A 42,186-nucleotide genomic window follows, 5' to 3' on the forward strand; every position below is an offset into this window, starting at 1 on the left:
AATGTGCGACAGCCGAAGATCTCGTGAACGCGATCAAGGACGAAAGGGTCCAGATGATCGATCTGCGGTTCACTGACCTGCCGGGGGTATGGCAGCATTTTTCCGTCCCGCCGAGCGCAGCGAGCGTCGATGCGCTCGAGGAGGGCATCGGGTTCGACGGCTCATCGATCCGCGGCTTCCAGGAGATTCAGGAGAGCGACATGCTGGTCGTCGCCGATCCGACGACGGCCTTCGCCGACCCCTATAGTCCGGCAAAGACGCTGGTCCTCATCTGCAACATCCGCGACCCCGTGACCGGCCAATCCTACAGCCGGGATGCCCGTTACATCGCTCAGAAGGCTGAAGCCTATCTCAAGGACGCTGGGCGCGCCGACACGAGTTACTTCGGCCCGGAGGCGGAGTTCTTCGTCTTCGACGAGGTGCGCTACGGTCAGGGTATCAACTATGCCATGCACGAGGTCGATTCCAGCGAAGGCAGCTGGAACACCGTCGCGGAGGAAGCGCCGAATCTGGGGCACAAGCCGCGCCCGAAGGAGGGATATTTTCCTGTTCCTCCGACCGACAGCATGCAGGCGCTACGCACCGACATGGTACTGACCATGGAACAGCTGGGAATCCAGATCGAAGCTCATCACCACGAGGTCGCAACCGGCGGCCAAAACGAGATCGACATGCGCTTCACAACCCTCACCCGCATGGCCGACAATCTGATGATCTACAAATACGTGGTGAAGAATACCGCGCATCAACATGGCAAGACCGCAACCTTCATGCCGAAACCGCTGTTCGAGGACAACGCTTCGGGCATGCACGTTCACCAGTCGCTCTGGAAGGGCGAGACCAACCTGTTCTACGACAAGGGCGACTACGCCGAATTGAGCCAGCTCGGCCGCTACTACATCGGCGGGCTCCTGACCCACGCCTGGGCGTTGTGCGGGCTTTGCGCCCCCACCACGAACTCCTATCGGCGTCTTGTGCCGGGCTATGAGGCTCCCATCAACCTGGTCTACTCCCAGCGCAATCGCTCGGCCTGCTGCCGGATTCCAATGTACTCGCCGAATCCACGCGCCAAGCGCGTCGAGTTTCGTTCGCCCGATCCCTCCTGCAATCCCTACCTGGCCTTTGCCGCGATGCTGATGGCGGGCCTCGACGGTATCGACAACCGGATCGACCCCGGCAGCCCCATCGACAAGAATCTTTACGACCTCCCGCCCGCTGAAGCAAAGGAGGTGAAGTCGACACCGGGATCGCTGGACCAAGCGCTGGACGCACTCGAGCGCGATCACGCATTCCTGCTGCGCGGCGGCGTCTTCACTGCCGACGTGATCGAAACCTGGGTCGACTACAAGCGAAAGAAGGAAGTCGATGCGATCCGGCTGCGGCCGCATCCCTACGAGTTCCACCTCTACTATGACATCTAGTCGCGGCCTGGGCAGCAACCGACGCGGTTGGGGGGCGCGCCGCGGCCCAACGTGACATCGAGAGCGTATGTCAGCGGCCTACCCCACGATTGCCAGTGCGAGCAGGCCGGAGCCAAGCAGAACGATTCCTGTGACAGTCACGGCCAAAAAAGCAAGAGATGTGAATTCTTCGCGCATGGAGCGTACTCACCACGCTCCGACCATCACAAGAGTCGCGATGCTCAAAGCCGAGAAACACAGGATGACAACTGGCCCGGTGAAACTCTGGTTCCACATTGCGAGCTCTCCCTCCGAGAACTTTCGCACCACCTTAAGTCGGTCATGCTTTGCCGTGACTTCATCGTTTCTGGGAAATGGTTTCATCCCAAGGTCATTTGTGTCTTTCGTGCGCGCAGAGTTCCGCTCCATTGTCGTCGGTCGCGCCCGATCCGGGTATTCCAGCTCGATCTTGCCCCGTGCGGAATCCATCGACGTCCCCTAAGATGAGGGCAGATGCATTGGGACTGTTGCAGCAGAATAGTTTGTCATGCGACCGCTTTTCCATCCGGGCCTGGTCAACGGTCGCTACGGCGATCCGACGGTCTATGTCGAAACGCTGTTCGAAAAGCGAAGTCTACTATTCGATATCGGAGAGATCGCTTCACTGGCGCCGCGGAGGATTCGACGCGTCGACCAGGTCTTTGTCTCGCATGCGCACATCGACCATTTCGTTGGCTTCGACCATCTGCTGCGTTTGCTCGTCGGGCATGAAAAATCGGTGCAGATTTTCGGTCCGTCCGGATTTGCCGAGCACGTCTTTCACAAGCTTCAGGCCTATCGCTGGAACCTGGTCGAAAGCTATCCCTGCGATCTCATCTTCGATGTGAGCGAATTCGGAGTGGGCAATTCGATCTCCACCACGCGGTTCCGGCTGAGGAAGGCATTCGCAGCGGAGCCATCGGGCTCTCGCAAGACCGTTTCCGGCTTACTCTGCGATGAACCGACCCATCGCGTCTCGGCCGCGATCCTTGAACATGGCACGCCCTGCCTCGCCTTCGCGCTGCAGGAGGCGGCCCATGTCAACGTCTGGAAGAACAGGCTGCTCGAGCGCGGACTGCCCGTCGGTCCCTGGCTGCTCTCGCTGAAGAAGGCTGTCGTCGAGCGTCGCGCCGACGATCAATTGATCCGTATCGGTGAAGCAGCAACGTCCGATCGTCTCGTTCCACTCGCCAGCCTGCGCGATCTCGTGACGTTCACCGCCGGTCAGAAAATCGGCTATGTGACCGACGTTGGCGACACGCCGGGCAATCGCGCTGCCATCGTGGCACTGATTCAGAATGCGGATATCCTCTTCATCGAGGCGGCGTTTGCGGGGGCAGACGCTGCTTTGGCGCGGCAGCGGGCTCATCTTACCACCACGGCTGCCGGAGAAATCGCGCGGGAAGCTAATGTCCGCCGCGTCGAGCCTTTTCACTTCTCTCCACGCTATGCGGGAGAACAGGAACGGATGCTCGCCGAGGTGATGGCGGCGTTCGGCGCATCTCGCGCCTGACGCAAAGACCTGAGCGGCAGGACCTGAGTGGAGAGTCATGTCCGAGGAACGACATCTGCCAGCTGGGTATCGGAAACCGGTGCGGCTCTTCCTATGCGGAGATGTCATGTGCGGCCGCGGCATCGACCAGGTGCTGGCGCACCCCTGTAGCCCCGAGATTTACGAAGATTACATGCGATCGGCGGCGGGCTACGTGCTGCTCGCCGAGCAGGTGAATGGGCCTATTCCGCGGAGCAATGGATCGTCCTACGTCTGGGGCGCTGCACTGGACCAATTGGAGTCTATGCAGCCGGACGCGCGGATCATTAATCTCGAAACGGCTGTGACGGGCAGCAACGACCGCGCGAACAAGGGCATCAACTACCGCATGAGCCCCCAGAACGCAGACTGTTTCGCGGCCGCGCGGATCGACTGCTGCCTATTGGCCAACAACCATGTGCTCGATTGGGGCCGCGCCGGCCTGGTAGAGACGCTGACGATTTTGCAGAAGCTCAACATCAGGGCGGCGGGCGCAGGCCGCAATGATCTGGAAGCGCGCGCACCCGCAGTGCTCAACCTTGCCGACGCCCGGCTCCTGATCTTTGCGTTCGGATCGACATCGAGCGGAATCCCGTTCAAGTGGGCTGCGGCGTCAGACACTCCGGGTGTCAACCTGCTGCCTGACCTCAGCGGTGCTAGCGCATTCGAGGTCGCTGACCAGGTCATGGCGGCCAGAAGGCCGGGCGATCTCACGGTGGTGTCGATCCATTGGGGATCCAATTGGGGATATCACGTTCCTGATGAGCAGAGGATTTTTGCCCGCTCCCTGGTCGACCAGGCAGGCGTGTCGATCGTTCACGGGCATTCTTCGCATCATCCGAGAGCGATCGAAATCTATCGAGACCGCCTCATACTCTACGGCTGCGGTGATTTTCTGAACGACTATGAGGGGATCCGTGGTCACGAGTGCTACCGCGACGACCTGACGTTGATGTATTTCGCCGACCTGGATCCAACCCGCGGAAGCCTCCATGCGCTCAAACTGGTTCCCATGCAGATCAAGAACTTTCGTCTCTCCATTCCATCGCGGCGCGACATTGAATGGATCCGGCAAACCCTGGATAGGGAATGCCGGCCGTTCGGAACAAGGGTCATTTTTGAATCCGAACAGCAGCTTGCATGTTTCGCGCAGAGGGCAACGACCTGACTCTCGTAACAAGCACTCCCCGATGAAATTGGCGGGCCAGCGCACCTGGGACTGCTTCCCGCCCGGCAGCTGACCTAATCTTCGACGGTCACGATAGCAGCCAAGGGCCGCCAGAAGTGGGCGCTAAGCGTTACGCCACACAAAGCGGTGTGCTGAAGCCGTTCCCGAGCCCAACGGCAGGCCCGCATCCGACCCAGATATGCTGGAAAGGCGACGAGGAGGAACGGATGATAATTGCCCTGTACACAGTTGCAGCTGTCATCATGGCTGCCGGGAGCCTCTACCTCGCCTGGCGGAACAGGGACTTTCGCAAATTTCTGGCAGGCGCGTTCTTCGTATCATCGGGCATCTTGTTCTATCTCTATCTCGCCGATGTTTCGGTGCCTCTATTGGGGACAAGTTTCGTCGAAACGCCTCAGATCAGCGGTGGCCGATCCATCGTCCATTTCATCCTCTTCTTGCTCTGTTTGTATTTTGGCTTCGTCAAGAAACTAGAGTCTTGAAACCGACGCAATATCCGCTCTGGGTGAGACTCGGAAGCGCCCGCCAACGGGCACCTAGTCCGCATTTCTCCCGCTAGCCGACACAGGCAGTGGCTTTGCCAAACGCCGCCTTCGGATGTCTTATGCTCAATGTCCGCCGCGGAGGTTACGCCCGATGTTGACCCAGGTTTATGAAATCTCCACCATCGAAGAGGCGTCCGCTGTTTCTGCCATTGGTGTCGATCATATCGGCGTGCTCGTCGGAGACGGCCGATTTCCGCGCGAGTTGCCGATCTCAGCAGCTTCCGAAATCGGCGCGGCGATTGCACCGCCATCGAAGTTCTCAGCACTGTTCCTGAGCAGCGATCTCTCCTTGATTGCGTCATGGGCGCGCGAACTCAACCCCGCGATCGTCCACCTGGGAGCGAGCCCCGAGCTGTTGTCCCCGCAAGATGTTGCTTCACTCAAACGCATGTTGCCCGGGATCGTCGTGATGAGAAGCATACCAGTGTTCGGCGAGGAGAGCGTCGCGATTGCCCGGAGCAGGAGCTATGCTGGCATTGCGGACTTTTTGCTTCTCGACAGCTATCGGCCCACGGACAAGCAGATCGGCGCGCTCGGCGTGACGCACGACTGGAATATCAGTCGCCGCATCGTGGACCTCGCCCGTATTCCTGTTGTCCTTGCCGGCGGCCTCGGACCGGACAATGTCGCAGAAGCGATCCGAACTGTCCGTCCAGCCGGCGTCGATTCCAAGACGAGAACGGATCAGGATGGATCGCATGCCAAGGACCTGGATCGAGTCCGCCGGTTCCACGAAGCGGCTCGAGCGGCTGCGCCGTCATAGCGTGGAGCGGCTGACATCATGATTGTTCTGTTCACGGATTTCGGATTGCAGGGCCCCTATACGGGCCAGATGAAGGCCGTGCTGCACCAGATTACGCCTAACGTACCCGCTTTCGACCTCTTCACCGATGCGCCCATGGGCAATCCCAAGGCGTCGGCGTACCTCCTGGCGGCTTATGCGACCTGGTTTCCGCCGGAAACTGTCTTTCTCTGCGTCGTTGATCCCGGCGTCGGCGGGACGCGCCCGGCCATCATGCTCGAGGCCGACGGCCGGTGGTATGTCGGCCCCGGCAACGGCTTGTTTGAGCTGGTCCAGCGCCGCGCCACAAGGACGCGCAGTTGGGACATCGACTGGAGGCCGGAGCGCCTCTCGGCCAGCTTTCACGGGCGCGACCTCTTCGCACCGGTCGCAGCCATGCTGGCGCGCGGCGAGCCGCCGCCCGGCCAGCAGCGAGAGGATGACAGGGATCGCCGCGCAGACTGGCCCGACGACCTCTGCGAGATCGTTTACGTCGACCACTTCGGCAATGCTATGACTGGATTGAGAGCCGCCGTGCTGCCGCCCAACGCCAGGCTTGCCTTGGCGGGTCACATATTGGAGCGCGAGAGAACCTTCAGCGATCGGCCGCCAGGCTCAGCCTTCTGGTACGAGAACTCGAACGGGCTCGCCGAAATCGCCGTCAACCAGGGCCGTGCGGACTGCGATCTTGGCCTCTCGACCGGCAGCCCGGTTGAGATCGTCCCTTAGATCGTTATGTCGCAAAGTGGTCTGCAGCTATGCGCACGCCAAGAAACCGGAGCTCAGGAACGGATTGGCCAAAGCCGCAGACGCGCCACGCCAAGCCGCCGGCGACTGGCAACAAGCGGCTAGCCGATCAGACCCGCAAGCTTCTCGGCAAGCACTACGCGAGCAAATATCGGGTGGGGCCATCGCGGTAAGGGACGAAATCGGCCACCCGTGCTGCTCGCAATCAGTTTCCGGCGGCCTAAACCTGTAGCTCTCCCCCTAGAGCAGCGCGGCCATGGAACTCACCGTGGTACCGATCGTCAAGCCGGACACGGCCAACTTCATTTTCGACCAGTCGCATTTCATCAAGACCGTGGAAGACCTCCACGAGGCGCAGGTCGGCGCGGTTCCGGGCATCCGCTTCGGGCTGGCCTTCTGCGAGGCCTCCGGCAAGCGGCTGGTGCGCTGGTCGGGCAATGACGAAGCAGCCCTCACCCTCGCCCGCAACAATTGGCCATCGGCCACATCGGGCACGACCTGAGCCGCAGCCACCTCGGAGAAGCGGACGCTCTGCGAGCGCCAGCGCGGCAGGCCGTTGAAATAGGCCGCTACTCCGTCCCTGCCCCGATAGAGCTTCGGATTGGAGCCGAAGAAGAACGCGTTCTTCGAAATAGAGCGACGACAGCGCCGCTGCGTCGAGCTTTGCAAAGCCGGCGCACCATTTCGCGATGATGGCGGAAACGATGTCGTCGGCTTCGTTGCTCGTATTCGCCCCTCTCAGCGCTTGTCAGCCCTTGGCGACTTCCTTCGCGAACGTATCGCGCAGGCCGATGGTCCTGGAGAACACCGGCTTGCCCGGCGTCGAGTCCTTGTCGCGCACGAAATAGCCCTGGCGCTCGAACTGCATCGGCTCCATCGAATTGCTCTCCGCGACCGATGCCTCGATCCGCGCCTCGGAGAGGATCTCCAGCGACTGCGGATTGAGATCGGCGGCGAAGTTCGAGGCGTCCGGGCTCGGATTGGCGAAGAGCTGGTTGTAGATGCGGATCTCCGCCGGCTTCGACGTCGCCGCCGGCAGCCAGTGCATGGTCGCCTTGACCTTGCGGCCGTCGGGCGCGTTGCCGCCCTTGGTCGCGGGATCATAGGTGCAGCGCAGCTCCACCACCTCGCCGGCATTGTTCTTGATCACGCCGGTGCACTTGACGAAATAGGCATAGCGCAGCCGCACCTCGTTGCCCGGCGACAGGCGAAAGAACTTCTTCGGCGGGTTCTCCATGAAGTCGTCCTGCTCGATATAGAGCTCGCGGCCGAAGCTGATCTTGCGCGTGCCGGCGGAGGGATCGTCGGGATGGTTGATCGCCTCGAGCTCCTCGACCTGCCCTTCCGGATAGTTCTCGATCACGACCTTCAGCGGCTTCAGCACCGCCATGCGGCGTTGCGCCGTGCGGTTCAGCTCCTCGCGGATGCAGAACTCCAGCATGCCGACGTCGACCACGCTGTTGGCCTTGGCGACACCGATGCGCTTGACGAATTCACGAAGGGCGGCCGGCGGCACGCCGCGGCGGCGCATCCCCGCGATGGTCGGCATCCGCGGATCGTCCCAGCCCGCGACATGGCCATCGCGGACGAGCTGGGTCAGCACGCGCTTCGACAGCAGCGTGTAGGTCAGGTTGAGCCGCGCGAACTCGTACTGGTGCGGCTGCGACGGCACCGGCAGATTCTCGATGAACCAGTCGTAGAGCGGCCGGTGGTCCTCGAACTCCAGCGTGCAGATCGAGTGCGTGATGCCTTCGATCGCGTCCGACTGGCCGTGGGCGTAGTCGTAGCTCGGATAGATGTTCCATTCGGTCCCGGTGCGCGGATGATGCGCATGCAGGATGCGGTACAGCACGGGGTCGCGCAGATTGATGTTGCCCGCGGCCATGTCGATCTTGGCCCGCAGCACGCGCGCGCCGTTCGGGAATTCGCCGGCCTTCATGCGCCGGAACAGGTCGAGATTTTCCTCGACGGTGCGGTCGCGGAACGGCGAGTTCTTGCCGGGCTCGGTCAGCGTGCCGCGCGCGAGGCGGATCTCCTCTTGGGTCTGGTCGTCGACATAGGCGCGCCCGTCTCGGATCAGCTGCTCCGCCCATTCATAGAGGCGCTCGAAATAGTCCGAGGCGAAGAACAGGTTCTTGCCCCAGTCGAAGCCGAGCCAGCGCACGTCGGCCTGGATGGAATCGATATATTCCTGCTCTTCCTTGACCGGATTGGTGTCGTCGAAGCGCAGATGGCAGCGCCCCGGAAACTCCTGGGCGATGCCGAAATTGAGAGCGATCGACTTGGCGTGGCCGATATGCAGGTAACCGTTCGGCTCCGGCGGGAACCGGGTCACGATCTCCTTGTACTTGCCCTGATCAAGGTCGGCCTGGATGATGTCACGAATGAAATCGCGCCCAACCTCAGTCGCCACCGGTTCTGTCGTCATTCCGCAAATCCTGTAAGGAAATCAGCGGCTCTTCTGCCAAATTCGGGAGGCTGAGCCAAGACCTTAAGCAAGGCCTTTCCGTCCGCCGTCGGGCTTTAGTTATGTCCCGTTCCTGCTATACACCACCGCCTCCAATGCATAGGCCCTGCCAAGAATGACCGATTCCGTCGTCACGCGCTTCGCTCCCTCGCCAACCGGCTTCCTCCATATCGGGGGCGCCCGCACGGCGCTGTTCAATTGGCTCTATGCGAAGAAGCACGGCGGCAAAATGCTGCTCCGAATCGAGGACACCGACCGCGAGCGCTCCACCGAGGCCGCGATCGGCGCCATCCTCGACGGCCTGAAATGGCTGGAGCTTGGCTGGGATGGCGACGTCATCTACCAGTTCAGCCGCGCCGCCCGTCACCGCGAGGTCGCCGAGCAGCTGCTCGCCGACGGCAAGGCCTACCGCTGCTACGCCACGGCCGAGGAGCTCGCCGCGATGCGCGAGAAGGCGCGCGCGGAAGGGCGCACCCGCCTCTATGACGGCATGTGGCGCGACCGCGATCCCGCCACCGCCCCCTCCGACGTCAAGCCGACCATTCGGCTGCGCGCGCCGCAGACCGGCGAGACCGTGATCGAGGACCAGGTCCAGGGCCGCGTGGTCTGGCAGAACGAGAACCTCGACGACCTCGTGCTCCTGCGCGGCGATGGCAATCCGACCTACATGCTCGCAGTGGTGGTCGACGACCACGACATGGGCGTCACGCATGTCATCCGTGGCGACGACCATTTGATCAATGCCGCGCGCCAGAAGCAGATCTACGATGCGATGGGCTGGGCGCTGCCGAGCATGTCCCACATCCCGCTGATCCACGGCCCGGACGGCTCGAAACTGTCGAAGCGCCATGGCGCGCTCGGCGTCGACGCCTACCGCGCCATGGGATATCTCCCCGCTGCGCTCCGCAATTACCTCGTCCGCCTCGGCTGGAGCCACGGCGACCAGGAGGTCTTCTCGACCGAGGAGATGATCGCGGCGTTCGACCTCTCGGGCGTCGGCCGCGCCGCCGCCCGCTTCGATTTCGCCAAGCTGGAAAACCTCAACGGTCACTACATCCGTCACGCCGACGATCAATCACTCGTGAAGATGTTCGAGGACGTGCTCGACCACGTGCCCGGCCGCGACCAGCTTAAGGCCAAGTTAAACGACACCACGCGGGCGCAGCTTCTCAAGGCCATGCCAGCCCTCAAGGAGCGCGCCAAGACGCTGATCGAGCTCATCGACGGCGCCTATTTCATCTTCGCCGACCGCCCGCTGGAGCTGGATCCCAAGGCGCAAGCGCTGCTGACCGGCGAAAACCGCAAGCTGATCGGCCAGCTGCATTCCGCGCTGGAGAAAGTCGAGACCTGGAGTGCGGCTAATACGGAGGCCGCGCTGCGTGCCTTCGCCGAGGAAAACAGTCTCAAGCTCGGCGCGGTCGCCCAGCCGTTGCGGGCGGCGCTGACCGGGCGAACGACATCGCCTGGTATCTTTGAGGTTTTGGACGTCCTGGGACGCCAGGAAAGCCTGGACCGGCTTAAGGATCAGTCTACGACGTAAGTAGGTCATGCGCGCGGTGATCTTGCAGCGCACATAGCAATAATATACCCATCTCCCAGTACATTCTGGAACATCCGGCCTGCCCCATGATCTCCCTAGGGGCCTCCGGCTCCGGCCCGCTTCACCACACATCGGGGACCTACGATGGACGCAAAACAAAGCAATAAGACCGCCACGCTGACGGTCGGAAACAAGAACTACGATCTCCCGATCTACAGCGGCAGCGTCGGGCCTGAAGTCGTCGATATCGGCAAGCTCTACGGCCAGTCCGGCCTGTTCACCTACGATCCCGGCTTCACCTCGACCGCGAGCTGCCAGTCCAAGATCACCTATATCGACGGCGACGCGGGCGTGCTGGAATACCGCGGTTACCCTATCGAGCAGCTCGCCGAGAACGGCGACTTCCTCGAGACCTGCTACCTGCTGCTTTACGGGAACCTGCCGACTGCCGCGCAGAAGAAGGATTTCGACGACCGCGTGATCCATCACACGATGGTGCACGAGCAGATGGCCCGCTTCTTCCAGGCTTCCGCCGCGACGCTCATCCGATGGCGATCATGGTGGCCGCTGTCGGCGCGCTCGCCGCGTTCTATCACGACTCCACCGACATCAACGATCCGAAGCAGCGCATGATCGCTTCCATGCGCATGATCGCGAAGATCCCGACGCTGGCGGCGATGGCCTACAAGTACACGGTGGGCCAGCCCTTCGTGTATCCGAAGAACTCGCTGAAGTTCGCCGAGAACTTCCTGAACATGTGCTTCGCCGTTCCGTGCGAGGACTACAAGATCAACCCGGTGCTTGCTGATGCGCTGGACAAGATCTTCATCCTGCACGCCGACCACGAGCAGAACGCCTCGACCTCGACGGTGCGTATCGCCGGATCCTCCGGCGCCAACCCGTTCGCCTGCATTGCCGCCGGCATCGCCTGCCTCTGGGGCCCGGCGCATGGCGGCGCCAACGAAGCCGCGCTCGCGATGCTCGCCGAGATCGGCACGGTGGACAAGATCCCCGAATTCATCGCCAAGGTGAAAGACAAGAACAGCGAAGTCCGCCTGATGGGCTTCGGCCATCGCGTCTACAAGAATTACGATCCGCGCGCCAAGATCATGCAGAAGATGTGTCACGCCGTGCTCAAGGAGACCGGCCATGGCAACGATCCGATGCTGAAGGTGGCGCTCGAGCTCGAGAAGATCGCGCTGAGCGACCAGTACTTCATCGACCGCAAGCTCTACCCGAACGTCGACTTCTATTCGGGTATCACGCTGAAGGCGATGGGCTTCCCGGTCTCGATGTTCACCGTGCTGTTCGCGGTCGCCCGCACCGTCGGCTGGATCAGCCAGTGGAGCGAGATGATCGAGGATCCGCAGCAGAAGATCGGCCGTCCGCGCCAGCTCTACACCGGCGTCACCCGCCGCGATTACGTGGCGATGAAGGATCGCAAGTAAGATCGGACTTTACGGTCCTAAGGAACGGCGCCATCACGCGATGGCGCCGTTTTCGTTTGAGGCGACTAAGGATTCAGTCTCGCCACCGGCACCGATCGAGATCACTCGGGAATGCCCGCGAGCCGCATCGCCTCGATGTAAAGAGCCAGATCCTCGTGCCGTCGCAACGGTATGAGATCGCCTACGCCCGAGAGCCTAAAGGTTGGATCAAGGCTGAGGATTCGGCGAGCGACAGGTTCGGCCTGAGCGCGCTTGCCTTGCATGGCCAGGGAAGCAGCAAACATCCGCAGCGCAGGCAAATGGCCATTTGTAAGCTGCACTGCCTCGCTCGCGATCCGCTCCGCTATCTCGAACCGGCCCAGGAAGAAATTTGCGGCGCTCATCATCGAGATCATGATCCGCCGACTGGGATCGCGCGGACTGAGCCGCATGGCCCGACTCTGATGCTCGATCGCGAGCTCGTGGGCCCCCATGTAGAGTCTCAGCCAACCGCTGACGCTCCACGCGAATGCGGAATTCGGATTGAGCTCGACCGCTTGGTCGATCAGTGACGCCGCCGCATCTAGCTCACCGGCCAGGTAGCCGAACACCAACGCAGCCGCTGCAAGCGCGACCTCGTCATCACTTCCGAAGGTGACGGCAAGCCGGGCCAACCTCATCGCCTCGGCCGTTTCCTGCTGAGGATCGACCATCCAGTGGGGATGCTTCTTTGCATTGATGCAGAGAGCGGCGCGCGCATAGGCGCCACCATAACGAGGATCGAGCTCGATCGCCTTGTAGGCGAGCCGCAGCGCTTCCTCGTTTGCCTCGCGATCGCCATGCCGCCACACGGCGTTGGCCCGCAGGACGTAATCATAGGCGTCGAGCTTGTCCGTCGGCTTTCGTTGCGCGAGAACGCCTTGCTCGGATTGGAGCCGCATATCCACGGTCACGGCGATGCGTTCGGTGACCCGATCCTGAAGATCAAATACATCATCAAGCTCGCCGTCGAACTGGTCCGCCCACAAATGGACGTTGGTCGCCGCTTCGATCAACTGCCCCGTAATGCGCACGCGGCGGCCAGCCTTGCGCACGCTGCCTTCGACCACATAACGTACACCCAGTTCGCGGCCCACCTGCTTGATGTCGACCACCCTGCCCTTATAGGTGAAGCTCGAATTGCGGGCTATTACGAACAACGACCTGAACCGCGACAATGCCGTGATGATGTTCTCCGACATCCCGTCCGCGAAATAATCCTGTTCCCGGTCACCTGACATGTTTTGGAACGGCAGCACCGCAATCGAGGGTTTATCGGGAGGTGTCAGGACGTATTCGGGCGGTTGGCCGGGACCACTGCCAGCGGCTTCATCGGCGGCATCCCGGACTTCCTGCACGTGTCCGACGAAGCGGAATCCCTTCCGCGGGAACGTCTTGATCAGGCGCTGCGCCTCCCCGGAATCTCCGATTGCAGTCCGGGCGACGTTCAGGCGCGTCGTGAGCGCTGCATCCGACACGCTCCGCCCCTTCCAGATCGTGTTGATGAGGTCGTCCTTGCTGACCACGCGCTCCCTGTTCCGGATCAAATGATCGAGAAGGTCGAACACCTGCGGCGCGACGGAGACAATCTCTGCCCCGCGACGCAGTTCGCGCCGTTCGATGTCGAACACATAGTCCTGGAAGAGATAGCGCAAGGCACCAATCCCTTGGACAATCACCGGACTCAATCATTCGCGCGCAGAATTCCGCGCAAGCATACTCTACCCACAGATCAATCAGCGGGAAGCGTCGAACGAGGCCACGCACTCATTATTTGCTGCCGCGCACAACAACAAGTCCCCCTCCGCGGCCGGCGAACGCTTGACAGTCGAAACGCTCCGCGCGCAAATTCTTACATTAAGTAAGAATGACGACAGGGATGGAAATGCCGGAGCAGCCGAGAAGTCGGCGGCAGACGCGCGCTGCCATTTTGACTCATCTGCTTCAGTCGGGCGGTTCGTTTCGGCCGCCCCTGGCCAAGTCCGTGCGCCTGTCCGAGGCGAGCCTGTCGCGCATCCTGTTCGACCTGAAGGCCGAAGGCCTGATCGAGGAAGTGCGGCAGCCAGCGCCTTATGTTGGTGGTCCGACGGGACTCGTGTCGCTCGATGGCTCAGTGGCGCTCGCGGGCCTGGAGCTGACGGGTCAATGGCTCAGCGTCGGCGTCGGCGGCCTGACCGGCGAGCTGCATTACACCGAGCGTGTGCCGCTGCCGGCAAAACCGACCGTCGAGTCCGTCGGCCGGGTGTTTCGCGAAGCGCTGACATTGCTGCGCGACTGGACGCGGCGGCGCCGCGTCAGGCTTGCGCAAATCGGCGTTTCCGTTCCGGGCCTCGGCCGCTTGAGCGAGTTTGGCAATCCGATCATTCCCTGTGACATCAGCCGCGTTCGAGCTCTGCTCGGCGACATGTTTGCCGACGTAACGGTCGAGTTCACCAATTCGGTGGTGGCGCATGCCACGTTCCATCGTTGCCGTACGGAAAACTATCCGTTCAGCGGCGCGCACCTGTTCGTCTTCGTCGGCCAGGGCGTTGCCGGGGCCTGGATGGACGATCCCATCGAGGACGACGCCTTCCAGCCGGTGGAGCTCGGCCACATGGTGTTCGGAGCCGACGGACCGCGCTGCCGCTGCGGTCATCACGGTTGCGTCGAAGCCTTTACGTCGTTGCCGGCGCTGGCCGAGCTGCTCGGCGTGCTGGAGCCGGAGCTGCTCCAGCGTGGAAGCGATTGGGGGGGCTGCGATCCCGATATCCTCGCGCGTGCGGCAGGAACTGCGGCATCGCCTGTATCGCCTTGGCCTCGCGATCGGCAACACGCTGAACGTAAAGCCCTGTCACGGCGTCGCCATCTCCGGCTGGCCGTCGCTCCTTGCGGAGAATGATCGGAAGGCGCTGGTCGACGGTGTCGATGCCAGCCTGCTCGGCGGCCGTAAGCATGCGCAAGTGTCGCTCGCTTTCGTACCGCCGTCGAATGGCAATGATCCGCGGGCCGCGCTGGCATTCGCGGCTTTCTGCCTCGCTTGCCGCGGCGGCATGCCGGCCGCATCGACGGAGGCTGCCTGAGATAGCTTGATGCTGCGCGGCTCTCGCGCAAGAGAGTTCACACCGGGAGGAACTTGCCATGCCGACCACGACAACAAGGCGCCGTCTGCTCGCTGGATCTGCGGCCGCCCTCGCGCTGCCGGCATTTGCCCGCGCGCAAGGCGCAGTCAAGCCGCGCCTGACCGTCATCTCGCAATGGTCCGCAGGCAGCGATGGCGCGGCCATCACGGCGCTCGGCAAGAAATTCGAGGAGAAAGGCGGGGTTTGGCAGCACTCCCCCGTCCCCGGGTTCACGACCGAAATGATGAACAAGCTACGTGCTCAGATCATCGCCGGAGATCCGCCCGCCTGTTCGCAACTCAAGGGCCCGGAGATTGCGGCCTGGTCGAAGATTGCCCCGACCGTCAATCTCGATGCCGTTGTCGCGGCCGCTGCTTACGAAAAGGTTGTCGCGCCAGACCTTGCACGATTGCATAAGCCGGGGGGCAAGTGGATTGCACTGCCATTGCAGATCTACAGCACCAACATGCTGTTTCTCTCCAAGCGCGCAATGGACAAAGCCAAGGCCGACAAGATCCCCGTTACCTGGGCCGACTTCAACGAGCTTGCCGAGAAGATGAAAGCGGGCGGAATCATCTACCCCATCGCCAATGGCGGCACCCGCCCCGACGACGGGCAAAAGTTCGAGGCCTCTCTCGCCGGCATCAGTCCGACTTCATACCGCGCAGCCATCATGAATCTCGACAAGAAGGCCCTGGAGGGCCCCGAGATAAAGGCTGCCTTCGCACAGGTGCGCAAGATCGCCGACTGGATGGACCCCAACATCGGCGCCCAACCCTATGCCACCAACCTGAAGCGCTTCGTCGACGGCGACATGGGCATGATGATCATGGGCGGCTGGGCGCAGGGCGTATTGCGCAACGCCGGCTTCAAGTTCGACGATTTCATCATCGCCCCGGGCCCCAGCGACAATACCAAGCCGGTGTTCCTGTTGAATGCCGATGCCTTCATATTCTGGCAGCGCAAGGAGCCCGACCTGCAGGCCGGTCAGACGCTGATGGCCCAGCTCGTCATGGATCCGGCGATCCAGACAATGTATTCGCAGATCACGGGATCGATACCCGTGCGCACCGATGTCGATCTTTCCGGTGAAGGCTGGTCGGATGGTCAACGGCGGACTGCTGCAGCTCTGAAAGACGCCATCGCCAACAATCAGGCCGTCCTGAGCCTCGCGCACAACATGGCGCAGGAGAACGGCCTGACCGCAGCGATGATCGACGTGATCACAGAGTACGTGAAGAACAAGACGATCACGCCGGAGCAGGCGGTCACCCGCCTCGCCGAGGCCGTCGAGGGCGCGCGTTGACCGACGTCGTCTCCACAGCAACGCGGCCGGGGCGGCCGACGATTTCCGGCGTGGCGCGCCGGCTGCCCGAATATCTGTTGATCTGGGTGCCGCTGCTATTGTCCGCCGCGCATCTGATTTCATTTTCGCTGTGGACGATCTGGATTTCGTTCACGCCATCCACTCTGGTTCCGGTCTCGGGTTGGGTGGGTTTGCGCAACTACACCGCGGTCCTGGCGACGCGGAACTGGCAGATTGCCTTCAACAATTTGCTGCTGTTTGGCAGCGCTTTCGTGCTGCTCAGTTTGATCACCGGCCTCATTCTTGCGATCCTGCTCGATCAGCGCATTCGCGGCGAGAACGTGCTGCGATCCATCTTCCTGTACCCACTGGCGGTGTCGTTCGTCGTCACCGGCACGGTCTGGAGCTGGTTGCTCAATCCTGGCATCGGGATCGAGAAGCTCGTCCATGACCTCGGCTGGACCTCCTTCCACTTCGACTGGCTGGTCAACCGCGACATGGCAATCTGGACGATTGTCATCGCGGTGATCTGGCAATCCTCGGGCTTCGCCATGGCGCTCTTCCTCGCCGGCCTTCGGTCGGTCGACGCCGACCTTATCAAGGCCGCGCAGATCGACGGCGCCGGACCGATCCGAATGTACCGGCGCGTCATTCTGCCGACACTTTGGCCGATCACCATAGCCGTCGTCGTGATCCAGCTGCAGTTCGCCATTTCGACCTTCGACCTCGTCCGCGCACTGACCAACGGCGGGCCCGGAATCGCGACCCAGCTGCCGGCCCTTGTCGTCTACGACCTTATGTTCCAGCGCGGCCTGCTCGGCCGCGGTGCAGCGGCGGCGGTGCTCATGCTGCTCATCCTTCTCGCGGTGCTGCTGCCATATGCGGCGTGGCGATATTTCCAGCGACGGCGGGCCCCTCATGCGTGACCGCACCTTCGCGCCGAGCCGAATTCTGATCTATCTCATCGTGTCATTATTCGCGGCAGCCTGGCTCGCGCCACTGGCTGTCGTCGTGCTGAACTCGCTCCGTACCAACGAGGAGATCGCGCAGGCCTCGATGATCGGCTGGCCGAAACACTGGGCCTGGAGCAACTACGCCGCTGCCTGGAGCGGTTTCTGCGTCGCCGAGACCTGCTCCGGCATCCGGCCGTACATGCTCAACTCCGCGCTCGTGACGATTCCCGCGACGATTATCTCCACCATGCTCGGCGCGATTGCCGGTTACGCCGTGTCGCTCTGGCGTTTTCGCGGCGATAGCTGGATCTACGGAATCGTGACCCTTGGCCTCTTCCTTCCCCAGCAGATGCGCCTGCTTCCCTGGACCATCGTGCTGCGGGACATCGGTCTCATCAACACGCTGACGGGTCTGGTGCTAATTCACACGATCCAGGGGCTCTCCTTCACCACGCTGTTTTGTCGAAACTACTATGTCGCCATCCCACATGAATTGATCAGGGCCGCGCGCATCGATGGCGCCGGGTTCTTTCGTATCTTCTGGCGCATCATTCTGCCGCTCTCGTCTCCAATCCTGATCGTCACCGTGATCTGGCAGTTCACGCATATCTGGAACGAGTTCCTCTATGGCGTGACATTCACGACCGGCCAACAGCAGCCCGTCACTGCCGCTCTCATCGCGCTATCTGCAGCAATCGCAGATATCCCGCAGCACGGCGTGCAGAGCGCTGCGGTGATCATCGCGGCGCTGCCGACTTTGTTGATCTATCTCTTCGGCGGCAGGTACTTCGTGCGCGGCCTTACCGCCGGCGCGGTGAAATGATGGGATTGTCATGGCAGCATTAAGCATTCGCGCCCTGTCGAAGCGCTACGCCAATCTGGAGGTGCTGAAAGGCATCGACCTCGACATCGAGAGCGGCGAATTCACCGTGCTGGTCGGACCGTCCGGCTGCGGCAAGTCCACGCTGCTCAACATCGTCGCCGGACTCGATCGCGCGAGCGACGGCACAATCGAGATCGGTGGACGCGTCGTCAATGACGTGCCGCCCAAGGACCGCGACATCGCCATGGTGTTCCAGTCCTATGCGCTCTATCCGTCGATGACGGTGCGCCAGAATATCACCTTCGGCATGGAATGCCGCCACGTGCCGAAGGCGGAGCAGGAAAAGGCGCTGGCGAATGTGGCCAAGCTGCTCCAGATCGAGCCCCTGCTCGGCCGCAAACCGTCGCAGCTCTCGGGCGGCCAGCGCCAGCGCGTGGCGATGGGCCGTGCCCTGGTGCGCGATCCCCTGCTCTTCCTGTTCGACGAGCCGCTCTCCAATTTGGATGCCAAGCTGCGCGTCGAGATGCGGATGGAGATCAAGCGCCTGCACCAGCGCATCGGCGCCACCATCGTCTACGTTACCCACGACCAGATCGAGGCGATGACGATGGCCACCCGCATCGCCGTGATGCATCGCGGCGTGGTGCAGCAGTTTGCCGATCCGGACACGGTGTACCGCTATCCGGCCAATCTGTTCGTCGCCCGCTTCATGGGTTCGCCGCCGATGAATACGATGCCGGCGCGGCTCGAGGCCGATAGCGGCGGCCCGCTGGTCGTGATCGGCGCGGGGCGGCCGGACGAGGTTCGCCTGCGCCTGACCGGATATGACGCGGCAGCATCCTTTATCGGCCGCGAGATCGTGTTCGGGATCAGGCCGGAATGTATCGCAGAGGGAAGCCGCGTCTTTTCCGGTGATGCGCCCATTGTCGTCAACGCGCCGGTGGAGATGGTCGAGCCCACCGGTGCCGAGACCATTGTCCTGCTGCGGCTCGGCGGCGAGCCTGCGCTGGCGCGCATCACGCCGGACATCCGCCCCACACCTGGCACCCCAGCCCTCTTCGCGCTCGACACGCGCCGCATTTGCCTGTTCGACCCCGAGACGGAGCGACTGATCGCATGACCCAGACGAGCTATGCCGGTCTCGCCGACCGCGTGGTGCTGATCACCGGTGGCGCCAGCGGCATCGGCGCCGCCTTCGTACGGGCTTTCGCTGCCCAGGGCGCCCGCGTCGCCTTCCTCGACATCGACGAAGCGGCCGGCGAGGCCCTGGTCGCGGAGGTGGCAGCCACGTCCCGCACAGCGCCAATGTTCGTGCCGTGCGACCTCCTGGACATCGGCGCCTTGCACGCCGCAATGGCAATGGTTCGCAAATCGCTCGGCCACGCCGCGGTCCTCGTCAACAACGCCGCCAACGATCAGCGCCAGGTGCTCGCCGAGGTGACGTCGGCCGAGTTCGACTGGATGATCGGTGTCAACCTCAAGCACGTCTTCTTTGCGGCCCAAGCGGTGGTGCCGCAGATGCGGGCGCGCGGAGGCGGGTCGATCATCAACATGTCGTCGGTGGCATGGATGCGCGGCGCGCCGGCGCTGCCGGTCTACGCCGCGGCGAAAGCGGCAATCGTCGGCTTCACCAACTCGCTGGCCCGGCTGGGCGGACCCGACCGCATCCGTGTCAACGCGATTGCGCCCGGGATGGTGATCACCGAGCGACAGCGCCGGCTGTGGTATCCGAACGAACAGACCATCGCCGAGCTGCGCACACGCCAGGTCATTCCCGATGCCGTCACACCCGACGACATCGCGAATATGGCGTTGTTTCTGGCGTCCGACGAAAGCCAACGGATCACGCGCCAGTGCTTTCAGGTCGACGGGGGCCTCGGCTAGCTAACTCGCCGTCGTGATCGTGTCGGGCGGGGTGACGGCACCCCCGTTCGCATCGACGCTCATTTTTTGATGTCGGCGGCGACGAGCACCCGGTGGTTGGTCAGCAGCTCCTGCAAGGCATGTAGCGCCGCCACGCCGCAATGCGTGTCCTGCTCACCATTGCCGCCGCTGAGCCCCACGCCGCCGACCACCTCATCGTCGACCACGATCGGGAAGCCGCCGACGAACACCGCGAACCTGCCCTCAAAACTCCACTGAATTCCGAACGCCTCGTTGCCGGGAAGCGCCGGTCCGTTCGGCATCTGGTTGAACAGATGCGTTGAGCGCTTGTGGCCGGCGGCCGTGAAGGCCTTATTCCAGGCGATCTGCGGTCCGGTGACGCGCGCGCCGTCCATCCGTTCGAGGACGAGCGGATAGCCGCCGTCGTCCACGATGCAGACCGTCTCGGGCACGCCTATTTCGGCGGCCTTTTTCAGCGCTGCGGCCGCCATGTGCCTGGCTTCCGATAGTTCGAGCTTGATCGATTTCTTCATCTCTTACCTTTTCCGTCGGCCGTGACGCCGCGCGCGCGGCATCGCGTGGAATTGTTCTTCAGCATCCGCGGTACACGGTCTTGATCTGCGTGTAGAATTCCAGTGCGGCGCGACCGGACTCGCGGAACGTTGACGTGCTCGACCGCTTCACGCCTCCGAACGGCGCATTGATCAGATTGCCGGTCGTGGTGCGGTTGATCTTGACGGTTCCCGACTGAATGTCATTGGCGAAATCGTGCATGATGCGCGGGTTGCGCGTCACGATCGCGGCCGACAATCCGTATTCGGTGTCGTTGGCCCTGGCGATGGCGTCCGCGTAGGACTCGACCTCGATGATCGCGATGACGGGGCCGAAGATTTCCTCGCGGGCGATCGTCATCTGCTGTGTGACGTCGGTGAAGATCGCCGGTGCAACGTAGTAGCCGCCGTCATAGCCGGCGCCGGAGAGCCGCTCACCGCCGTAGAGGTGCGTCGCCTCCTGCTTTCCGATCTCGATATAGCGCAACACCGTCTCGAGCTGCTTGGCAGTGGCGAGCGGCCCGAGATCCATTCCGGCGACGAGGCCGTTACCGATCTTCAAGGCCCTGACCCGGACAACCAGCCGCTCCGTGAACTCGGCGCGCACCTGCTTCATCACCAGGACTCGGCTGGTGCCGGTGCAAGCCTGGCCTGCAAGCGACAGGCCGCCCTTCACAGTCAGATCGACCGCCCTATCGAGATCGGCATCGTCCATCACGATCAGCGGATTCTTGCCACCCAACTCCATCTGCGTGCGCGTCGTGAAGCTGACCGCCCGGCAAATCTGTTCGCCGGCCGCTGTCGATCCGGTAAACGAAATGGCGCGGATCTCGGGCGCTTCGGTGATGGCGGGACCGACCTCGCCGGCCCTTCCGGTGATGAAGTTCAGGACGCCCTTGGGCAGGCCCGCCGCCACCAACGCCTCGGCGAGACGGTAGCCGCTCAGCGGCGCATCCGACGACGGCTTGAAGACCACCGTATTGCCGGCAACGAGGGCGGGCGCGATCTTGCGTGCCGGGATCGAGACTGGAAAATTCCAGGGCGTGATGACCGACACGACGCCGAGCGGCTCGCGCAGCGTGTAGACCGTCATGTCGGGATCGTCGTTGGGAAAGACTTCGCCCACCAGCGACTGGCCTTCGACGGCATAGAATCGCAACGTCTGTGCCGAGCGCAGGACCTCGTCCTTGGCGAGGTTGAGCGCCTTGCCCATTTCGCGGGTCATCTCCCGCGCCATCTGGTCTGCATGGGCCTCGAGACGATCCGCGGCGCGATTGAGAATGGCTGCGCGAGCCGAGATTGGCGTTTTCTTCCAGCGCTGAAACGCGGCCTCGGCCGCGTTGACCGCGAGCTTCGCCTCGGCCGCCGTCGAGGCCTGGAAGCGACCGACAATGTCGGACGTGTCGGCCGGATTGGTGTTGTCGAACGGCTTCGCAACGCCGCGCAACTGCTCGCCATTGACGAGATTCGGGAATTCCTCGACTTGCACGCCGTATTCCTCGGAACCGCGGGCACTCATCGTCGCAGCGTCGCTCATGATGACCGAACCTTCTTCAATGCCAGATAAGGACCGCGCAGATCGTCGAGGTCACCAGCCCCGCCAGCACCGGCACCATCACCGTCTGCACGATCTGGAATACCGGCACGCGCGCGAACCCGGCCACCGCGATCAGGGACGACCACGCCACCAGGGTGCCGCCCCCTGTCCACACCGCGCCCATCTGGCCGATGGCCGCGAGCGTCGCGGGATCGAGCCCGACGGTCGGTGCCAGCGCGCCCGACAGCGACCCGGTAAGCGGCAGGCCGGCAAAACCCGACCCGTCGATCCCGGTGATCATACCGGCGATCAGAACGCCGAACGCGACGAAGACCTGGTTACTCGGAATCCAGTGCTGCGCAGCCTGGACCAGTTCGAACAGGAGATTGGGCGCCTGAGCCGCGGGGACGCCGAGGATCGGGGCGGACAATCCCTGCTCGGCGCCGAGGAAAAAGAAACCGGCGATCGGCAGCACCGATCCCATGGCCCTGAACGCGAAGACGAAGCCCTCGGTGACATGGTCGGCGCTGGCATCGAGGAATTTGCGCAAGTCGTCGGTGACGAACGAGGCGCAGATCATCAGCACGGCGGCGACGCCGCCAACCAGCGCCGCAGCGTCGCCGCCCTTGAGGTCATGGCCGATGCCGAGCTTCGAGAGCACCATCACGACAATGACGCCGAGGAAGGCGAGCGGCGTCACCACCGCGAAGATCTTCGACCATTTTTCGCGAGGGCCGGGAATCGCGGCAAGCGCCTTGTCGATCTGCGCTTGGCTCGCGAGCGGCTTCTGGTCGCCGGCGGTGCCACGGGCGATCTCGGCCTTGTCGAAGGTGCCCTCCTCCGCAACGCGCGCGAGTTCGCCGTTGCTCGACTGCGCCTGCCAGCGCTCGAGCAGCTTGTCATCCGGCTTGGTGATGAGCTTGCGGACGGCGAAGTAGCCCAGCACGAGCGCGACGCTGCCGGTGATCAGCGACAGCACCAGCGCCCGGTCCGCGACCGTGGCGGCGCTGACCGCAACACCCGCGGCCTTGGCGCTGATGCCCGGAGCGACGCCGATGACGTAGTCCGACGACAGCGCCATGCCCTGGCCTGCGATCGCGATCGCCAGCGCTCCACCGAGCGGCGGCAGTCCCGCCGCGATCGCCGCCGGCAGCAGCACCGCCGAGACCAGCGGCACCGCCGGTGTCGGCCAGAAGAAGAGTGAGATGACGTAGGTGATGCCGGCCAGAACGAAATAGGCCGTATGCCCGTCCTTCATCACAGCGCGGAACGGCTCCACCATGCGGATGTCGGAGCGCAACACCTTCAGCGCGTTGAGCAGCGCGGTCATCAGCGCGATCACCAGGAAGATGTTGAACAGCTCCTTTGCCGCCGTGAAACTTGCATTGAAGATGCTTGCGAGCGCGGCAATCGGACTGTGCGTCCACGCCAGCGCGACCAGGAACGTCGCAAGGACCGACGGCACGACCACGTTGGCGCGCCAGATCATTGTCAGGACGATGAGAGCCACACCAAACAGGTAGACCCAGTGCGCGGCGACGATCGGAACATGCGGCATTGTCATGCGATGCGCTCCCCAAAGCGACGCCATTTTGTATACTGTATTCTAAAAACGCAACAGCTAACTGCGACTGCCTTGCAGAGGCGTTTGAAGATCGGAGCCGCAGACGAATTATCATATTGATATTACTATGTAAAATACAGGATGACGCACCAGAAAGCGGCTTTCCCACAATCCCACAAGTTGACGGTCGGCTAAAATTGTATACTGTATACTGATATTGAAGGCCCGACGGCCGCGACGAACCCGGCCCACCCTTTCGGCGACAGAGGAGCGCGACGATGCAAAAGCTGATGAACCATGTGGAATTCCGCACGGCCCTCGAGAATGCAATCAAGGGCAAGAGCGCCAACAAGGCTCCCTTCAGCATCGCCTGGGCGAGCGGCAAGTTGAGCCGCGCGCATCTCGCGAGCTGGGCAGAGAACCACTACCATTATGTCGGCCCGTTCGCCGATTATCTCGGCTACATCTATGCGCGGATGCCGGAGCAGTATCAGGAAGCCAAGGACTTCCTGCTTGCCAACATGTACGAGGAGGAGATCGGTGGCGACCGCCATACCGACCTGCTGATCCGCTTCGCCGAGGCCTGCGGGACGACTGCGGAACGCGTCAAGGATCCCGACAACATGACCGCGACGACGCGCGGGCTGCAAAGCTGGTGCTATGCGGTCGCGATGCGCGAGGACCCGATCGTGGCAGTGGCGGGTCTCGTGGTCGGCCTGGAATCGCAGGTGCCGTCAATCTACCGCAAGCAGACACCGACCTTGCGCGAGAAGTACAAGTTCACCGACGAGGAAGTCGAGTTCTTCGACCTTCACATCGTGTCGGACGAGATCCACGGCGAGCGCGGCTACCAGATCGTGCTCGAACACGCCAACACGGTCGAGCTGCAGCAGCGCTGCCTGAAGATCTGCGAAATCGGCGCGCAGATGCGGCTGCTCTATACGACCGCCCTGTACCACGACTATGTCGCCAAGGACATTCCGCTGTCCGAACTCGACATGACCGAGAACAAGGTCCCCGCCGACGAGCGCACCTTGCTGCAAGCCTGAGCCACGCCGCATGCCCAACGTCGTCTTTCACAGGAACGGCCAGACCTTTCACGGCGAGATCAAGGAAAACACCAATCTCGTCGTGAGGGCGGGCATCCGACAGTTTCCATATCCGAACTTCCTCTACGGTTGCGGCATGGGCAAATGCGGGAAGTGCGCGGCCCTGATCATCAAGGGAGCTGAGCACCTGCCCGAGCCGAACTGGAAGGAAAAGAAGCGGCTCGGTGCGAGAATCGAGGCCGGGTATCGGCTGGCCTGTCAGCTCTGGCTCACCCACGACGTGGAGCTGTCGCAGGAGGCAACGCCACTCGCTGACGTGGTCGCACCCGACAAGGGTCGGCTGACCCCTTGAGTGCACAGGTCCGCACCGGCCTTGCAGCAATTCTCGCCAAACACGGGAGACGTGAGCCATGTATGTGATCCTGACCAGCAAGGACGGACTGTTCCGGACCGAGATTGTCGACGGGCTGCGGCCTCTCGCCTCCTACGACTATCTGTTCTACGGCACCAAGAAGGCAACTTTCGTGATCGCGGAATTGCTCAAGGAAACCAAGATCAAGGTGATCGACGAAGCCTGGTCGCCGCCTATCGTGAATCAGGTGCCCTCCAAATTCCTCGAAAAATTCGCAACGCCCGAGCTGGCCTATCGCGAGCTCGAGCACCTCACCACGTTCGGCCACATGGACACAAAGCTGCGCAAGTCGTGACGTCCGAAAGCACAAATCCGCCCGTCGCGAAGACCGACATGCTCGAAGTCACATTCGTGACCAATAACGGGAAGTCCGTCACGGCGCCCGTCGGCAGCAATCTGTTGCGGATCTCCTTGCGTGAACAGGGCGGCATCCCCTTCAAATGCGGCGGAGGAATTTGCGGGACGTGCAAATGCCTCATCGAGAAGGGACTGGAGAACACCGACGCGATCAAGCCGAAGGAACGCAAGCACCTCACCGAGGAGCAATTCGCCGCCGGCTACCGGATGGCGTGCCAGACGTTTCTCACCGGCGACGTCAGCGTGTCTTGGACGCCGAGACCGGCCGCCGCAGGGGCCCGCCCGGTCTCGACGAGCTCTGCGTCCGATTCGCTCGATTGACAGGGTGGGCGATACCGGCACACCCGGCGACAACGGCTTGCCGCTGCGCAGTGGGCAGTCTAAGTACGTTGGTGCCGTCCCTGCCGGGAATTCCGTTCGGTCGGTGGCGGATCGGATCTCGCCGCGCGGTTTGGAAATCAAACCGGGGCGGCTGAGCAGGTCATCTCATGGCTAACAGGCTGGGAAACTCGAAACGACGTCTGGGCGACGACTACCTCTCCCTCCACGACAGGGTCATCGAGGAGCTGCGTCAGGCCATCTTGAGCCGACGGCTCAAGCCCGGAGAGCGACTGGTCGAAGGGCGCCTCGCCGAGGAGCTCGGCGTCTCCCGCAATCCGGTGCGAGAAGCGATCCGCGTGCTCACGACCGAGGGCCTGGTCGAGGTGACGGCACGGCGCGGCGCATCGGTCCTTGCCATGACCGACGAGGAGGCGCGCGAGACGATCGAGGTTCGCGCGCTATTGGAGGGACAGAACGCACGGCTGGCCGCGCGCCGTCGCGATCAGGATATTCTGGGGCGGATCGCAGCAGTCCTGAACAAGGGCACCGACGCCGTCACCGCGAGGCGCTTCGACCTGCTGTCCGGCCTCAACCAGCAGTTCCACCACGAGCTCGCTGCGGCCGGTCGCAATCGCGTCCTCGCCGATCTGCTCAAACGGCTGCGCGAGAGAACCGCGATGTTGTTCGCACCCACCGATCCGGAGCGCCAGGCGCGGACCTGGGACGAGCATGCCGGCATCCTGCGCGCCATCATTGCAGGCGACGAGCGCGCAGCCGCCACGCTTGCCGCAGAGCACGTGATGCGGGCCGGCGCCGATTTTCTGTCGACCCTCCATATTCCCGAGGAAGACCCGTCGCTGGACGCAATGCCCGCGCGACCGAGCGCGGCGGCCGGAAAGCCGCGGCCCCGCCGCGCCGCCGGCGGACGCGCGAAGAAGTAACCCGGCAAAAAATCGGGACTAGACCCATTTCCGTTCCGATTCCATCGGAACGGAAATGGCTCTAGCGTCTGCCCTTGTGCATCGTCGCCAGCACGATGTCGGCGGCGAGCACACTCGGCGACTTGTTGCCGGTCGACATGATCGTGTCGAGCTGCGCGAACGCTTCGACCTGTTGCTGACGCAGCGACGTCTCGGTCAACACTTCCCACAGCGCCTGTGCGAGCTTCTCCGGCGTGCAATCCTCCTGAAGGAACTCCGGAATTACATCCTGGCCGATGACGAGATTGGCGAGGATCACCGAGGAGACGCGGATCGCGCGGCGCAGGATGAAAGCCTCCATGGCGCCGACGCGATAGGCCGTCACCATCGGGATGCCCGACAATGCAAGCTCGAGCGTCACCGTGCCGGATTTCGCCAGCGCGGCGTGCGCGATGCGGAAGGCGGCGCGCTTCTCGTTTTCGCCGATCACGATCTGCGGCTTGACCGGCCAGCTCGCGATGCCTTCGCGCACGGTGGCTTCGAGATGCGGCATGGTCGGCAGCATCAGTTCGAACGCGCGCCCCTCCGCCTGCAGCCGGCCGAGGGCCGCGCCAAACACCTCGATATGATGCCGGATTTCGCTCCGGCGGCTGCCGGGCAGCACCAGCAGGACCGGCGGCTCGCCGTCACGGCGCGTCCGCTCCTCCGTGTCCGGCCGCAGCGACGGCAATTGCTCGACCAGGGGATGGCCGACATAGCTGCATGGCGGCCCGCCCAGCTTGCGGTATTCCTCCGGCTCGAACGGCAACAGGCCGAGCACATGATCGACATAGCCCAGCATCGTCCGCGCCCGGCCCGGCCGCCAGGCCCAGAGCTGCGGCGACACGTAATCGACGATCGGGATCGCCGGATTGCGCGCCCGCACGCGGCGTGCGACGCGATGGGTGAAGTCGGGGCTGTCGATGATGACAAGCGCGTCGGGCGCGGCCTCGGTGACCGCATCCACCGTCTTGCGGATCAGCCGCAGGATCTTTGGCAGTTGCTGCACGACCGCAGCGAAGCCGACGATCGACAGCTCCTCGATCGGAAACAGCGAGTCGAGCCCCTCGCGCGCCATGGTGCGGCCACCGACACCCTCGAACTGCACGCCGTCACCGAGACGCTGGCGCAGCACCTTCATCAAGGCGCTGCCGAGCCGGTCGCCGGATTCCTCCGTCGCGATCAGGAAGATCTTCCGCTTGGGATCACGACCCTGCATCACGCCGGCAGACCGATGACGAAGAGATATTTTGCGTCGGCCAGCGCGATCATCGCCTGCGGCTCGGCGGCGATGGTGTTGCCCGCGATGACCGCGATGCCGGCAAGGCCGGCCTTCGCGACGCCCTCGATGGTGCGCGGGCCGATCGTCGGCAGGTCGAAGCGCAGGTCCTGCCCGCTCTTCGGCACCTTCACCAGCACGCCACGCCCGGTCGCGGCGCGGATGCGGCCCTCCTCGCGCAGGCGCGCCACGCGCGCGAGCAGTGCGTCGGTGCCCTCGATGTCCTCGACCGCCACCACATGGCCGTCGATCACGACCGCAGCCTGGCCGATGTCGAACGGACCGAGCGCGGTCAGCACCGCACGTCCCCGCTCGATGTCCGTCTTGCTGTTGTCGTTCGGCCAGGCGCGGCTGATGCAGCCCTCGGGCATCAGGAGATCGGGGGCGACATCCTTGATGCCGACCATGCGAAAGCCGTCCTGCTCGAGGATGCGCCCGACGCCGGACAGCAGATGATCGTCGCCGCCGCGGAAGGCGCGGATGACGTTGCCGAGCAGCCGAAGCGTCTTGAAGTCGAACCGGATCTCGGACAGCGAGGGCCGCACCAGGGTGCCGATGAAGATCAGGTCGCGGCAGCCCTCCTCGCGGAACAGGCGCATCGCACGGCCGAGCTGGCCGACAGAGATCCAGCGATGGCGGAATTTCTCCACCCGCGCCGGATCGCAGGCGCCCCGCAAGGGAAACAGCACCGGCGTGATGCCGCGTGCGGCGAGCGAGTCGGCGACCGCGAACGGCATGGCGCCGCCGCCTGCGACCACGCCGACCGGCGATGAAATTTCCGTCGCCGCCGATGTCATCTCCGCGGCCATACCAGGTTCACTTTTCGATGGCGGGAAGACAGAGCGGACGCTTGCCCTTGCCGATGAAGTCGAGGATTTCAGCGATGGCGGGGTCTTCACCGGCGAGCGGCCGTGCCGCCTCGAGCCGCTCGGCGAAAGTGCCGGAGCCGTAGAAGAGCTTCTGGTAGAACGAACGCACCGTCGCGAGCCGCTGCTTGGTGAACTTGCGCCGCTTCATGCCGATCAGATTGAGGCCTTCCAGCACCGCGTACTGGCCGTTGACGAGCCCATACGGGATGACGTCGTCGCGCACGCCGCAAACGCCGCCGACCATCACATACGGGCCGATGCGCGTGAACTGATGCACCGCGGACAGACCGCCGATATAGACGAAATCGCCGATCTCGCAGTGACCGCCGAGCGTCGCCGAGGTCGCGAAGATCACGTTGTCGCCGACCACGCAGTCATGGCCGACATGGCTATTGTTCATGAAGTAGCCGCCGTTGCCGACGCGCGTCAGCCCGCCGCCCTTGATGGTGCCGACATTCATCGTCGCGCCTTCGCGGATGGTGCAGCCGGAGCCGATCTCGAGCCGGGTCGGCTCGCCCTTGTAGCTCAGATCCTGCGGCGCGCCGCCGAGCACTGCGAAGGGAGAGATGACGCAGCCGTCGCCCACCGAGGTATGACCGATGACGGTGACCTGCCCGATCAGCTTGCAGTTCGCGCCGATCACGGCATTCGGACCGATGATGCAATAGGGCCCAATCTCGGTGCCGTCGCCGATCACGGCGCCGTCCTCGACACGTGCGGTGGGATCAATCTTACTCATCAAGAAGGTCTGATTATCTGTTGAAGTCACTAGGTTTTCCGCTGGTTAGCGCGACTATGCCCGATCTGTCCAGTGACGTATGATCTCGGCGTGTTTCATGCGCCGGATGAGCCGACCGTCCCAGCGCGTCAACGCGTTCATGTGGAGCTGAAGTCATCGTGGTCAGGGCCCTGGCAATCCTGCTCGCACAGTTGGTCGCAGCACCGATCGTGTCCGAGACGGTCGAGATCGGCGAACGCCACGTCGACCTCGGCACGTTCGAATGCCGCGACATCACCCGCAGCACGGTGCTTCAGCGCGTCTGCTACGACCGGGCGCAGCGGGACCTCATCGTCGGGATCAGTGGCGCGTATGACCGCTATTGCAGCGTCCCCGCCGCGACGATCGGGCGCCTCCTGGACGCCCCGTCCATGGGACAGTTCTTCAACCAGAATATCAGGCGTGAGGCGACCGGCGAGCGCTTCGGCTGCCGGGCGCGCGAGCCTCTCTCTTCGAGCTAAAGCGCGATGAGATTTGGTTGAATCGACGCGAGCCCCGAACTCGGATCACCTCACCCGCAGGGAGAGGTGAAAGCCGGGCAGCCGATCGAACCTAATTTCATCGCGCTTTAGCCCCGTTCAGTCCGTCAGCATCGCGCCGACGTCGGCTTCCGCGACGACCTGGCCGTTGACCTTGGCGTCGCCGTGAAACCACCACATCGTCTTGCGGCGGCCGAGCGAGCGCATGTGATACTCGATGGTATCCCCGGGCAGCACGGGCTTGCGGAACTTGCACTTGTCGATGGTGAGGAAATAGACCGCCCGCGGCTTCTCGGTGCCCTCGACCGAGGTGATGCCGATGACGCCTGCGGTCTGTGCCATCGCTTCGATCATCATCACGCCGGGATAGACCGGGCGCTCCGGGAAATGCCCCTGGAAGGCCGGCTCGTTGAAGGTGACGTTCTTGATGCCGATGCCGCTGTAATCGGCGCGGATGTTGATCACGCGGTCGATCAGCAGCATCGGAAAACGGTGCGGCAGAGTCCGGAGGATCGCATTGATATCCACCAGCTCGAACTTAACAGGTGATTCCTCCGTCATTCCCGTCCCTCGTCCTTCGGATCGGCCTTGCTGTCGCGTACCAGGCGCTCCACCGCGATGATTTCCTTGAACCACTGTTTGGTAGGCTTGGCAAAAAAACCGCCCCAGCGTCCGTTCGGGGGGATGTCGTCCTTGACGCCGCTCATCGCGGTGACCTGGGCCCCGTCGCCGATCTTGAGGTGATTGTTGATGCCAACCTTTGCCCCCAGCGCCACGTTGTCGCCGATCGTCAGGCTGCCGGCGAGCCCGATCTGGGCAGCCAGCAGGCAATTCCGGCCGATCGTCACATTGTGGCCGATCTGGACCTGGTTGTCGATTTTAGTGCCCTCTCCGATCACGGTGTCGCGCAAGGACCCGCGATCGATGGTGGTGCCGGCGCCGACTTCCACATTGTTCTGGATCAGCACCCGGCCGGTCTGGGGCACTTTCACATGGCCCTCGGGGCCGAAGAAGATGAAGCCATAGCCGTCCTGGCCGATCGAGCAGCCGGGATGGATCAGCACGTTGTTGCCGATCAGCGCGCACTGGATAGCCGTGCGGGCGCCGACATTGCAGTCCCGGCCGATCTTCACGCCCGGGCCGATGACCACCCCGGCACCGATCACGGTGCCGCTGCCGATCTCGACCTCCGGGCCGATGACAGCCAGGGGGTCGACGACGACGTCGTCCTCGAGCCGCGCCGAGGGGTCGATGATGGCCGACGGTGCGATGCCGTCATTGCGGACCCAGGACTGAGGGCGCAGCGCATCGCTGTGCCATTCCCGGGCGATCCCGACGAAGGCGCGGAAGGGCTGAGCCACCCGCAGCACGGCCACATGCGCAGGCACCTGGGCCTCGAAGCGCGGACTCACGAGGCAAGCTCCGGCCTTGGTCGCCTTGAGCTCGTCGGCGTATTTGAGGTTGTCGAAGAACGCCAGATGCATCGGGCCCGCTTCGTCGAGCGAAGCCAAGCCCGTGATGACGTGGCCGCCCCTCGTGGGGTCGACCAGTTGCGCCTTGGTCAGCGTGGCAATGTCAGCCAGCGCTGCGGCAGGCGGCTTTTTGAAGAAGGTCGGCTGCGCCATTCCACCCCGTCGCGGTCCGGCTTCGGCATGAAGCGGCTTGGCCGCATCATGCCTCATCTCTTGGATTGGCACGATCCCTTTCGGAAACCGGCTCCGCTGATCCGGATCGTGCCGTGCTGGTCGAATTAGAACGAGGTACCGCCTCCGAACCGGAACTCCTGCACGCGGTCGTACTTGCCCTTGGTGAGCGGCACGGCGTAGTCGAAGCGCAGCGGTCCGAATGGTGACTGCCAGATCAAACCGACACCAATCGACGAACGGACGGTATTGCCGTTGTCATACACCAAGCCGGTACAGGTGCCAGGCGTGGCCGGGTTGATCGTCGACGGCGTACAGTTCGAATTCCTGGTCGTGGTTATTTCGTTGGTCGCCAACCACGTGGTCGGTCCCTGATAGTCGAAGAGACCGCCGGCGTCAGCGTAGACCGCGCCCTTCAGACCCACTTCCTTCGGCAGGAACCAGAACGGCATCTGCAATTCGAACGAAGCGCCCCAATATTTGGTGCCGCCAAGCGCGTCCTGCGTGCCAAAGGGATTCAAATCGCGCGGGCCGATACCATTCGGGGCAAAGCCGCGGACAAGGTTCGGACCCATCTGGAACTGATCGAGCATGCGCAGTTCCTTGTTGCCGACCTTGTTCAGCATGCCGCCCTGGAGGTGGACGAGGCCGACGATGTCAGACACCAGCGGAGCGTAGTACTTCGCGTCGATGACGGACTTCAGGTAGGACACGTCGCCGCCGACGCCGGCGAAATCCTGACGGAAGTCGACGAGCAAGCCGTCGGTGGGGTTCTTGTTGTTGTCCAGCGTGTTGTAGGACAGCGAGTAGCCGAGCGCCGAGGTCAGCGTCTTGCCGCTCGCAAGCTCCTTGCGCACCGGCAGCGAGGCTTCACCGTCGCTGTAGCAGCCGAGGCCGTTGGTTGACGCGGCAAGGGGGATACCGGTTGCGTTGGAGAAGGCCGGGCTCGGGTTGAAGAGCGGATTCGGCGAGCCGTCCGGAAGGAACTGCACGTTGTTACAGTTCGCCAGGTAGAACGGCAGCGTGATTTCCTGCTGGTAGATCGAGTAGCGCAGCTGGAGCGCCAGATCTTCACGCAGGCTGAAGCCGAGGCGCGGCGAGAAGCCGAGCGTCTTGGTGCCGTAGGAGATGAAGCTGTTGGCGAGCTGCTGGCGCTGATAGAGGTCAAGGCCGAGCGCAACACGATAGTCGAGCAGATACGGCTCGACGAACGACAGCGAGTAGCCGCGCGCGTACTGGCCATAGGTCACCGACGCCTTGGCGAACAGGCCGCGGCCGAGCAGGTTGCGTTCGGAGACCGAGACTTCCGCCAGCGCACCGTCGGTCGTGGAGTAACCGCCCGAGACCGAGAAGTCGCCGGTCGATTTCTCTTCCATATCGACGATCAGGATCACGCGGTCGCTCGACGAGCCCGGCTCCGTCGTGATCTTCACGGTCTTGAAGTAGTCGAGGTTCTTCAGGCGCCGCTCGGCACGATCGACGAGCGCGCGGTTGTAGGCGTCACCCTCGGAGATGTCGAACTCGCGACGGATCACGTAGTCGCGCGTACGGGTGTTGCCGCGGAGGTTGATGCGTTCGATATAGGTGCGCGGCCCCTCGTCCACGTTGAACACGACGGACACGGTGTGCGCCTCGAAGTTGCGGTCGCCGCCGGGACGGACCACCGCGAAGGCATAGCCGCGGCGCGAGGCCTCGATCTGCATCTCCTCGACCGATTTCTCGACCGCTTCGACGTTGTAGAGCGAGCCGACATTGACGCGCGAATAGGAGCGCAGCGAGCTGGGATCGAAGTTGGGAATGCTGGAGCGGAAATCGACCGTGCCGACCCGGTATTGGGAGCCTTCCTCGATCTTGAAGGTGACGTTGAAGCCCTTCTTCTCCGGATCGTATTCGGTGAGCGCGGCGACGACCTGGACGTCGGCGAAGCCGTTCTTGAGATAGAAGCGGCGGATCAGGTCGCGGTCGGCCTCGACGCGATCCGGATCATAGATGTCGCCGCTGGCGAGGAAGCTCAGCAGGTTCGATTCGTGCGTCTTGATGACGTCCCGCAGGCGGTAGGCCGAGAACGCGTTGTTTCCGATGAACTCGATCGACTTGACGGCGGTCTTGGCGCCCTCCTCGATCGTGAAAATGAGATCGACGCGGTTGTTCGGCTGCTCGATGATCTCCGGCGTGACGCGGACGTCGTAACGGCCGGACCGGCGATAGATTTCGGCGATTCGCAGCGTGTCCGACTGCACCATGGCACGGGAGAAGGTGCCGCGTGCCTTGGACTGGACTTCAGAGGTGAGCTGCTCGTCCTTGATCTTCTTGTTGCCCTCGAAGGCGATGCGACCGATCACCGGGTTTTCCACCACGGAGACGATGATCTGGCCGCCGGGACCGCGGTTGATTCGCACGTCCTGGAACAGGCCGGTCTCGATCAGCGCCTTCAGACCGTCATCGATCGCACCTTGATCGAGACGACCGCCCGGACCTGGCTTGAAATAGGAGCGGATCGTCTCCACCTCGACACGCCGGTTCCCTTCGACGGAAATCGACTGAACGGTCTGAGCGAGCGCAGACGAAGACACCAAAACAGCCCCGATCGGGGCAACCACCGGCGCGCCGAACATGATCAGGGTTGCGAGCAAGCCCCCCCCGGAGTCGCAGTCCAAACTTCATGCGCAACGCGCCCTTATTCCGTACCAGACCCAACCCCAACGCCGGTCTGGGAGATTCCCCAAGTTCAGGCCGCTTGTAGCCAATTTCACCGACGCCGCAAACGGCTGAGCGCGCCGTAATTTCAATTTCATTCCAAGACGTTGCTCAACAGCAACGCCACAAAAAAAGCCCCGATCAGGAAGCCGCCATCCGCAGGATGTCGTTGTAGGTCGCAAACACCATCAGCATCAGCACCAAGCCCAGCCCGATTCGGAATCCCATCTCCTGAGTCCGCTCGGACAAGGGCCGGCCGCGGACCACTTCCGCCGCATAGAACATAAGGTGACCGCCATCGAGCAGCGGGATCGGAAACAGATTCAGCAGACCGATCGACACCGACAGCACCGCGCACAGATTGATCACGAACTGGAACCCGGCGCTGGCCGCCTGCCCCGACATCTTCGCGATGCCGAGGACGCCGCTGACCTCGTTGGGATTGCCTTGTCCGACAAACAGCGAGCCCAGGAACTTGAAGGTGCTGGTGATGATGAACCAGACCTGCTCGACCCCGATCTTGAGGGCCTCGCCTACCCCGACCGGCGCGGTCGAGGCCTCACCAGCCTGCGACTTGTGTTCGACACCGAGCACGCCGACACGGTGGCGGTTGCCGAAGGGATCCTTGCGCTCGAGCAGCGCCGGCGTCGCGCTCAGCGACACGATGGCGCCGTCCCGCTTGACCTGGAAAGCAAGCGCCGAACCGGCGTTCATCGCAACGATTCGCTGCATGTCGGCAAAGCTCTCGATCGGCTTGCCGTCGATCTGGACAACGACGTCGCCGATCTTGAACCCGGCCGCAGCGGCAGCGCCATCGGCAACGACGCCGTCGACGCGCGCGATCGTGCTCGGCTTGCCGTAGTACAGCGCCATGCCGGCGAAGATCAGCGCGCCGAGGATGAAATTGGCAACCGGTCCGGCCGCGACGATGGCGGCGCGCGGGCCAACCTTCTTGTGGTGGAAGCTGCCGGCGCGCTCCTCGGGCGTCATGGCCGCGAGCGTCTCGGCCGAGGGGGTCGAGGCCTCGCTCTCGTCGCCGAAGAACTTGACGTAGCCGCCGAGCGGGATCGCCGAGATCTTCCAGCGGGTGCCATGGCGGTCATTGAAACCGATCAGCTCGGGTCCGAAACCGAGCGAAAAGGTTAACACGCGAACGCCCGCCCAACGTGCGACCAGAAAATGGCCGAGCTCGTGGAAGAACACGACGATGGTCAGGACGAACAGGAAGGGAACTACGTAGCCGAGGAGCCCGTGGCTCAACGTGCTGAAACTATGGACAAAAAGGTCAAACATCGATTTCCCTTATCCAGCGCCGCAAGGCTCTGGCCCGAACCATCTAGGATGCCTTTAAGGCAATTTGAGGCAATAGGGCGGCAGCTCTATTTCGCGCAACATGGTCAACGGAGATTGCATCGTCGGCGGAGGTCAGCGGCGCCTGGTTCCCGCCACGGATCCAATCCTCCAGCGTCGCCTCGACCAGACGGGCAATGGCGCCGAACCGGATCTTGCCGGCGATGAAGGCGGCGACCGCGACCTCGTTGGCGGCGTTGTAGACCGTAGTCGCCCCCTTCCCGGTCCGGAGCGCGTCGTAGGCAAGGCGCAAACCGGGGAACCGCTCGAAGTCCGGCGCCTCGAAGGTCAGCTGGCCGATCTTGGCCAGATCGAGCTTGGCGGCCGGCCCCTTGATGCGGTCGGGCCAGCCGAGGCAGTGCGCGATCGGCGTGCGCATGTCGGGCGCGCCAAGCTGGGCCACCACCGAGCAATCCGAGAACTCGACCATGCCGTGGATGATCGACTGCGGATGAACGAGGACGTCGATCTCGTCCGGGCTCAGCGCGAACAGATAGGACGCCTCGATCACCTCGAGCCCCTTGTTCATCATCGAGGCGGAGTCGATCGTGATCTTCTGGCCCATGCTCCAGTTCGGATGCTTCAGCGCCTGGGCGAGCGTGGCCTGCTCGATGTCGGCGCTCTTCCAGGTCCGGAACGGCCCGCCCGAGGCCGTGATGATGACACGGACGAGCTCATCGCGATTGCCTGAGCTGAGCGCCTGGAACAGCGCGTTGTGCTCGGAGTCGGCCGGCAGGATGCAGGCGCCCGCTTTCGCCGCGCGCTGCATGAAGAAATCGCCGGCGCAGACGAGACATTCCTTATTGGCGAGCGCGACATGGGCACCGCGATCGACCGCCGCCAGCGCCGGCTTCAGTCCGGCCGCGCCGCTGACAGCCGCCATGACCCAGTCGGCCGGACGCGCGCCGGCCTCGATCACCGCGCTTTCGCCGGCGCCGCATTCGGTGCTCGTTCCCGCCAACGCGGCCTTGAGCTCGCCGAGCTTGGAGGTGTCGGCGATCGCGACGTAGCGCGCGGAAAATTCCTTCGCGAGCTTTGCCAGCGCTTCGACATTGCCGTTCGCCGTCAGCGCCTCGACACGGTAGCGCTCGGGAGAGGCGCGCAACAGATCCATCGTGCTGTCGCCGATCGAGCCGGTGGCGCCGAGGACCGTGACGCTGCGGACGGCAGATGCCACAGCCTTGTTGTTACGCAATGGGACCGCGCTCATATCTTCACCAAACCATAAGTCCGCTTCCGGCGCTATGCACACCATGGCGGAGGAAGCCGATAATCCATGCCATCAGGATGGCGGCGACAAAGCCGTCCAGGCGGTCCATAAGCCCGCCATGGCCGGGAATTAAGTGACTGGAATCCTTGACCCCGAAGCGCCGCTTCACCGCGGATTCGAAGAGGTCGCCGGCTTGCGATACCACCGACAGGACGGCGCTGACGAGCAGCAGCGGAACCGCCTTTCCGACACCGAACGCGGCAAAGCCGGCCGCAACCGCAAGGCTCGCGGCAAAGCCGCCGAGCGCTCCGGCCCAGGTCTTCTTCGGGCTCACGCGCGGCCACAGCTTCGGCCCGCCGATGCCACGACCGGCGAAATAGCCGCCGATGTCGGTCGCCCAGACCACGAGCAGCACGAACATCAGCGCGGCGAAGCCATTCACGAGATCCTGCCGCACCAGGATCGAGGCCAGCAGCGCCGCCGATGCATAGGCGAATCCGGCAGCCGCCCACACGAACTTGCCCCGCGCGATCAGCGTCACGATCGCGCCGCCAATGAGGCCTGTGATGACAGCGGTCTTGAGTGCGCCGAAGGCGACGCAGAAGCCCATGACGGCGAGGACAATCGTCCCGGAGGCGGTCAGCGCAACGGATCCCGCGCCAACCACCATCAGCCATTCCGCGAACAGCCCGATCGCCACCAGGGTGACGAGAAGCGCCCACAGCCAGCCGCCGGCATAGGCGAGCGCAATGGCGAGCGGCGCCAGCACCAGCGCTGCGAGGACTCGCATCACGAGATTGCTTGAGGCAGGCGCGGAGCCCGCCGGTGCGGCGTCGGGTTCGCTCACGAGGCGGTTTTCGCGACCAGGCCGCCGAAACGGCGCTCGCGCCTGGCGAATTCGGCGATCGCGCTTTCCAGCGCCGCCTTGTCGAAATCGGGCCAGTGGATCGGCACGAAGACGAGCTCGCTATAGGCAGCCTGCCACATCAGGAAATTGGACAGGCGCTGCTCGCCGCTGGTGCGGATGATGAGATCGGGATCTGGAATGTCGGGCGCATCGAGATGGGCACCGAGTGTCTCGGCGTCGATCGTGTCAGGATCGCGCCTGCCCTCCGCGACTTCGCGCGCGAGCTTCTGCGCCGCTTTCGCGATCTCCTGCCGCGAGCCGTAGTTGAAGGCGACGACGAGCGTTAGGCGCGTGTTGTCGCGCGTCAGCTCCTCCGCCTCATTCAGGAGCGCGCAGATGTCGCCTTCGAGCCCCTCGCGCTCGCCGATGATGCGAACCTTGACGCCGTCACGATGCAGGCTCGCCAGATCGTTGCGGATGAAACGCCGGAGCAGCCCGAAGAGATCGCCGATCTCGCTCGCCGGGCGCGACCAGTTCTCCGAAGAGAAGGAGAAGATGGTGAGATAGCGGATCCCGAGCTCGTGCGAGGCGCGAACCACGCGGCGCAAGGCTTCCACGCCCCGGCGATGCCCCTCCGCACGCGGCAGGCCGCGCGCGGCCGCCCAACGCCCGTTGCCATCCATGATGATGGCGACATGCGCAGGCGCCTCGGACCGGTCGGGTCCTTCCGTTGCGGGCGCGGCGGCGTTGGACATGAGGCGGCCTTAGACGGTGAGGATTTCTTTTTCCTTGGCGGCCAGCAACTGGTCGATCTCGGCGATCGTGCCGTCGGTCGCCTTCTGCACATCGTCGGCGTGACGCTTCTGATCATCCTCCGACATCTCGTGGTTCTTCTCGAGCTTCTTGAGAACGTCGAGACCATCGCGGCGGACGTGGCGTGCGGCGACCTTGGCGGCTTCCGCGTATTTATGCGCGACCTTGACGAGCTCCTTGCGGCGCTCCTCGTTGAGCTCGGGAATGCGCAGACGCAGGACCTGGCCTTCGGTCGCAGGCGACAGACCAAGATTGGAATCGACGATCGCCTTCTCGACCGGCTTCACCATCGACTTGTCCCAGACCTGCACCGAGATCAGCCGCGGCTCCGGCACGCTGACGGTGGCGAGCTGGTTGAGCGGCATGTGGCTGCCGTAGGCCTCGACCTGGACCGGGTCGAGCATCGAAGCCGATGCGCGGCCGGTACGCAGGCCGCCAAGCTCGTGCTTCAGCGACTGGACGGCGCCCTGCATGCGGCGCTTCACTTCGTTGATGTCGAAATTACCCGTGGCCATCTCGCTTCTCCTTCAAAATCCCGGCGACCTCTCCCGCGCCCTTTCCTCAGGGCGCGACCGATGAGCCGTCAGCCGGCGACGATGGTTCCGTGGCCGCTGCCACGCAGAATCGCGCCGATCGAACCCGGCTCCGCGATCGAGAACACGATGATAGGCAGCAACGTCTCGCGGGCAAGCGCGAAGGCGGTCGCATCCATAACCCTGTAGCCGCCCTCGATCGCCTGCGAATGCGTCAGCCGGTCGAACCTCGTGGCGGTCGGATCTTTCTTCGGATCGGCCGAATAGACGCCGTCGACGTTGGTCGCCTTCAGGACCGCCTGCGCGCCGATCTCGGCAGCACGGAGCACGGCGGTCGTATCGGTGGTGAAGAACGGATTGCCGGTTCCGCCGCCGAGCAGCACGATCCGGCCCTCGGCGAGGTATTTGTGCGCCGCGGTGCGGGTGAACAGTTCGGAAATCTCGGGCATGACGAAGGCCGACAGCGTGCGCGCCGGCGTGCCCTTGCGCTCGATCGCCGCTTCCAGCGCGAGGCAATTCATCATGGTGGCAAGCATGCCCATGGTGTCGCCCGTCGGGCGCGACACGCCGCGCGAAGACACCTCGACGCCGCGTACGATGTTGCCGCCGCCGATCACCACCGCAACCTCGGTGCCGAGATGGCGGGCGGCGATCAGATCGTCAGCAACCCGGTCGACGGTCGGCTGATCGATGCCAAAACCCTGCTGTCCCGCGAGGTATTCGCCGGACAGCTTGATCACGACGCGACGATAGACCGGATCAGTCATGAGCACTTTTCCTTGTCCGGGCGCCGCTTCCGGCGGCACGCCGGAAGGAACGTTCGAGCGCTTACTTCTTGCCGCTGGCCGCCGCGACCTCGGCCGCGAAGTCGCTTTCCTGCTTCTCGATTCCCTCACCGAGAGCATAGCGCACAAAGCCGGCGATCTTCACGGCGCCGCCGACCTTGCCTTCGGCTTCCTTCACCGCCTGCGCCACCGACTTGCCGGTGTCGTGGATGAAGGCCTGCTCGAGCAGGCAGACTTCCTTGTAGTAGGTCTTCAGGCCCGACTCGACGATCTTCTCGATCACGTTCTCCGGCTTGCCCTGCTGACGATACTTGTCGGCGAGCACGTCCTTCTCGCGCTTGACGACCGCCGGATCGAGACCGGACGGATCGAGCGCAAGCGGGTTGGCGGCGGCGACATGCATCGCGATCTGGCGGCCGAGCGCTGCGAGCTCGTCGGCCTTACCGGGCGATTCCAGCGCCACGATCACGCCCATCTTGCCGGCGCCATCGATCACGGCACCATGAACGTAGTGCGACACGACGCCCTGGCTCACTTCGAGCGAAGCGGCGCGGCGCAGCGTCATGTTCTCGCCGATGGTGGCGATCGCGTCATTGACCGCGGTTTCGATCGTGACGTCGCCGACCTTGGCGGCCTTGATCTTCTCGACATCGGCGCCGACGTCGAATGCGACCTGGGCGATCATCTTGACGAGGCCCTGGAACTGGCCGTTGCGCGCGACGAAGTCGGTTTCGGAGTTGACCTCGACCACGACGCCCTTGGTGCCCTTGGTGAGCGCGCCGATCAGGCCCTCGGCCGCGACGCGGCCCGACTTCTTGGCGGCCTTGGACAGACCCTTCTTGCGGAGCCAATCCTGCGCCGCTTCCATGTTGCCGTCGTTTTCGGTCAGCGCGGCCTTGCAGTCCATCATGCCCGCGCCGGTCGACTCGCGCAGGTCCTTGACCATCGCAGCTGTGATCGTTGCCATCGTTGGAAATCCTTCTTGCCTGCCGGTTTGCCGCGGCGTGGCACCCAATTGCCCCCGCCGCGGTCCATCTCAGGAATTCGCGTCAACTGAATGAAATGGTGGCCGGATCCTGTCCGGCCAACCCATCGCTCTTTTTGACTATTCCGCTTCCGCGGTCAGCGCCTTGGCCTTGGCCACCCAGGCATCCGCGCGGCTGGGCAGACCGACTGCTTCGCCGATCGTGTGCGCGGTGTCGTGATCGAGCTCGGCGAGCTGCCAGTAATGGAAGATACCGAGGTCGTTGAACTTCTTCTCGATCGCACCCGACACGCCCGGGAGCTTCTTGAGATCGTCGGCGGTGCCGCGCGGACCGGCAAGGCCCTGGAAGCCGCTCGACGAGGCAGCCGGCAGATCTTCAGCGAGCGGACGAGCCGACGCACCGATGTCGATTCCCGAATCGCCCTGGGCGCGCGAGATACCGTCGATCGCCGCACGCGCGATCAGATCGCAATAGAGCGCGATCGCACGGCCGGCATCGTCATTGCCCGGCACCACATAGGTGATGCCTTTGGGGTCCGAATTGGTGTCGACGATCGCGGCGACCGGGATGTTGAGCCGCTGGGCTTCCTGGATCGCGATGTCTTCTTTGTTGGTGTCGATCACGAAGATCAGGTCGGGCAGACCACCCATGTCCTTGATGCCGCCGAGCGAGCGGTCGAGCTTGTCGCGCTCGCGCTGAAGCGTCAGGCGCTCCTTCTTCGTGTACGAATTGGCTTCGCCGCCCGCCAGGACCTCGTCGAGGTGACGCAGGCGCTTGATCGAGGCCGAGATCGTCTTCCAGTTGGTCAGCGTGCCGCCGAGCCAGCGCGAATTGACGAAATACTGCGCGCAGCGCTTGGCAGCGTCCGCGACGCCGTCCTGCGCCTGGCGCTTGGTGCCGACGAACAGGATGCGGCCGCCCTTGGCGACGGTGTCGCTGACCGCCTGCAGGGCGGTGTGCAGCATCGGCACGGTCTGCGCGAGGTCGACGATGTGGATGTTGTTGCGAGCGCCGAAAATGAACGGAGCCATTTTCGGATTCCAGCGGTGCGACTGGTGACCAAAGTGCACGCCAGCTTCGAGCAGCTGACGCATGGTGAAATCGGGTAGTGCCATCGTTCTAATTCTCCGGTTGGTTCCTCCGGAAGCGTGTGAGCAAAACGGAGCGTTGTCGCCCCGGCTGCCACCGGACGGCCTTGTGAGCCATGCTTCCGTGTGAGATGGCGCGCTATATAGCGCCATTTCGGCCAGAAGCAAGGAAATAAGGGCCTTTCGGGGCTTTTACCGCCCGCGAAAGGCCCATTCCGGCATTTCCGCCCTGCCCGCTAGCACTTTGGCTGGTTGGGCGGGCACTTTTTCGGGGCTGCCGCAGGCGGACGTGGCGGCGGTGCGGCCGGCC

General features: G+C 63.5%; 36 protein-coding genes and 5 pseudogenes (1 of these 41 only partly in view). 21 read left to right on the forward strand and 20 right to left on the reverse strand.

Annotated features, from left to right (window positions below):
• The 7 genes and pseudogenes from glnA to AC630_RS19525 all read left to right on the forward strand — a co-directional run.
• On the forward strand, positions 1 to 1,421 hold the 3' portion of the coding sequence (gene glnA / locus AC630_RS19490; RefSeq protein WP_074120098.1) for a type I glutamate--ammonia ligase. The gene continues 10 nt to the left of window position 1, outside the view; 1,421 of the gene's 1,431 nt are visible here — the last part of the coding sequence; the start codon falls outside the window, past its left edge; the stop codon is at positions 1,419 to 1,421.
• Positions 1,422 to 1,947: 526 nt separating this feature from the next.
• A complete protein-coding gene (locus tag AC630_RS19500) occupies positions 1,948 to 2,952 on the forward strand; it encodes a ribonuclease Z (protein WP_074120100.1) in 1,005 nt (334 codons plus the stop codon).
• Positions 2,953 to 2,989: 37 nt separating this feature from the next.
• The gene (locus tag AC630_RS19505; RefSeq protein WP_074120101.1) at positions 2,990 to 4,138 is read left to right on the forward strand and encodes a CapA family protein; all 1,149 of its coding nucleotides are present in this window, start codon (positions 2,990 to 2,992) and stop codon (positions 4,136 to 4,138) included.
• 227 nt (positions 4,139 to 4,365) lie between these two features.
• Complete coding sequence (locus AC630_RS19510) at positions 4,366 to 4,641, forward strand: hypothetical protein (protein WP_074120131.1); 276 nt, start codon at positions 4,366 to 4,368, stop codon at positions 4,639 to 4,641.
• Between the two features lie 154 nt (positions 4,642 to 4,795).
• Positions 4,796 to 5,467: a phosphoribosylanthranilate isomerase gene (locus AC630_RS19515; RefSeq protein WP_074120102.1), complete on the forward strand. Its 672-nt coding sequence runs from the start codon at positions 4,796 to 4,798 to the stop codon at positions 5,465 to 5,467.
• A gap of 18 nt (positions 5,468 to 5,485) precedes the next feature.
• Positions 5,486 to 6,214, forward strand: coding sequence for an SAM hydrolase/SAM-dependent halogenase family protein (locus AC630_RS19520; RefSeq protein WP_074120103.1), 729 nt, complete (start codon positions 5,486 to 5,488; stop codon positions 6,212 to 6,214).
• A gap of 274 nt (positions 6,215 to 6,488) precedes the next feature.
• A pseudogene (locus AC630_RS19525) lies at positions 6,489 to 6,704 on the forward strand (adenosine diphosphatase); the annotation flags it as partial.
• An 11-nt stretch (positions 6,705 to 6,715) separates the two neighbouring features.
• Here AC630_RS19525 and AC630_RS47115 read toward each other — a convergent pair.
• Together AC630_RS47115 and AC630_RS19535 are read right to left on the reverse strand one after the other, a co-directional pair.
• A pseudogene (locus AC630_RS47115) lies at positions 6,716 to 6,974 on the reverse strand (DUF4440 domain-containing protein); the annotation flags it as partial.
• 6 nt (positions 6,975 to 6,980) lie between these two features.
• Positions 6,981 to 8,660, reverse strand: a complete 1,680-nt coding sequence (locus AC630_RS19535; protein WP_074120104.1) for a glutamine--tRNA ligase/YqeY domain fusion protein — start codon at positions 8,658 to 8,660, stop codon at positions 6,981 to 6,983.
• 154 nt (positions 8,661 to 8,814) lie between these two features.
• On the opposite strand from AC630_RS19535, the gene gltX reads away from it, so the two are divergent.
• Positions 8,815 to 10,239: a glutamate--tRNA ligase gene (gene gltX / locus AC630_RS19540; protein ID WP_074120105.1), complete on the forward strand. Its 1,425-nt coding sequence runs from the start codon at positions 8,815 to 8,817 to the stop codon at positions 10,237 to 10,239.
• 144 nt (positions 10,240 to 10,383) lie between these two features.
• Positions 10,384 to 11,687: pseudogene (gene gltA / locus AC630_RS19545) on the forward strand (citrate synthase).
• Between the two features lie 101 nt (positions 11,688 to 11,788).
• Here the strand turns inward: gltA and AC630_RS19550 are convergent.
• Positions 11,789 to 13,360 (reverse strand): winged helix-turn-helix domain-containing tetratricopeptide repeat protein, encoded by a 1,572-nt coding sequence (locus AC630_RS19550; protein WP_074120106.1) that lies wholly within the window; start codon positions 13,358 to 13,360, stop codon positions 11,789 to 11,791.
• A 224-nt stretch (positions 13,361 to 13,584) separates the two neighbouring features.
• On the opposite strand from AC630_RS19550, the pseudogene AC630_RS19555 reads away from it, so the two are divergent.
• The 6 genes and pseudogenes from AC630_RS19555 to AC630_RS19580 all read left to right on the forward strand — a co-directional run bounded on the left by AC630_RS19555 (position 13,585) and on the right by AC630_RS19580 (position 19,769).
• Positions 13,585 to 14,764, forward strand: a pseudogene (locus tag AC630_RS19555) (ROK family transcriptional regulator).
• A 58-nt stretch (positions 14,765 to 14,822) separates the two neighbouring features.
• Positions 14,823 to 16,109: an ABC transporter substrate-binding protein gene (locus AC630_RS19560; RefSeq protein ID WP_074120107.1), complete on the forward strand. Its 1,287-nt coding sequence runs from the start codon at positions 14,823 to 14,825 to the stop codon at positions 16,107 to 16,109.
• The gene (locus AC630_RS19565; protein WP_074120108.1) at positions 16,106 to 17,035 is read left to right on the forward strand and encodes a carbohydrate ABC transporter permease; all 930 of its coding nucleotides are present in this window, start codon (positions 16,106 to 16,108) and stop codon (positions 17,033 to 17,035) included. The genes AC630_RS19560 and AC630_RS19565 overlap by 4 nt, the downstream gene beginning before the upstream one ends.
• Positions 17,028 to 17,885, forward strand: a complete 858-nt coding sequence (locus AC630_RS19570; RefSeq protein ID WP_074120109.1) for a carbohydrate ABC transporter permease — start codon at positions 17,028 to 17,030, stop codon at positions 17,883 to 17,885. Before AC630_RS19565 ends, AC630_RS19570 begins: the two co-directional genes overlap by 8 nt.
• A 10-nt stretch (positions 17,886 to 17,895) precedes the next feature.
• Positions 17,896 to 19,005, forward strand: coding sequence for an ABC transporter ATP-binding protein (locus AC630_RS19575; RefSeq protein WP_074120110.1), 1,110 nt, complete (start codon positions 17,896 to 17,898; stop codon positions 19,003 to 19,005).
• Positions 19,002 to 19,769: an SDR family NAD(P)-dependent oxidoreductase gene (locus AC630_RS19580; RefSeq protein WP_074120111.1), complete on the forward strand. Its 768-nt coding sequence runs from the start codon at positions 19,002 to 19,004 to the stop codon at positions 19,767 to 19,769. The genes AC630_RS19575 and AC630_RS19580 overlap by 4 nt, the downstream gene beginning before the upstream one ends.
• A 59-nt stretch (positions 19,770 to 19,828) precedes the next feature.
• Here AC630_RS19580 and AC630_RS19585 read toward each other — a convergent pair whose 3' ends face one another.
• Genes AC630_RS19585 through AC630_RS19595 form a run of 3 tightly spaced genes read right to left on the reverse strand, consistent with a single transcriptional unit; the run spans position 19,829 to position 23,421 of the window.
• Complete coding sequence (locus AC630_RS19585; protein WP_074120112.1) at positions 19,829 to 20,302, reverse strand: GlcG/HbpS family heme-binding protein; 474 nt, start codon at positions 20,300 to 20,302, stop codon at positions 19,829 to 19,831.
• 58 nt (positions 20,303 to 20,360) lie between these two features.
• The gene (locus AC630_RS19590) at positions 20,361 to 21,857 is read right to left on the reverse strand and encodes an aldehyde dehydrogenase family protein (RefSeq protein ID WP_074120113.1); all 1,497 of its coding nucleotides are present in this window, start codon (positions 21,855 to 21,857) and stop codon (positions 20,361 to 20,363) included.
• A gap of 16 nt (positions 21,858 to 21,873) precedes the next feature.
• Positions 21,874 to 23,421 carry a hypothetical protein gene (locus AC630_RS19595; RefSeq protein ID WP_208867032.1) on the reverse strand — a complete coding sequence of 516 codons (1,548 nt, stop codon included), beginning with the start codon at positions 23,419 to 23,421 and terminating at the stop codon, positions 21,874 to 21,876.
• A 278-nt stretch (positions 23,422 to 23,699) separates the two neighbouring features.
• Here AC630_RS19595 and AC630_RS19600 point away from each other — a divergent pair, with 278 nt between their 5' ends.
• The 5 genes from AC630_RS19600 (at position 23,700) to AC630_RS19620 (ending at position 26,501) form a co-directional block, all read left to right on the forward strand.
• Positions 23,700 to 24,470: an iron-containing redox enzyme family protein gene (locus AC630_RS19600; RefSeq protein WP_074120114.1), complete on the forward strand. Its 771-nt coding sequence runs from the start codon at positions 23,700 to 23,702 to the stop codon at positions 24,468 to 24,470.
• A gap of 10 nt (positions 24,471 to 24,480) precedes the next feature.
• Positions 24,481 to 24,822, forward strand: coding sequence for a 2Fe-2S iron-sulfur cluster-binding protein (locus AC630_RS19605; protein ID WP_074120115.1), 342 nt, complete (start codon positions 24,481 to 24,483; stop codon positions 24,820 to 24,822).
• A gap of 58 nt (positions 24,823 to 24,880) precedes the next feature.
• Positions 24,881 to 25,177, forward strand: a complete 297-nt coding sequence (locus tag AC630_RS19610; RefSeq protein WP_074120116.1) for a ferredoxin — start codon at positions 24,881 to 24,883, stop codon at positions 25,175 to 25,177.
• A 38-nt stretch (positions 25,178 to 25,215) separates the two neighbouring features.
• A complete protein-coding gene (locus tag AC630_RS19615; protein WP_074120133.1) occupies positions 25,216 to 25,560 on the forward strand; it encodes a 2Fe-2S iron-sulfur cluster-binding protein in 345 nt (114 codons plus the stop codon).
• A gap of 167 nt (positions 25,561 to 25,727) precedes the next feature.
• Positions 25,728 to 26,501 carry a GntR family transcriptional regulator gene (locus tag AC630_RS19620; protein WP_074120117.1) on the forward strand — a complete coding sequence of 258 codons (774 nt, stop codon included), beginning with the start codon at positions 25,728 to 25,730 and terminating at the stop codon, positions 26,499 to 26,501.
• Between the two features lie 61 nt (positions 26,502 to 26,562).
• On the opposite strand, the gene lpxB is transcribed toward AC630_RS19620, so the two are convergent.
• The 3 genes from lpxB to lpxA are packed head-to-tail and all read right to left on the reverse strand — an operon-like array spanning position 26,563 to position 29,406.
• Positions 26,563 to 27,741: a lipid-A-disaccharide synthase gene (gene lpxB, locus AC630_RS19625; RefSeq protein WP_143198164.1), complete on the reverse strand. Its 1,179-nt coding sequence runs from the start codon at positions 27,739 to 27,741 to the stop codon at positions 26,563 to 26,565.
• Positions 27,738 to 28,595 carry an LpxI family protein gene (locus tag AC630_RS19630; protein WP_074120134.1) on the reverse strand — a complete coding sequence of 286 codons (858 nt, stop codon included), beginning with the start codon at positions 28,593 to 28,595 and terminating at the stop codon, positions 27,738 to 27,740. The genes lpxB and AC630_RS19630 overlap by 4 nt, the downstream gene beginning before the upstream one ends.
• A 19-nt stretch (positions 28,596 to 28,614) precedes the next feature.
• The gene (gene lpxA / locus AC630_RS19635; protein WP_074120119.1) at positions 28,615 to 29,406 is read right to left on the reverse strand and encodes an acyl-ACP--UDP-N-acetylglucosamine O-acyltransferase; all 792 of its coding nucleotides are present in this window, start codon (positions 29,404 to 29,406) and stop codon (positions 28,615 to 28,617) included.
• Positions 29,407 to 29,564: 158 nt separating this feature from the next.
• Between lpxA and AC630_RS19640 the strand changes: the two genes are divergently transcribed.
• Positions 29,565 to 29,906 carry a KTSC domain-containing protein gene (locus AC630_RS19640; RefSeq protein WP_074120120.1) on the forward strand — a complete coding sequence of 114 codons (342 nt, stop codon included), beginning with the start codon at positions 29,565 to 29,567 and terminating at the stop codon, positions 29,904 to 29,906.
• Positions 29,907 to 30,023: 117 nt separating this feature from the next.
• On the opposite strand, the gene fabZ is transcribed toward AC630_RS19640, so the two are convergent.
• The 11 genes and pseudogenes from fabZ to AC630_RS19695 form a co-directional block, all read right to left on the reverse strand.
• Positions 30,024 to 30,485 (reverse strand): 3-hydroxyacyl-ACP dehydratase FabZ, encoded by a 462-nt coding sequence (fabZ, locus tag AC630_RS19645; protein WP_074120121.1) that lies wholly within the window; start codon positions 30,483 to 30,485, stop codon positions 30,024 to 30,026.
• Positions 30,482 to 31,549, reverse strand: a complete 1,068-nt coding sequence (gene lpxD / locus AC630_RS19650) for a UDP-3-O-(3-hydroxymyristoyl)glucosamine N-acyltransferase (protein WP_074120135.1) — start codon at positions 31,547 to 31,549, stop codon at positions 30,482 to 30,484. The genes fabZ and lpxD overlap by 4 nt, the downstream gene beginning before the upstream one ends.
• A gap of 125 nt (positions 31,550 to 31,674) precedes the next feature.
• Positions 31,675 to 34,231 (reverse strand): annotated as a pseudogene (bamA, locus tag AC630_RS19655) (outer membrane protein assembly factor BamA).
• Between the two features lie 174 nt (positions 34,232 to 34,405).
• Positions 34,406 to 35,557 carry an RIP metalloprotease RseP gene (rseP, locus tag AC630_RS19660; RefSeq protein WP_074120122.1) on the reverse strand — a complete coding sequence of 384 codons (1,152 nt, stop codon included), beginning with the start codon at positions 35,555 to 35,557 and terminating at the stop codon, positions 34,406 to 34,408.
• Positions 35,558 to 35,600: 43 nt separating this feature from the next.
• Positions 35,601 to 36,824, reverse strand: a complete 1,224-nt coding sequence (gene dxr / locus AC630_RS19665) for a 1-deoxy-D-xylulose-5-phosphate reductoisomerase (protein WP_074120123.1) — start codon at positions 36,822 to 36,824, stop codon at positions 35,601 to 35,603.
• Positions 36,825 to 36,828: 4 nt separating this feature from the next.
• Positions 36,829 to 37,671, reverse strand: a complete 843-nt coding sequence (locus AC630_RS19670; protein ID WP_143198166.1) for a phosphatidate cytidylyltransferase — start codon at positions 37,669 to 37,671, stop codon at positions 36,829 to 36,831.
• Positions 37,668 to 38,426, reverse strand: coding sequence for an isoprenyl transferase (locus AC630_RS19675; protein WP_074120124.1), 759 nt, complete (start codon positions 38,424 to 38,426; stop codon positions 37,668 to 37,670). Before AC630_RS19675 ends, AC630_RS19670 begins: the two co-directional genes overlap by 4 nt.
• A 9-nt stretch (positions 38,427 to 38,435) precedes the next feature.
• Positions 38,436 to 38,999, reverse strand: coding sequence for a ribosome recycling factor (gene frr / locus AC630_RS19680; protein WP_074120125.1), 564 nt, complete (start codon positions 38,997 to 38,999; stop codon positions 38,436 to 38,438).
• Between the two features lie 68 nt (positions 39,000 to 39,067).
• Positions 39,068 to 39,784 carry a UMP kinase gene (pyrH, locus tag AC630_RS19685; protein ID WP_074120138.1) on the reverse strand — a complete coding sequence of 239 codons (717 nt, stop codon included), beginning with the start codon at positions 39,782 to 39,784 and terminating at the stop codon, positions 39,068 to 39,070.
• A 61-nt stretch (positions 39,785 to 39,845) separates the two neighbouring features.
• Entirely contained in the window at positions 39,846 to 40,769 is a 924-nt protein-coding gene (tsf, locus tag AC630_RS19690; protein ID WP_074120126.1) for a translation elongation factor Ts, read from the reverse strand.
• A gap of 138 nt (positions 40,770 to 40,907) precedes the next feature.
• Complete coding sequence (locus tag AC630_RS19695) at positions 40,908 to 41,903, reverse strand: 30S ribosomal protein S2 (RefSeq protein WP_074120127.1); 996 nt, start codon at positions 41,901 to 41,903, stop codon at positions 40,908 to 40,910.
• Positions 41,904 to 42,186 lie beyond the last annotated feature (283 nt).

The organism is Bradyrhizobium sp. AS23.2 (assembly GCF_001908185.1).
Taxonomy (GTDB): domain Bacteria; phylum Pseudomonadota; class Alphaproteobacteria; order Rhizobiales; family Xanthobacteraceae; genus Bradyrhizobium.

Excerpts from the sequence above, each read along its gene's own strand:
- dxr (WP_074120123.1), bottom strand. The coding sequence starts at position 36,824 with ATGAGCGCGGTCCCATTGCGTAACAACAAGGCTGTGGCATCTGCCGTC.
- AC630_RS19620 (WP_074120117.1), top strand. The coding sequence starts at position 25,728 with ATGGCTAACAGGCTGGGAAACTCGAAACGACGTCTGGGCGACGACTAC.
- lpxA (WP_074120119.1), bottom strand. The coding sequence starts at position 29,406 with ATGAGTAAGATTGATCCCACCGCACGTGTCGAGGACGGCGCCGTGATC.
- AC630_RS19570 (WP_074120109.1), top strand. The coding sequence starts at position 17,028 with ATGCGTGACCGCACCTTCGCGCCGAGCCGAATTCTGATCTATCTCATC.
- AC630_RS19630 (WP_074120134.1), bottom strand. The coding sequence starts at position 28,595 with ATGACATCGGCGGCGACGGAAATTTCATCGCCGGTCGGCGTGGTCGCA.
- rseP (WP_074120122.1), bottom strand. The coding sequence starts at position 35,557 with ATGTTTGACCTTTTTGTCCATAGTTTCAGCACGTTGAGCCACGGGCTC.
- AC630_RS19605 (WP_074120115.1), top strand. The coding sequence starts at position 24,481 with ATGCCCAACGTCGTCTTTCACAGGAACGGCCAGACCTTTCACGGCGAG.
- AC630_RS19535 (WP_074120104.1), bottom strand. The coding sequence starts at position 8,660 with ATGACGACAGAACCGGTGGCGACTGAGGTTGGGCGCGATTTCATTCGT.
- AC630_RS19580 (WP_074120111.1), top strand. The coding sequence starts at position 19,002 with ATGACCCAGACGAGCTATGCCGGTCTCGCCGACCGCGTGGTGCTGATC.
- AC630_RS19505 (WP_074120101.1), top strand. The coding sequence starts at position 2,990 with ATGTCCGAGGAACGACATCTGCCAGCTGGGTATCGGAAACCGGTGCGG.
- lpxD (WP_074120135.1), bottom strand. The coding sequence starts at position 31,549 with ATGGCGCAGCCGACCTTCTTCAAAAAGCCGCCTGCCGCAGCGCTGGCT.
- tsf (WP_074120126.1), bottom strand. The coding sequence starts at position 40,769 with ATGGCAACGATCACAGCTGCGATGGTCAAGGACCTGCGCGAGTCGACC.
- AC630_RS19610 (WP_074120116.1), top strand. The coding sequence starts at position 24,881 with ATGTATGTGATCCTGACCAGCAAGGACGGACTGTTCCGGACCGAGATT.
- AC630_RS19615 (WP_074120133.1), top strand. The coding sequence starts at position 25,216 with ATGCTCGAAGTCACATTCGTGACCAATAACGGGAAGTCCGTCACGGCG.
- AC630_RS19675 (WP_074120124.1), bottom strand. The coding sequence starts at position 38,426 with ATGTCCAACGCCGCCGCGCCCGCAACGGAAGGACCCGACCGGTCCGAG.
- gltX (WP_074120105.1), top strand. The coding sequence starts at position 8,815 with ATGACCGATTCCGTCGTCACGCGCTTCGCTCCCTCGCCAACCGGCTTC.
- AC630_RS19695 (WP_074120127.1), bottom strand. The coding sequence starts at position 41,903 with ATGGCACTACCCGATTTCACCATGCGTCAGCTGCTCGAAGCTGGCGTG.
- AC630_RS19600 (WP_074120114.1), top strand. The coding sequence starts at position 23,700 with ATGCAAAAGCTGATGAACCATGTGGAATTCCGCACGGCCCTCGAGAAT.
- AC630_RS19515 (WP_074120102.1), top strand. The coding sequence starts at position 4,796 with ATGTTGACCCAGGTTTATGAAATCTCCACCATCGAAGAGGCGTCCGCT.
- fabZ (WP_074120121.1), bottom strand. The coding sequence starts at position 30,485 with ATGACGGAGGAATCACCTGTTAAGTTCGAGCTGGTGGATATCAATGCG.
- pyrH (WP_074120138.1), bottom strand. The coding sequence starts at position 39,784 with ATGACTGATCCGGTCTATCGTCGCGTCGTGATCAAGCTGTCCGGCGAA.
- AC630_RS19500 (WP_074120100.1), top strand. The coding sequence starts at position 1,948 with ATGCGACCGCTTTTCCATCCGGGCCTGGTCAACGGTCGCTACGGCGAT.
- AC630_RS19520 (WP_074120103.1), top strand. The coding sequence starts at position 5,486 with ATGATTGTTCTGTTCACGGATTTCGGATTGCAGGGCCCCTATACGGGC.
- AC630_RS19590 (WP_074120113.1), bottom strand. The coding sequence starts at position 21,857 with ATGAGCGACGCTGCGACGATGAGTGCCCGCGGTTCCGAGGAATACGGC.
- AC630_RS19510 (WP_074120131.1), top strand. The coding sequence starts at position 4,366 with ATGATAATTGCCCTGTACACAGTTGCAGCTGTCATCATGGCTGCCGGG.
- AC630_RS19595 (WP_208867032.1), bottom strand. The coding sequence starts at position 23,421 with ATGACAATGCCGCATGTTCCGATCGTCGCCGCGCACTGGGTCTACCTG.
- AC630_RS19585 (WP_074120112.1), bottom strand. The coding sequence starts at position 20,302 with ATGAAGAAATCGATCAAGCTCGAACTATCGGAAGCCAGGCACATGGCG.
- AC630_RS19560 (WP_074120107.1), top strand. The coding sequence starts at position 14,823 with ATGCCGACCACGACAACAAGGCGCCGTCTGCTCGCTGGATCTGCGGCC.
- AC630_RS19575 (WP_074120110.1), top strand. The coding sequence starts at position 17,896 with ATGGCAGCATTAAGCATTCGCGCCCTGTCGAAGCGCTACGCCAATCTG.
- frr (WP_074120125.1), bottom strand. The coding sequence starts at position 38,999 with ATGGCCACGGGTAATTTCGACATCAACGAAGTGAAGCGCCGCATGCAG.